Genomic DNA, 49,783 nt, shown 5'->3' on the forward strand with positions numbered 1-49,783 from the left:
TTTTTTATTTGGATGGATTAGTTTTCGGTTTAGTCTTGGTATACTATACTTGAGTTATGAACGAGGTGAGTGCGTTGGGAAGAGATCGGAAGTTTACAGATGAAGAATTATTTAATGCTACAAAATCTATGATTATCCACGATGGATACGAAGCATTTACATTTAGTCGATTAGCGGCGGTCTTAAATGTTTCAAGAGGTAGTATATATAAGTATTACGAAAATAAAGACGAACTAATATCGGAATTTCTTATGTACGAAATGAATCGTTTCCTACTTGAGTTTAATGCGCTAGACAAAACAGGAGATTTCCAAAGTCAATTTAATTTATTAATTGATTTCATATTTGAACATAATAATATCCATCAAGTGTTGGAAATAATTCATCAAATACCTTCTAACACAACAAAAAGAGTAGAAGATAACAAATCCAAATTAAGTGAATATCATGTGGATATGTATAAGCAATTCCAAGGCTTTATCGAGTTAGGACGAAAAGAAAATAAGATAAAAAGTCATATTCCTACAGCGGTTATGTTGGGAATGATCTTTCAAACAATTGCAATTCCGAACCATTTTGCCATCCCACAAGATGAATGGATTGCATCCATAAAAGAAATATTAAGTCATGGAATGTTCAGTAAAGAGTAATTGACATATCTGTCACTTATGAAGTATTGTAAGAGACAGATATTTTTTTATTAAAAGTGACACTAGTGTCACTAAAATAATTTTACTGGAGAGTGATTAAATGAAGACCGTTTTACGACACATTACAGATTTTGTATCTAGTAAAAAAGGAATGTGGATTACCCTCGGAAGTTGGCTAGTTATAACTGTATTGCTTGCAGTATTGGCTCCGAGTGCAAGCGAGTACAAAGTCTCCAGTGTTGCATCATTACCGGAGGATGCTAAATCTGTCATTGCGCAAAAAAATATGGATGAGCATTTTAAAGATGCAGAAAGTCTTCCTGCAATTCTCGTTTTGCAATCGGAAGAGGCTGAATTAAATATAGATGCAATTGGAGTAGCTTTAGATAAGGTAAGTGCTTCTAATATTAACGGGCTAAAGGAAGTCATTCCTTTTAGTAGCTTACCTCCTCAAGCTCTCGCAGGATTTTTCTCAGAGGATAAAAAAACAGCAGTCATTCCGCTTAGTTTTATTACTTCTTTGCAAATCTCAGATCTTGAAAAAAGTTTAGAAGAAGTGAAAACAATAGTAGCAAAGGAAACAGGCTCTACTGTTTATATGACAGGACCCGCTGGAATTGCAGTAGATACAACAAAGCTATTTGAACGTGCAGATATTGTTTTACTACTGGCTACTGTAGGAATAATACTGGTTCTACTAATTATTATTTATCGTTCGCCATTGCTTGCTTTAATTCCATTACTAGCCGCAGCATTTGTGTACGAAGTAGTAAATCAAATCCTTGGTTTATTTGGAAAAGCAGGATTAGATCTTGCTAGCCAATCAACTTCTATTATGTCTATTTTATTGTTTGCTGCGACAATCGATTACTCATTATTCGTGTTCTCAAGATATCGCGAAGAATTAAAAAACTATGAAAGTAAGTTCGATGCGATGAAATGGGCGATGCGTGAAACTGGTATTCCAGTATCCTTCGCTGGGGGAACTGTTCTTGCAGCAATGCTTGTTTTGTTCTTTGCTGAATTTGGGGATTACAAAAACTTTGCTCCGATATTTGGGGCTACGATGTTCGTCATTATGATTGCATCTGTTACATTGATTCCAGCACTTTTCACGCTTTTCGGAAGAAAATCTTTCTGGCCGAAGATTCCAAAGTTTGGGGAGGAAGAAGTAAAAGCAAACTCTTTATGGAATAAAATCGGTTCATTTGTTGTAAATAAGCCAGTTGTAGCAGCTCTTTCCATTCTTGCTATTTTAGTAATTTCTTCATTGAACTTGTTTAATTTAAAATATGAGTTTGATACGATGAAGTCTTTCCCAAGTGATATGGCTTCACGTGAAGGGTATGAAATTATTGAAGAACAATTTGAAAAAGGAGATCTCGCACCAACGACAGTACTATTTGAATCTGAAAATGAAATAACAGAGGAAATGCAGGCAAATTTAATAAAACAGCTTTCAAAGCAGAACTTAGTAAGTAGTGTACGTGCATCAGGAATTTCCGAAGATGGGCTTGCAGCGCAATTTCAATTAACTTTTAAAGAAAATCCATATTCTTCGGAATCAATGGATGCATTGGAACAGATGATAGGGAACGCAGAGAGCATTGTTAGAGATAGCAACGTTCAAGGTGATATTTATTTTGCAGGTGAAACAGCATCCCAAGTGGATGACCGCTCAATCAACAATCGAGATTTAATCGTCATCGTATTGTTAGAAACAATTTTGATTTTTGTTTTATTGATCTTGTTAACAAAATCCATTAAAATGCCTATTTACATGATGGGAACTATCTTATTATCATTTTTGGCAGCACTTGGTCTAGGTATGTTCTTGACAAACCTTTTCTTCGACATTGATACAATTAGTAACCGAGTTCCTCTTTATTCGTTTGTATTCCTTGTAGCATTAGGAATTGATTATAATATCATTCTAATTTCTAGATTTATGGAAGAAAGGGAAAAACACTCGGTTAAAAAAGCGGTACAAATAGCAGTTTCTCATACTGGAGGAGTTATTTCTTCCGCGGGTATCCTCCTCGCAGCAACTTTCGCCGTGTTAATGACACAACCTATACAATTACTATTTGTATTTGGCTTTATCGTAGCAGTTGGAATCATACTCGATACTTTCTTAATTCGAGGAATACTACTGCCAGCATTAATCGTATTGTTTGAAAAAGATAAAAAATAAAACACAAAACACTTGGTAGCAGCAACCTCAAACTACCAAGTGATTTTTTATGATGTTTCAAAAGTGTTACGGGTGCCTGGCAACAGTAACACTTTTGTGTTGATAAAAATTTCTAGGCAGGAGGTGATTTTCTGCTATATAATAAATTCAACAAAATGAATTAAATGGAAATGGAGCTATCATTTTGACATACATATTCATCGTTATAATGGCTGGCACGCTCAGTTTGTTTTTAAGCTTATACGTGCAAATAAAAATTAAGGATGCTCCGGGTGCCAAGTCATATGTTATAGTTACTTTTTTGTCATCAGTTTTCACTTTCGCCTACGCTTTTGAATTAGCAAGCTCCACTTTACAACAAATGAAATTTTGGCTTAGTGTCGAGTATCTTGCTATGCCTTTTATCCCTGTGTTTGTCCTATTGATGTGTGTGGAATATGTAGGGCAAAAGCTGAAGCACTGGGTATATTATGTTCTATTTCTTATTCCTTTCACGACTATATTCATGATGCAGACAAATAATCTACATCATCTATACTACACATCCCTAAATTTAGAGAATACTAGTACCTCTCCTATACTAAAACTTGATTGGGGTCCATGGTTTTATGTTCACTCCATCTTTGTTTTCTTGTGCTTAATCATATCTATCGTTGTATTACTTAGACAATTTAGAAATGCCTTATTTATGTTTCGAATGCAGATTTTATTGATGGTTGCGGGACTACTTACTCCTATCATAGCGAACTATTTTTATTTAAATGGGTGGAGCAAAGGTATCGATTTAGGTCCTGTCTCTTTAAGTATCACCTTTCTCTTTCATGGTGTTGCTCTTATTTCCTTGAAAATGTTCAATGTAGCCCCAATTGCCAGAGATAGTGTTTTTGAAAGTATGAAGGAAGGAGTTATTGTTATTAATCAAAACCAAGTAATTGTCGACTTCAATCAAGCGGCGCTAACTATTATTCCTGCATTGAGCGAGCAGCAAATAGGTAAAACAATTATTGAGATTTTGGGAAATAAATCAAGCCTTTCAGAAAAAATAAAGGCAGAGCAGGAGTGCGACTATACGATGTCTTCAGACGAGAAAGTTTTACATTACCGCATAAACTTTTCTCCGATTCTGAATAAAAATGGATTACATGTTGGGAAAATTATTACCTTTTTTGATGTGACAGAGAGAGTGAATATGCAGGACAAACTAAAGATGCTAGCTAGTTTGGATGGCTTGACTCAAGTATTGAATCGAACTTTTTTTATGAGAAAATCGGAAATGATTATGGACCATCTAATACTGAATGGTGGTAGTATCTCGGTAATCATGTTTGATATCGATTACTTTAAAAAAATTAATGATACATTTGGACATGAAGCAGGGGATTTAGTATTAACGCAAGTTACCCAAACTGTCCAAGAAGAATTACATAATACAGAATTTATGGGCCGTTATGGCGGAGAAGAATTTATCATATGTATGCCAAAAACCTCTTTAGCAGAAGCTAGTGCTCGTGCTAAAAGCATTCGAGCGGCAGTAGAGGAAAGCTATACGATTTTTAATGGTGAAAAAATTATGGTAACTTCAAGCTTTGGAGTCTCTAATGCTATTGTTGAAGAGGGGGAGGATCGTTATTCTCTTTCAGACCTAATTCGGCAGGCAGATATGGCTTTATACACTGCAAAAAACAATGGAAGAAATTGCGTAGAATCTTATGAGGAAAACAATATCTATTCATATAGTTAGGGGTATTACAGGAGTATTACGGGTGCCAGGCACCTGCAATACTCCTGTAGCAATTTAGAATACTTTTTTGCGGTCTCTTTCGTCTTTTATCATCTCTACTGCTTCCCGGAAGCGGAGCGAGTGAATATTTTCTCTTTCTCTTAAGAATCTTAAAGCATCACTAACGCCAGGGTCATCGGAGATATCGATTAACCATTGATAGGTTGCGCGTGCTTTTTCCTCCGCTGCAATGTCTTCATATAAATCTGCAATTGGATCTCCTTTTGCCTGGATATATTCCGTTCTAAATGGCACTCCTCCCGCATTTTCATAAAATAGTGCATGGCCATGATTAACAAAGTGGGCGCCAAGACCAGCTTTTTCTAGTTGCTCTGGTGTCGCGTCTTTCGTTAATTTATAAATCATCGTTGCTAGCATTTCCAGGTGAGAAAATTCTTCTGTTGAAATATCCGTAAGAAGGCCAATTACTTTATCTGGAACCGTGTACCGTTGATTCATATATCGTAGAGCGGCAGCGAGTTCTCCATCAGCACCACCATATTGCTCCATTAAATACCTAGCAAGCATAGGATTACATGTAGTTACTTCCACTGGATAAAGCAGTTTTTTTTCATAAACCCACATGGCGTTTCCCCTTTCTCATCGTTGCCATGGCCATGGAGGTGAATTCCATTGCCAACCGACTTCTATTGCTTGTTTGGAAGGGACCGATGTTAATGAAAGTGGTCCGTATTTACTCTCATAGTGTCTACGAACTCTAGCTGCTTCCTTTATTGCGTTTCTCCACTGATTTCGTGCGTCCTCATCATCTGGATGTGTATCGGTATACAAGGTTAGTTCCACTACGACAAAATCCAGTTGCTGCACTTTTTTCAACAGGTTCCACTCATCGTCATACACATTCATGAAATTCCCTCCTCCCGAAAAAATCCATCGACAAATGCAGGCCAGAGGGACCCATGCATGAGCGCTTCCTCAGGAGAAAATTGAGGGAGACCAGGTTGTTGAAAGTTTGTATAAACTTGTGGAGGTAAAACAAATTTCTTTACTAACATAGGTGGACAGGGATCTCTTGGCGATACATAAGGCTTATAACTACCTCGGAACATTGAACGGTCCAAATGACATCACTCCTTCCGTTCATCCTATGTATGGAAAGGCTCGTCTGATTCGTAGTGGACAACGTCAAAAAAAAAAGAAGGGAATTATCCCTTCTTACTAGTTAGGTAAACACCCAATATGGTGAAAAATCCTCCAACTATATGAAACAATTGAATAGATTCCTCAATGAATAAAACGGCGAATACTGTAGCAAAAACAGGTATTAAATTCAAATAAATGCCGGCTTTATTCGCTCCTATTTTCACTACTCCTGTGTTCCATGAGAGGAAGGCGACGATGGAGGCAAAAATCCCTGTATAGAAAATAGCAGAAATAGATTTAATAGACCAGATTACATTAATGGCTGGATTCCATGTTTCATATAGGAAAAAAGGAAAAAGAATAATGATTCCCACTAAAATAGTTACTAGAAATGTAGAGTGAACAGGAAGCTTTTGTGCATATTGTTTTACTAAAGTGGAGTAAATACTCCAGCAAATAACCGCGGTAACTACTAACAAGTCTCCTCTATTAAATGACAACTCAAGGAAACTCTGAAAAGAACCTTTGGAGATGATACATAACAGTCCTACCAAAGAAATAAAGGTACCCAGTAATTGATTTTTATTTAGTCTCTCCTTAAAAAAAACAAAAGATATGATATAGATAAGGATTGGCGTTGATGTATTTACTAGGGATGCATTAATAGACGTTGTATAGTGCAAAGCTAAGTAAACAAGTGCAGTAAAACCAACAATTCCCGTTAAAGACATTGCTAATACAATTAGCCAATATCTCTTTATTAGCCTCCATTCCTTTTTCAGAGGTTTCCAAACAATTGGTAAAAAGATAATAAATGCTAAGCACCATCTTATAAAAGCAAATGTAAAGGGAGGTAATTCATCCGCAACAGCTCGTCCATATGCGAAATTCCCTCCCCATAGTAGAGTAGCGATTATTAGTAATGTAATAGGTGGAACACTATTCATGAACAAAACCCTTTTCTCAAAATGTAATTTATACCCCTAAAAAAAATAGAACGAGTGGGATGCTGATTATACTTATTAATGTCGTAACAAAGGTAGTGAAAGAAACGAGATCTGGTTCAGTGCCAAATTGGAGCGCAAGAAGTGTTGTATTCGCTGCAGTTGGCATTGCCGCTTGTATGATAAACACTGTTTTAATCAGATCATTAAGTGGCATGAAATAAACAATTACAACTGCAAGTAGAGGTGATACAACCATTCGTATAACTGTTACAGCTGAAACAAAACGATAAGCTACTTTTTTACGAGAAATAACTGCCAGCTGCATTCCAAGAACAAGCATAACAGTTGGGATAGAAGCATCTGCTACAAGGCTGATTCCTTCCATTATTACTTGAGGTATCGTAATGGACGTTAATTGTAAAACAATACCTGCAACAGCTGTGTAAATAACTGGCATACGTATTACTTTATGAACAGACTGCTTCCAAGTAGCTTTTTCTTCTCCTCCAAGAGAAGCAAAAAAGATTCCAAACGTATTTATGATTAGGCCATGTAAAACCATAATAACAACGGCATAATCAAACCCCACAGCACCTAAAGCAAAAAGTACAACTGGTGCCCCGTAATTACCGCTGTTTGGAAACACTGCTCCGAGTATGATTGCTGCATATTGAGGACGAGTAGTCTTCATTATGCGAGCAGTTATCCAGGAAACAAGCAATAGTGTAAAAGTAAGCAATAAACAAGCTAGTACAATATAAAAATAGTCTATCGTCAATTCATTCGTATAAAATGTCCGAAAAGCTAAGAAAGGGGACATCAAATAAAGTGCGGCACTGGATATAGATTTAATGTCAAAGCCAATTAATCTTTGTCCAATATAGCCAATAAAAAATATTAAAAATACCGGTAAAATAATTAATATTAATTCCAAAAAACTCACCTCTACAAATATATTACATTTATATATTAGGCAATGGCAATAACTTCTAGTAATTTATACTGGGCATCAGCATATATAGTAAGAGTGTAAAATAGGGGGAGGGTTTTTGCTGGGAAAAACATTCGAAGAGTCAGCGCTGTATGAGCTTCATTTCTGGTTGAAAGTGTTGGAGGACCACGGAAGATTTATTCATGATTCATTGGCTCCAAGTGAGAAGGAAAAAATTGAAGTCGCAAGTTCATTTATTAAAAGATTTAGCCAGTTACTTACTACTTCCAAACAATCCTTATCGAAACAGGAATTAATATCTTTGGCGGCTAAGGCGAAAACATCAAGTGAAAAAATACGTTCATTTAAATTATATTTATTAAAAGAACACTTAGTTGGTAATATTAAAATCGCTTTGCCACCAACTTTCATCAATCATATGGTCAATGAAGTAGAAGAAGCGATACGTGTGTTTTCCTACTTAGAAAAGGGTGAGAACGTTCCTATTGTACATCTACTGCACCATGATTTACTATGGCTATTAGATGCTGCCGGTCATGCAGGTGCAATAGATGCAAATTTGGATAGTGTAGAGAAAAAACTAAAAGAAAAAGGTCAACAATTTATGAAGGAATGGGAAGACTTCTATTTGAAAGCAGTTGAATTTGCTGGTTATTTACGTACCAATATTGAAAAGTTTCCAGCCTTAGATAAATTCCACGATGATGTAGAATTAGAAATGAAAATATTTAAGATGTTTCTAAAGGAATTAGAAGAAATGAGAATAAAAAAAGAAGCGCTTGGAACTTTTACGCCGCTCATGGCTGATCATATGGCGAGAGAAGAGACCTATTATTTAACAAAGCTAGCGCAGACCACATAAAAACCTCACTATTAGTGAGGTTTTTTTATTGGCAACTATTCCATAATGATTTATACCTTTAAACTTAGATATTTCCTGATATTCCTCGCTATTTCTGGAGGTACATATTCAGAGTAAGACGTTTAAAAAGTGTCTTGAGAGAAAAATTTGTAGAGTAGGCAGAAGAATTGACACTTTCAATATTATAATTTATAGTTATTTTGAATTCAAAATATGTCATAATGAGATATATTAATTCAAAGTAGAGGTAGTGATTAGGTTATGGGTTTTATAGACAAATTATTTGGTAGAACCAAAGAGGAGGAAATAGTAATGACAGCAGAAAAATTAAGAATTGGTATCGTAGTTGGTAGTGTACGTCAAGGACGTAATGCGGAAGCAGTTTCTAAATGGATGTATGACTTTGCTACAAAACGCAACGATGCAGATTATGAGTTAGTAGATCTTGTAGATTACAAATTACCATTCTTAGGGGAAGAACTTCCTGCAGATAGACAAGATGCTGCTAATACAGCAATTAAATCTTGGTCTGACAAAATGGCTTCATTTGATGGTTTCATTTTTGTAGCACCTGAGTATAATCATGCAATTGGTGGAGCTCTTAAAAATGCACTTGATTACCTTAAACCTGAAGTTGCAAACAAAGTAGCTGGTATGGTAGGTTACGGTAGCTTAGGTGGTACACGTGCACATGAAAATCTTCGTTTAATCTTAGGAGAACTTTCTGTAGCGGACGTTCGTACTGCAGTGACATTCTCACTTATGTCTGATTTTGAAAACATGAGCGTTTTCAAACCAGCTGAATACCATGCAGCAAATGCAAACCAAATGCTTGATGAAGTTCTTGCATGGGGCGGCGCTTTAAAAACAATTCGCTAATTTAAATAAAATACCTAAAAAATGCCAAGTTGAGTTTACTATTCAACTTGGCATTTTTTTGTATTTTATTGCTCTGATGATAGTGGAGCGGAGGCGCTTGCCTCACTCTGAGCCTCCTCTGGCCGTAGAAACAATTTTATCAAAGATGGAATTCTACATCTGCTTTCAAAATAATAGATTGACAATACATTAATAGAATTCTACTTTATTTCTTATCAAGACTGGCATTCGTGCCCTTCCAGCCGCTTGGTACGCTCTAAGTTGCATCTTACAAAGTGAAAAATCATCCGTAATAAATTTCAGAGTCATTTCATAGATTAATCTCGCTTGAATTATTAGAATAATTAGAAATATTATATAAAAAGAGTTATAGTTTACTTACAAGCTTTTAATTAGGAATATCCGTCTTATAAAAAATTTTCTGGGGTGATGAATATGAATATTAAAGGGAAAATAGCGGTCGTAACTGGTGGTGCATCTGGTTTAGGGCTAGGAACAGTTACAAGTTTAGTAGAGCAAGGAGCAAAGGTTGTAATATTTGATATAAATGAAATCAATGCAAAAAAAGTATGTGATGAGCTGGGCCAAAACGTATTTTATTTCATTGTAAATGTGTCCGATCCAGAATCCGTGCAGTCAGCCATTCAACAAACAATCGAACGACACGGATCTATTCACATTTGTATTAATTGTGCGGGGGTTGGAACGCCACAAAAAACAATTGGGCGGTCAGGTGCAATGCCTCTAGAAAATTTTAAGCAAGTAATTGATATTAACTTAATAGGTACTTTTAATGTTTTAAGGCTAGCTGCAGCAGAAATGACTAAAAACGAGCCTCTAACTGATGGGGGAGAACGTGGAATCATTATTAATACTGCATCTGTTGCAGCTTTTGATGGTCAAATGGGGCAAGCGGCTTATGGTGCAAGTAAGGCAGGAGTAGCTGGAATGACATTACCTATTGCACGTGATTTGTCTTCTTATGGAATAAGAATAAACACGATTGCTCCAGGATTATTCCGCACACCAATGGCAGCGTCTTTACCAGATAAAGTAGTGGAAAAATTAGAGTCGATGGTCGAGTTTCCAAAACGGTTAGGACGACCAGATGAGTATGCATCACTAGTGAAGTTCATCATCGAAAATGAGTATATTAATGGTGAGGTGATTCGTCTTGATGGTGGGATTAGAATGTCACCGAGATAAGTACTAGTTTGGAAGGTTACTTACAAAGAGGGGTGGACAGAATAATGAGGGAAGTCGTGATAGTAGATGGGATCCGAACAGCGGTAGGGAGTAGAAAAGGGGTTTATGCTAATTATAGATCGGACGAACTTGCAGCAGTTGTTCTAGATGAGCTTGTAACACGTATAGGTTTAGATAAGGCGGAAGTGGAGGATGTAATCTTAGGATGTGTCACCCAATCAGGAGAACAAGGTGGTAATATTGCAAGAACTGCAGCGTTGATTGCAGGATTTCCAATTCACGTGCCGGGTGTAACAATCGATAGACAATGCGGCTCCAGTCAGCAAGCGGTTCATTTTGCTTCACAAGCAATCGCATCTGGTGATATGGACATTGTGATTGCTGGAGGCGTAGAAAGTATGACGCGGGAGCCTATGTTTTCAAATATTGGAGATACTAAACCGAGTTCTAAACTAACCGAAAAATATGAAATTATCAATCAAGGATTATCTTCAGAAAGAATGGTAAAGAAGTGGAATTTAACACGGAATGAGCTGGATCAATATTCTTCTGATAGTCATAAAAAAGCATTAGAAGCAATTAAGAATGGTCACTTTAAAAAAGAAATTGTGCCGATTGAAATACTTCAAGAAGATGGTAGCGTCAAAATAGTTGATATTGATGAAGGGCCAAGGGATGGTTCAACGCCAGAAGTACTAAATCAATTAAAAACGGTATTTGATGAGGAAGGCGTAATTACTGCAGGGAATGCGAGTCAAATGAGTGATGGTGCTTCTGCTGTTTTACTTATGTCTCAAGAAAGGGCAAACCAACTAAGCTTAAGACCAAAAGCACGCATTGTTGCTAGAAGTGTAACAGGATCAGATCCTACGCTAATGCTAACGGGTCCAATTGAAGCTACTAAAAAAGTTTTGTTAAAAGCTGGACTGACGATTGGCGACATTGACACATATGAGGTAAATGAGGCATTTGCCCAAGTTCCACTTGTTTGGTTGAAAGAGACAGGGGCGGATCCAAAAAAATTAAACCCAGATGGAGGAGCAATCGCACTCGGACATCCATTGGGAGCAACTGGAACGAAGCTTTTAGTAACTATTTTGCATAGATTAGAACGTACTGGTGGTCGTTATGGGCTTCTAGCCATTTGTGAAGGAATGGGAATGGCCAATGCAACTATTATTGAACGGATAGAATAAGGGGGATTGAAATTGGCAAGATATCGTTTTGAAACGGAAGACCATGAAATATTTCGTCAATCGCTTCGGAAGTTCCTTCAAAAAGAAGCTGTCCCCTTTTACGATACTTGGGAGAAACAAAAAGCGATTCCTATTTCTTTTTGGAAGAGGCTAGGAGAGATGGGATTTCTCTGCCCCCAAGTGGAAGAGGAATTTGGAGGACTAGGGCTAGATTTTAGTTATAGTGTAATTATTTCTGAGGAGTTAGAGAGAGTTGGAACTAGTTTAGTAGGAGTCGGTCTACATAATGATATCGTCGTTCCATATATTGAGTCTTTTGGATCAAAGGAACAAAAGCAGCGTTGGCTCCCCAATTGTATATCAGGTGATTCGATTACAGCCATTGCAATGACCGAGCCAGGAACCGGATCTGACCTAGCTAATGTTCAAACGACTGCTATTTTGGATGATGAGCACTATGTGTTGAATGGTCAAAAGACGTTTATCACAAATGGTATTAACGGAAGTTTATTTTTGGTTGTTGTTAAAACAAATCCAAAAGCAGAACCAAAACATAAAGGTATAAGTCTGCTCATGGTAGAAGAAGGAACTCCCGGTTTTACAAAAGGTCGAAAACTCGATAAAGTAGGACTTCACGCACAAGACACTGCCGAATTATATTTCGAGGATTGTCGAGTACCAATTGGTAATTTAATTGGAGAAGAAGGGCATGGCTTTAGTTATTTGATGGAAAAACTACAACAAGAAAGGCTAGTAGTCGCTATTGCAGCACAAATTGCTTCCGAGGATATGTTGGAAATAACTATGGAATATGTGAAATCTCGTAAAGCATTTGGTAAGGCTGTGTCATCCTTTCAAAATACACAATTTAAACTAGCGGAGATGGCGACAAAAATAGAGCTTGGGAAATCATTCCTAGAGTCACTAATTGAGGATCATCTTACTGGAAAAGACGTCGTGACAAAGGTGTCAATGGCTAAGTATTGGTTGACTGAAACGGCTCGTGAAATTTCCGTAGAGTGTATGCAATTACATGGAGGCTATGGCTATATGGAAGAATACAAAATAGCAAGAAGATATCGTGATATACCAGTCGCCTCTATTTACGCAGGTACTAACGAAATTATGAAGGTAATCATTGCAAAAAATTTAGGGTTATAAAAATTAGACCTCATTTCATTGTCTAAAGGACAGGGGAATGAGGTTCCTTATTGTTTGACAACAAAATAAAAAAGTCATATAATATCTTTAATTCAAGATAAACGAATTCAAAGTAAAGTGGAAGGAGTAGAAAAGATATGGGTGAGAATTTATCGTTAAAATCGTTTGTTGTTTTGATGAAAGCATCTAAATCTGTGCAAGATCGGACGAAAAAAGACATTAGTAGCTATGAAATGCATACATCTGAATTCACCGTGTTAGAAGCCCTATATAATAAAGGAAAACAAACGGTACGACAAATTTCAGATTCAGTGCTTATTAATTCGGGTTCCATCACTTACGTAATCGATAAATTAGAAACAAAGGGTTTATTAGAGCGATTAAATTGTAAAGAAGACCGTCGTGTTGTCTATATTCAAATTACGGAAGCTGGTAAACAATTTATGGATGAGATCTTTCCAAAGCATGTATCCGTAATTGAAGAAATCTTTTCAGGAATAACGAAAGAAGAAAAAGTTGTATTGATCGATTTATTAAAAAAAGTTGGAAAGAATAACAACAGTCACTAAATAATAAGAGAGGAAATTGTAAAATGAAAAAAACAGCAGGAATACACCATATTACGGCAATTGTAGGACATCCACAGGAAAATGTCGATTTTTATGGAGGGGTTTTAGGACTACGGTTAGTGAAGAAAACAATTAATTTCGATGACCCAGGAACATATCATTTATACTTCGGAAATGGTGGAGGAAAACCAGGGACTATTATTACATTTTTTCCATGGGTCGGCGCTTATCAAGGGAAAATTGGGGATGGACAAGTTGGTGTGACATCTTATGTGATACCAGTTGGGGCAATGCCTTTTTGGGAAAAAAGATTGGAAAAATTAGGTGTTCTTTTTAATAAGGAATCACGCTTTGGAGAAACTTATATTACGTTGGAGGACCCACATGGCCTCCGGTTAGAACTAGTGGAAAGAGAAGATGGTGAAGCTAACAATTGGACTTTTGGTGATATCACCGCTGAAGTAGCAATTAAAGGTTTTGGTGGAGCAATATTGTTTTCATCAAAACCAGAAAAAACTGCAAAAACACTAGAAGAAGTGATGGGACTTGAGAAAATTGCAGAAGAAGGTGATTTAATTCGTTTCAAATCAATTGGTGAAATCGGGAATGTGATCGATTTAAAAACGACATCTAGAGGCCGTGGGCAAATGGGTGTAGGCACAGTTCATCATATTGCTTGGAGAGCTGAAGATGATAAAGATCAACTAGATTGGCAGCAATATGTAGGCAATCATGGATATGGAGTAACCGAAGTAAAAGATAGAAACTACTTTAATGCAATCTACTTCAGAGAGCATGGAGAGATTTTATTTGAAATTGCAACGGATCCTCCAGGATTTGCTCATGATGAATCGCTTGAAACTATGGGCGAGAATTTAATGCTACCTTATCAATATGAAAAGTATCGAGAACGATTGAACAATGAGTTAATTCCAATCAAAATAAGAAACTTTGACTAATTTGAGGAGGAATCCCTTTGCTTTCCTTTGATCCGAAAAAAAGTACAGAAAGAGAAAATTATAAATTGGTAATCGGTAGTATAATTCCTAGACCGATTGCATTTGTAACCAGTTTGGCGAAAGATGGAACGATAAACGGTGCACCCTTTAGTTTTTTCAATATTGTTTCGTCTAATCCGCCAATGATTTCCCTTGCGATTCAGCGGAAAAATGGAGAACGAAAAGATACCGCACGAAACATTTTAGAAAGAAATGAGTTTGTTGTCCACATTGTGGATGAAGAAAATGTAGAAAAGATTAATATAACTGCTGTCTCGCTGCCTCCGAATGAAAGTGAAATCAAAAAAGCTGGGTTAACCTTGGCATCAAGTGAAATAATCGGTACTCCAGGAATCAAAGAAGCGAAAGTTAGGTTTGAATGCACTTTAGAGCAAATTATTGAGTTGGGTGATGGTCATTCTATTGGAACGGATCTCATTATAGGAAAAATAGTTCATTTTCATATAGATGAATCTATTTACGAAGACGGGAGAATCAATCATCAAACACTTGGAGCGGTTAGCCGTTTAGCAGGTTCTAACTACGCTAAAATTGGTGAAGTATTTTCGATAGAAAGACCAAAATAAGATAGATAAGATTACCTCCGAAGACCGAATGTCGGTATTCGGAGGTTTTTTTGCTCTTTATTTATATCGTATGTTACGATATAAATAAGTATTATTTAAGGGAGGATACAAAGGTGACCGAGCAAATAACGAGGCTAAATCAATATTGGACAGATATTTATTTTTATTTACATTATCCACATGAGGATAAAATCTCCCATCAGGCAGTACGTATACTTCAGCTTATAGAAAAAAAACAATTTGTTGGCGTGAATGATGTAGCTATTTTTTTACAAATTTCGCCTAATACAGCATCAGAACATGTAAAGAGATTATTGGAGAAAAAATATATTAAAAAAGAAAAGAGCGCCGAGGATAAAAGGAAAGTAAGTTTAACTTTAACTGAGCTAGGCAAAAGCGTGTTACATCGAAATACGAATTTGGATGAGGAAAAATTAAAAATAGCACTAGAGCAGCTATCGAACCAAGAAAGAATGATGATTGAGAAAGCATTAGAAATATTAAGTAAGGGTGCGAATAAATGTATGTAATTGTGAAAATAATGATTTCTGCTATTTTAATAGGGATTGTAACAGAAGTTTCGAGAAGGTTTCCGACCTATGGCGGAATAATTGCTGCGCTTCCTTTAGTTAGCCTTTTAAGTATTATATGGTTATATGTACAAGGTGAACAAACTACTGTGTTAAGTAAGTTTGCATTAGGAGTTCTTTGGGGATTTCCTGCTACCGCAGTGATGTTGTTAATTGTTTATATCTCCTTACAAAATTCTCTTCATTTATTCGTGTCTATCGGATTAGGGATTTGTGGATGGCTTTTGTTTTTATTTGTACAAGACGTTACGATTGATTTTGTCAAAGGATTGCTCTAATTAGAAAGGCTGGCAAAGCGCCAGCCACAATTTTATAGATTTCCTGCGTGTTTCCATTTAGTAGGTGTTCCAGCTTTAGGGCAATTTGGGAATGTTGCTCCTACTTCTAATTCTAATTCATCTCCGTCTTCATCTACATATTTACCGGATTCCGTTACCTTATCTCCAGAATTATGATAATGACTTTCCGAATGCTTCCAATAGGTCGAAATTTCCGATTCTGGGCAAGAAGGAAATTTATCGCCCTTATATAATGTTTTCGTAATACCAGCTTCGCAAGTGTATTCTCCTGTTTCTTTTACGATGTCGTCTGTTGAGTGTTCATATAGATGATTGGTCATATAATATTCCTCCTTCAATTAATAACGTATAATTTATTTACCCATGAAGTAATTAATAAAACATTAGGAAAACAAAATCATACAGCACGATTAAAGATATCAACAAGTTCTCCACAACTTGGAGCAAGAGAAAAGTGTGCGATCAAAATAAAATCACACACTTCAGACTATAGCCAAACTCGAATTTATTATATTGGATAGTTTAGATTTTCCGAAGCTTACCGCTCGCTTTCCGCGGGCGAGCGCCGAGCCGCTTCGTCGCTACGCTCCTGCAGGGTCTCGTCTGTCTCGCTTTTCCCGCAGGAGTCGAGCGGACGCTTCTCCAAACCGATAAAATGCTACGTTATTATTTGTATATACTCAGGAAGAATAATATTGAGGTAATTGAAAATATGACACAATATTAACTTAATGAAGCTAACTGCCTTTTGTCTTCAATCCGAAAGAAATAATATCTCTAAATATTTTTTTGTGGGAAAAAAATATTCAAAATTAATGGTAGCCTTCAGTATTCACACAAAGTGAACTTGCTTTTACTATTTGAAAAATAGGAAGCCATATGTTGATTGAAACGGAGGACGGCGACTCCAGCGGGAACAGCGTGTCCAAGTGAGACCCCGAAGGAGCTTGCGACGAGGAGGCTCACGGACCGCCCGCGGAAAGCGTCCGCCCGTAGTGAAACTCAACTAAATAGTTTATCTATATTTATTGTAAGAAAAAAGACTGTAGTTCAAACACGAAGATATTCGAGTTTGTCCCCAGTCTAAAGTGTGCGATTAAAATAAAATCACACACTTTTTATGTTAATTTATGAAGTTAACTCTTTTTTGGGGGGAAATGGTCGGTCTATTGAATAAACTAGTGGCTTTATATCTTATTTGGTTGCTCTTATCCACACTTTACCAACATATTTTATTTCCAAACGTCTTCTGCGATTAGAACGACATGGCGGATTTTTTCCCATTGTTCTTCTTCTGTAAGAATGTTTCCTTCCTCCGTAGAAGAGAAGCCGCATTGTGGACTTAAGCATAACTGTTCTAGAGGCACATATTTTGTTGCTTCTGCAATTCTTGCTTTTATCTGGTCCGCGTCTTCTAAAGCACCATGTTTGGAAGTAATTAAACCAAGTACGATATTTAAATCAGAACGGTTCACATGACGAAGTGGTTCAAAGCTTCCAGAGCGCTCATCGTCAAATTCTAAGAAAAGACCGTCTACATTTAGTCCACCAAAAATCGTTTCCGAAACCAACTCATAGCTTCCGCTCGTAATATATGTAGAACGGAAATTACCACGACAAATATGCATAGATACGAGCATATCATCAGGTCTTTTTGCGATGGATTCGTTGATGGCGCGTGCAGAAAGTTGAAGAGCATGCTCCAAATCTAAACCGCGTTCTTTTAAAGAAGCAATGCCTTCCTCAGAAAAAGAGGTTGCCCAAGATGTATCATCGATTTGTAGATATCGACAGCCCTCATCATATAATGCCTGAATTACGCCTTGATATGCAGCGATTAAATCATTGAATAAATCCTCGTCACTGCTATAAAAGCCTTCTTCAATTGTTGCTCTATAGTAAAGCATATTTGGGCTCGGAATAGTAAACTTAACAACGGAGTCTCCAGCAATACTTTTTAGAAACTTGAAGTGATCAATCATATAATGAGTGCTAAAACCGATTTTACCTGTTACTTTAATACCGTGTGCTCTAGTTTGTACTCCTTTAAAGGAGAGTCCTTTATCAGTTTCATAGAACTCTACTCCATCAAGACCTCCTAGAAAGTCAAAGTGCCACCATTTACGACGAAATTCACCATCTGTAATGGATTTTAACCCTGCCTCTTTTTGTTTTTCTACTAGTTTTATAATCTCTTCGTTTTCGATCTGTTTTAATTGATCTGCAGTAATTTCTTTATTTTCATATTGTAAACGAGCCTGTTTTAAACGTTCTGGACGTAAAAAACTTCCAACGTGATCTGCTTTAAAAGGCGCTTTAAGTACTAATTGATTTGTCATGTTAAATTCCAACTTTCTCTATTTGTTTTGCAGCTACTAGAAGTGCTTGGTCGAAGTCTGCTATTAAATCATCTACATTTTCTAAACCAACTGAGAATCGGAGTAATCCATCAGTGATTCCTCGTTTTTCCCGTTCCGCTTTCGGCATAGCGGCATGGGACATCTGGGCAGGGTGGGAAAGAATAGATTCCACTCCGCCAAGACTTACAGCGAAAACAGGAATCTGAACACTTTCAACAAATGCTTTTGCTATTGCTTGCGTAGGTAAACGGAAGGAGAGGACTGCCCCAGGGCTTGTTGTTTGCTGTGCATGAATTTCATATCCTGGATGGGATGTTAACCCTGGATAATAAACTTCTTCTACTAAAGAATGATTGTTTAAATAGGCAGCAATCTGTTGGGCTGAATCTGCTGATTTTTCAAATCGAACGCTCAACGTTTTAATTCCTTGAATAAGTGAAAATGAATCTTGGGCACCTAAAATCGCTCCGAATGAATTTTGAAGGAATGCTAATCGTTTTCCAAGTTCCTCATCTTTTGTAACAGCTAGACCTGCAATTATATCACTGTGTCCTGATAAAAATTTAGTAGCGCTATGTAAAACTACATCTACTCCAAGGTCGAGTGGACGTTGGTAAAGTGGTGTCATAAATGTATTATCTAAAAAGGTTAGGCAATTGTTTGCTTTAGCGAGCTCCACGATTCGATTAATATCCGTTATACCTAGACATGGATTGGATGGTGTTTCAATATAAATCAATTTTGTATTGGAGCGAATCGCTGAAGCAACGGATTCTAAATCCGTAAAATCAACGAAAGTATGCTTAATTCCAATACGAGGCAATACCTCGGTTACAAAACGAAATGTTCCTCCATAGACATCTTCTGTAATAACAATATGATCACCTGCGGATAGGAGCATGAATGCGGAAGAGATTGCAGCAAGTCCGGAGGCGAATGCTAAACCTCGAGTACCACCTTCTAGTTCAGCAATCGTTTTTTCTAAAGCATCTCTCGTTGGATTTCCAGAACGGCTATAATCATATGGACCAAATTCATCAAAGCTTTCTTGATGGAAGGTAGAGGACAGATAAATCGGGACATTGACAGCACCAGTTTTTCGTTCTCCATGCCCACGAGTTGATGCCACTACAATACTCGTTTCTAACGACTCTTTATAGCCACTCATTTTACGGACACCTCACTTTCCAATAATGCAAAAACTTGTTTCAAGTCTTTTATTAAGTCCTCTGCCTCTTCAACACCGACAGAGAAGCGTAATAGGCTGTTATCTACACCACGTGCTGTACGTTCTTCTTCTGGAATTTCCGCGTGTGTTTGAGTTGCGGGATAGGTGATAAAACTTTCCACTCCTCCAAGGCTTTCTGCAAAAACGATTAATTGGAGGTTTTCAAGAAAGGGATTAATCCATTCACTTTTTTGTAAGCGGAAAGAAAGCATTCCGCCTTTTCCAGAATATAAAACATCCTTTACTGCAGATTCGGTTTGTAAGAATTCAGCAATCTTTTTTGCATTTGCATCATGCTGTTTCATACGTAAGTGAAGTGTTTTTAACCCCCTTATTAATAACCATGAATCAAATGGAGAAAGCACTGCACCTGATGCATTATGATTTATTAGTAATTTTTCACCTATATCGGTGCCTTTAGAAACAACGAGACCAGCAAGAACATCGTTATGGCCGCCAATGTATTTTGTGCCGCTGTGAATAACAATATCGGCACCAAGTTCAATTGGGCGCTGTAAGTAAGGGGTTAAGAATGTATTATCCACGATTAATAATAAATGATGCTTTTTAGCTAATGTCGCATATTGCTCTATGTCGATTTCTTGCATTAACGGGTTAGTAGGCGTTTCTATAAAGATTGCTTTTGTGTTTTTAGTAATGAGGGCTTCTACTTCTTGAACAGTTTCAAACTTTGAATAGGATGTGCGTATATTGTAGGAATCTGCGTACTGATTAAATAAGCGATAAGTCCCGCCATAAAGATCCTCTGGGGCAATCAGTTCATCTCCTGATTTAAATAGAGATAATACCAATTGAATTGCAGCCATACCGGAACTACAGGCAAATCCCGCTTCTCCAGCTTCTAGCTTCGCGATGCCTTCTTCTAATATAGCTCTTGTCGGGTTTTTTGTACGTGTATAGTCATAACCAGTTGATTGACCAAGTCCGGCATGCTTGTAAGCGGTAGATAAATAGATTGGTGGATTTACAGCTCCTGTCTTCGAATCACTATGGTTCCCTAATTGTACTAGCTGAGTTTCTATACTCTTTTTAGACATCATTATTCATCCTTTACTATTAAATTATAAATGCGCTAGCGCCTATGTTTGCCCCAACAAGCAAATGTGAAAAGAATGCATCTTAAGTTCACCTCATCCTGTAGTAAAGGATGCATGACCCTCATCTCCGAGCCCAGAAGACCTAGGAGGCAGCTTTTCAGCCACCACAAAAGTTTTTGCCGTCTGTGTTTGTGACGAGTTTAAGCAGGAGCAAGGTTCTTCTGCGACGAGCTTTGCGCAGGAGCAAGGTTCCTCTGCGACGAGCTTTGCGCAGGAGCAAGGTCCTTCTGCGATGAGCTTTGCGCAGGAGCAAGGTTCCTTCTGCGACGAGCTTTGCGCAGGAGCAAGGTTCCTTCTGCGACGAGCTTTGCGCAGGAGCAACTATTTCACATATAACCTCGAGGGGCAGTGCGCTGGAGTCTGCCAAAAATAAAAAAAGAGGATTCTCTAATAAGAAGAGAATCCTCAATAAAATACTGAAGTTAGTCTTCTTATCTTCAAGACGTAGAACGTCTATTGGAATTAGCACCACACCTTTATTCGGCTGGTTGCTGAGACATCTTCGGGCCAATCCCTCCGTCTCTCTTGATAAGAAATAAAATATAAAATTTTCAAAAAATTAATTTAGGTAAGTTTATCACGGGATGAATTTTTATACAAGGTCTTTTTTTATGTGTATTTCTAAATAGTACAATAGGAGGTGCTTAATTTTTCGGTATAGCAACCCAATGTTCTTTGGAGACTTCTACTAATTCTGATTGTGATAATTGGTATCGATCTATTTCCCGATTTTCTTCCATTAGGGATCGTTTTTTCTTTGCTTCAATTTTAGGATCTGGAATTGGAATTGCTGCTAATAATGATTTTGTGTATGGGTGCAATGGGTTAGAGTACAATTCTTCACTTTCTGCAAGCTCGACAATTTTTCCTGCATACATAACTGCGACTCTATCACTAATATGCTTGACCATCGATAAATCGTGGGCGATAAAGAGATAGGTAAGCCCCAACCGATGTTGAAGGTCCTCAAGTAATTCAACAATTTGTGCTTGGATAGAAACATCTAATGCGGATAATGGTTCATCACAAACAATAAAGTCAGGTTCTACTGCAAGTGCTCGAGCAATTCCTATTCTTTGTCGCTGCCCACCTGAAAACTCATGTGGATACCGCATTGCATGCTCTGGTTTTAATCCAACCATTACAAGCAATTCTTCTACTCTATTTTTTCTTTCCTCATTATTTTTACTCAACTGATGAATATCTAATGCTTGCCCTATAATATCAAGGACTTTAAAGCGTGGGTTTAAAGACGAATAGGGATCTTGAAAGATCATTTGCATATGACGTCGCATTGTTTTCAATTCATTTTTGTTTAATCTGTTAATGGCTATACCTTGATATAATATGTCTCCATCTGTCGGCTCGTGAAGTCTTAAAACAGCTCTACCGGTTGTAGACTTTCCTGATCCAGATTCTCCAACTAAGCCTAACGTTTCTCCCGGTTTTATGAAAAAGCTGATATCATCGACTGCTTTTAATACATTGCCTTTTCCAGTATTGAAATGTTGTTTAAGAGACCTAACATCGAGTAATGGTTTTCCTTCTTCTATTCCAATGGAGCGAAGAGGGGGACGTTTAGGTTTTTTCTTTTGATCCAGACGAGGAAGGGCATTGAGCAATCTTTTGGTATAAGCATGTTGAGGGTTTTCAAAGATCTCTTCTGTTGTTCCAGTTTCAACAATTTCCCCATCCTTCATCACTGCAACCCTGTCACACATACCTGCGACAACTCCTAAATCATGGGTGATCAAAATAATGGATGTTCCAAAACGTGTCTGCATATCTTTCATCAGATTTAATATTTGTGCTTGAATCGTTACATCTAGTGCTGTAGTCGGTTCATCTGCAATTAGTAAAGTAGGTCGACATGCAAGTGCAATTGCAATCATGACACGTTGACGCATTCCCCCAGAAAATTCATGTGGATATTGATTAAAACGTTCTTCACTATTTTTAATGCCTACAAGTTTAAGTAGTTCAACTGCTTGCTTGTATGCTTCCTTTTTAGATAACTTTTGATGTTTAATTAAGCTTTCAGCGATTTGCTTTCCAATTCGGATAGTAGGGTTTAGAGAGGTCATAGGATCTTGGAAAATCATACTAATATCTCTTCCACGAATACTTTCCATTTCTTTTTCTGATTTATTTACCAGATTTTCACCGAGGAACTCAATTTCTCCGTTTTTCAACAAGGAGGGAGGTGAGGGAAGAAGTCTCATAATGGAACGGGCAGTAACACTTTTTCCGCTACCAGATTCTCCAACAATACCTAAAGTTTCTCCTTTCTTCACGTCAAAACTGACACCTCGTACAGCTTCAAATTCTTTGTCGCTGGTTAGAAACGAGATATGTAGATCTTTTACTTTTAAAACCGTCTCCAACATAAACACCTTCCTAATTCTATATGTAATTAATTAAAATCCATTGACTTAATAAAAGTTCGAATCTATACTATACTATACCACTTGGATTTATACAATATAGGAAAGGAGGTAAATAGTCGTTGGGGTTAAATAAAGAGCCATCCGTCAATTTTGATATATCCGATCATCTTGCATTCATTTTCGGGAAATTGATGAAGAGAGCGCCGTTTAGATTCTTGTTGATAATTTTAGGATTTCCGTTGCATTTTATCACTTTTTTCTATTATCAATTGAAAAAGAAGAACGATACATATTCTATTATTTATGAAAAAATGAATGCTTCCTTGAAAAATTCGGGTCTTAAAGAAGAGCTGAAGAGAGAATTTGCAGACCAATATGTGCGCAAGCATGCTTTCTTTAGTGAAAAAGTAAATGAACAGGAAATGGAGAGAGAAGTAGAAAAGCTTGCAGAGGAAAGATACACAAAAGTACTCTCTGAAAAGATAGAGGAACAATATGAGCAAAATGGATTAAAAAAGCTAACCTATGTTTCCTTTTTTCAAAGTTTACTTAATAAAAAGGTATTTTTAGTTGTTTCATGTATTCCCGGAATACTTATGTATCTATTACTTATTTTGTATAGTAATGCTTTTGTTAAGTTTATCTTTGAACGACTAATTATGAGTATATTTGTTATAGCAGGTGTATCCATTCTAGTATTTACTATTCTATACTTATCTCCTTTTGATCCTGCAGCTAATATCTTGGGAGAAGCAGCGACGAAAGAGCAAATTGCAGCTTTCAATCAGATGCATGGTTTGGATCAGTCTTACTTAGCTCAATTATGGGATGCAATAAAAGGAATAGCTATGTTTGATTTAGGAGCTTCTTTTACTGGAAATGAAGAAGTAGCCACAAGTATTGCGAATAAATTCCCAATAACTTTAACTATTGCAATTTTTTCATTGTTAATGGCGATTGTTATTGCAATACCAGTAGGAATAATTTCAGCTACTAGACAAAATACGTTTTTAGATTATTCTTTTATGTTTATTGCTTTAATTGGATTATCTATTCCAAACTTTTGGCAAGGTTTAGTATTTATTTTAAATTTCTCGATTAAATTGCAGTGGTTACCTGCAACTTATAATCCTCAAAATTTGTTGTCGATCATTATGCCGGTCATTGTTCTTGGAACTGGACTGACGGCATCTGTTGCAAGGATGACACGATCCTCCATGTTAGAAATCATTAATGAGGATTATATTATTACAGCAAAAGCCAAGGGGCTAAATGAAAGACAGGTACTTTGGAAGCATGCAGTTGGAAATGCGATGATTCCTATTATTACAGTAATTGGTTTACTGTTTGGAGATATGCTCGGAGGAGCAGCAGTAACCGAGAAAGTATTCAATATTAGTGGTATAGGAAGTTATATTGTTGATAAACAATTCGTTCCAGATATACCAGCGATTATGGGTGGGGTAATTTATATTGCCATAACAATTTCTTTAGTAAATGTGCTCATCGATATTTTGTATGCGTTTTTTGATCCCCGCATTCGATCTAAGATGAAGCAACTGTAAAGAGAAGTAGGTGTAAAGGTGATTTCAAATCAAAAACATGCGTTGAAGTTATCCCGAGATTATACACAAGCAAACTTTGCATGGATTCTTTCTCTTATCGTGACCCTTCTTTTATTAGTAAACAGTTTCAACTTTAAAGAGGGGACGTTGAAGGGTGCTGTTTTTACTGTATTTCTTGTTTATTTTGTATTTACAGTTTTTCAACTTTTCCTTACATGGAAAATGAAGAGGGACCTTTTGAGTACAGGTGAGATACAAAGCAAAACAAGAAAACTCGGCTATATTCAACTTCTTAGCATATTGAGTGTAAATATATTTATAGCTTCATTTGCATTTAACATAATAAAAAAGAAAAAACCACCAGAGTACACTTTTGCTGTGTATATGTTGTTAACACAAATATTTATCCTAGCTATTTCATCCCTCAATTTGTATAAACCATATGTGACAGATACCTTTTTACCGGCAATGGGCATTTTGATAGGAATATTAATATTCCAAGTCATAACGCTAGTTCTCGTGTCCAAACATGTGGAAGATAACTTAGCACCGTCATGGATGATGGCTATTGCCATTCTGTTAATAATTACTTCCCTAACGGGAAATATATTTAACTTATTATTAGGTATTAGTTTAATTGTAAAAGTACGTAGTCATGATCAATCTAGAATTCTGAAGTGGAATACGATGTGGAGCAAAATTACTCGCAACTCAACGGCAATATTAGGAATGTTTTTTATCATTCTAATGTTTTCATTGTCGGTTTGCAGTAAATTCACGTTTGATTATGATATGGCTGTTGAGAATAATTACGGAGAATTACTTCAAAATCCTAGTCTGGAGCATCCATTTGGTACAGATAATTTTGGACGAGATTTGTTTTCAAGAATTGTCTTTGGAGCGAGAATTTCACTTATTGTTGGATTTGCTTCCACGATAATTCCAGCGATTATCGGTGGATTTTTAGGAGCTTTAGCAGGATATTATACGAAACGTGCAGATAATGTGATTATGCGTCTTCTAGATATTTTGTACGCTATTCCTGGAATTTTACTTGCCATAGCTATTATTGCTGCATTTGGGGCAAACACTATGAATCTAATTTTGGCATTAAGTGTCGGATCAATTCCGACCTATGCTCGAACGATGAGAGCTAACGTACTAATGGTTTCGAACTATGAATTTGTCGATTCTGCGCGTGCACTTGGTTCGTCTGATTTGTCTATTATTTTTAAGCAAATCGTGCCGAACTCTCTAGCCCCAATGATTGTGAAGGCAACCTTGACAATTGGAGGAGCCGTCATCGCTACTAGTAGCTTGAGTTTCCTAGGTCTTGGAGTGGAACCACATATTCCAGAATGGGGAAATATTTTAAAAATAGGAAGTACCTATCTTGAATCACATTCGTATCTTGCTGTAATACCAGGGCTTGCTATTATTGGCCTAGTATTATCCTTCAACTTTTTAGGTGATGGGTTACGAGATGCTTTTGATCCAAGAATGGATTAAAAAGAATTATATTTTAGGAGGAAAATAGTATGAAGAAAAGTATATTAGCTATCCTGATTGCTTTTGTTTTGGTTTTAGCAGGATGTGTAAATACGAAATCGGATGTTGCCGATAAAGCAAATGATAATAAAGACGCTAACACGGATCAAAGTAAGGTAGAAATTGAACTTTTAGGCATGAGTACAGGTGAAGCGGATATGAACATCGTCCGTGATCAACTGATTAAAAATGGGTTTGATGTGAAGTTAAATATTCAACCTGATTACGGTAGCTTTACTTCACAAAAAGATGCAGGAAACTATGACTTAGCTTTATCTAGCTGGACAACGGTTACAGGAAACCCTGACTACGCAGTTCGTTCGCTGTTCAAATCAGATGGAGATAACAGTATTATGTCTGATGAAGAAGTGGATAAATTAATTGATCAAGCAAGTACAGAAACAGAAGAGGAATTTACGGAAACATATAAACAATTAGAGCAACGTCTTGTTTTGGATAAAGCATATATTGCTCCGCTTTATAATTCTTTCAAAGCTCAAGGTGTAAATAAAGAAATCTTAAATGCAGATACAGTAAGACTTGCAACTTCACGTGCAATTGCATGGGAAACGATTGATTTTACAGACACTTCAAAAAGAGCAACACAACCATTAATTATGCAACAAGCAATCGGGACTTTAACTTCTTTAGATCCGATTAAAGGTAATGATGGATCTATCAATACGCTAAATACTAATATGTATGTAAGACTTGTTAATTTAACTGATGACGATAAAGTGGTTTCAGATGGTTCTTTATCACTTAATCACGCAATCGCAGAAGGTAATGAATCATATTACTTCCTTCTTCGTGATGATATAAACTTTGCTGCTGTTACAGATAAAAAAGCAGTTGACACTGGGGAACGCGTAGGAGCAGATGATGTTGTATTCTCTTTAAACCGTGCAAAGGATAAAAACTCAGTTCCAGATCACCGCACATATAGCTTGCATGAAAGTATGAAAGACATTCAAGTAGTAACTGACTTATCAGAGCTTGATGTTAAACAATCTGGAAGCGATGTTACTGTAAGAGAAGCGCTTGAAGAAGGCTTAGACGCTAAAATTACCGAATTGGTAGAAGACAAAAATACTGCAGATAATGCGGCAGGCAAATATCAAGTGGTGAAAATTACAACAGTAAATCCATTCCCACAAGTACTAAATTATTTAGCTCACCAATCTGCAGGAATTGTTTCTAAAAAACAAGTAGAAAGCATTAATACTTATGATGTGGCAACATTTGATGTAAATAAAGATATTCCTTACGGAGATCAAAATACAGTTACAGAAGGCGACAAATATAACAATACGTTATATGCAAGCGGTCCGTACATCTTATCTCATAAAAATGACTACGAATCAATATTCTTGAAAAATCCAGCTTATATGGCAGGTACTGAAAATGAAGCTAAAATTTCAAATGTAACTGTACGTTTCATTCAAGATCCTGACAGCGCACTTTCCGCATTACGTAATGGAGAAATTCATATTTTCAATGGTGTTCCAGAAACAAAGTATGATTTAGTAGAAGGAGATAGTAAATTAACCCTTCAAAAAAGTGATAGTAATGCCGTATCTTATTTGTTATTTAATACAAAAAATCGTGAAGTATCCGATAGCGAAGACCTACGAAAAGCTATTCTTTATTCAATTAACCAAGATGAAATTTTAAATTACTACCAAGGAAACAAAAAGAAAGCAGTTTCCACTGTAAGTCCACTTGTTGATACTGGAAATGAGCTAGTAGCAGATCCAGCAAAAGCAAAAGAATTCTTAGATGCATATAAAGCAAGCAAATAAGTAGAGAAAAGCTTGGTAAGTGTAAAACACTTACTGAGCTTTTTTAATTATTGAAAAGATGCCATACAGTCAAAATCTTTTAATGTGGACAGATAAAATTTTATCCGGTCAGAAATTTTATTATCTGGACACATTAATTTTTATCCGGTCATATAAAAAGAAGTTCGTGATTAGTGCTTCTCTTATATAAAAAGGCATGTGCGGTAACTTGACCCGGACATGCCGTAAATACATAATTACCATTTATCTAAAAGAGCATCGGAAGAAAGAACGCAATTGCTCCAAGTACAATTGCACTCCAAGCTAGGAACTTTTGAGGGGAAGCTAAGCTGATTAGGCCTAAAATTATTGCAGCTCCACCGAACCAAATAGGTGAGTAAAAGAACCCTATTACAGCAAGAATAATAGCTACCCAGCCAATCCACATACCAAAAGAAGCTTTCATGTCGAACACCTCCTTTTTTATACTAAAGATCAATAAATTAATAGAAACGTAATATCCACATTATTGATCTTACTCATAGTATATGAAGGGGTGTTCGATAAAAAATAAACAATTTGCCGAAAAATGTAGACGGACAGGCATTATTTATTCCACGAAAAAGAGGACCCTAGAAAGATAACGGGTTCGGTTATTAGGGAGAAAACATTATTAACAACCTAATCGGGGATGCAATACATATGAGTTGGTGTTTCCCTTTTTGTGGTTATATCAATGCTTTAGTAGATTTTACAAATTAATTAGACATCAATACGCATATAAATTGATGGCGTTCAAACAATGGCAGGATTTATAGCAATCGTGGTCGTTGGAGTTAGACTCAAGGATAGGCTCTATGGACCATGGTTTTAAAATGAATAGTTTAAAGTTATAGAGCATTTCGCTGTAATGAGGAGTGCTTTTTATTTCGTCTAAAACAAACTGATGATTTTATAAACAATAATAATGCAATTAAAATCAATATTTTTTTATTGTAAATCAATAAATAATGTGTTAAATTCAATTTAACAATAAATAAATGAGGTGCGTTTTATGAAACGAAGTTCAACACTCTTTTTAAAGGTAGCTGTTATTTTTATTGGCATTCCGGTTCTTGCTTTGTGTCTATTTTTATTGCCTCAGATAGCGAATGAAGCAAATGAAGCAGCAGAACGAGGTTCAGATTTAGCTTATGTAGTATATGGCATTTTAATGGTTATGTATGTTTCGGCGATCCCGTTTTACATTGCTTTATATCAATCTTTTAACCTTTTAAGCTATATTGACAAGAACAAAGCTTTCTCGCAATTATCAGTAAGAGCTCTAAAGAAAATCAAAAAATGTGCTATCACAATCAGTGGCTTGTATGCGGTAGCCCTACCATTCGTCTTTATCCTAGCGGAGATAGATGACGCACCAGGTCTCGTGCTTATCGGAATGGTCATGATTTTTGCTCCTATGGTGATTGCTGTTTTTGCGGCCGTTCTTCAAAGACTTTTACAAGAAGCCATCGATATAAAATCAGAGAACGACTTAATAGTCTGAGGTGAATAACATGACAATAATAATTAATATTGATGTGATGCTGGCTAAAAGGAAAATGAGCGTAACAGAACTTTCGGAGAGGGTTGGAATAACAATGGCTAACCTTTCTATATTGAAAAATGGAAAGGCAAAAGCGATTCGACTATCCACTTTAGAAGCAATTTGTAAGGCTTTAGACTGTCAGCCGGGAGATCTTTTAGAATACAGAAGTGACGAGGACACTCTAAAATAATAGATAATAAATTTCTTTAACTATACCAGCCAAAGGTTAGTTAAATTAGATTTCTCTATAAGATGGAATACTCCTTTTTTACAATTCCTTTAGATATTTGTAAACTCCTATTAGATAATAATTTATTTGTGGGAAGTAAATCAAAAAGACTCAGAATAACATCTGAGTCTAAACTTCTTTTTATTTTTCCCTAGTAGTGCCATTAAACCTTTAAAAATTTATATTCCATTAGTATGAAAATTTACCTTTTGTTAGTATTTTTCTCCCAATCAACCGAAGGCCATTATTTATTATTTTCCGCCTAAAAGATCGAACAGTCCTCCAGCAATACTTCCTTCACCTGGTGAGCCTCCACCTGGAGTTTGAGGAGCAGCTGCAAACACTCGGCTTGCTAAACGGCTAAATGGTAAGGATTGAATCCACACTGTACCTGGTCCACGAAGTGTTGCAAAAAATAGCCCTTCGCCACCAAATAGAGCAGTTTTTACACCTTTAACCATTTCGATATTGTAATCCACTTCAGCAGTCATAGCTACTAGGCATCCAGTATCTACTCGTAAAACCTCTCCTGGCTGTAAAACTTTTTTATGGATTGTTCCGCCAGCATGAATAAATGCAAGCCCATCACCTTCAAGCTTTTGCATGATGAAACCTTCACCACCGAAGAATCCAGTTCCTAATTTTCGTTGAAATTCAATCCCTACAGAAACACCTTTTGCTGCTGCAAGAAAAGCATCTTTTTGACAAATTATTTTTCCTCTATGTTCGCTTAAATCCATTGGAATGATCTTACCTGGGTATGGAGAAGCAAAGTAAACATGTTTCTTTCCGCTGCCTGTATTCGTAAAGGTTGTCATGAATAAACTTTCACCTGTAAGCATACGTTTACCTGCACCCATTAATTTGCCCATTAGACCACCGCCGCCACCAGAACTGGAGCCGTCACCAAAGATCGTCTCCATAGAAACGCCGTCTTCCATCATCATTAAACTGCCGGCTTCTGCAACTACTGTTTCTTGAGGGTCTAGTTCAATTTCTACAAATTGCATATCGTCTCCGTATAATTTGTAATCTATTTCGTGATTGTTCATGTTTATTTCCTCCTCATATTCAATATTTATTAATACGAATCATGTTATGAAAAGTTTCACTCTGAAAATTCTTATTTTTAGAAAAAATTAAAGGGATTCTACAAGTAATAGAGAATGTATTCTTTATGTTAGCGTTTTCATAAAAAGGAAAAGAGGTAATGGGATTATGAAGCTCACAAACTTTTTTGATGGGAAATGGCAAGATATTGGCGAGGGAAAATATACAGCTGTTTTAAATCCAGCGAGTGGAGAACAGTTGGCGGAAGTAAGGATGTCAACAAAAGAGGATGTAGATTTAGCTGTTGCGGCTGCTACGAAAGCACAGAAAAAATGGGCACTTGTACCAGCGCCAAAACGTGCAGATTATTTATATGAAATTGGTAGGCTAATGAAAGAAAAGAAAGAACATCTGGCACAGGTTCTAACGAAAGAGATGGGAAAAGTAATTGAAGAAGGCCGTGGGGAAGTACAAGAAGGAATAGACATGGCGTTTTATATGGCAGGGGAAGGTCGCCGGTTATTTGGAGAAACAACACCATCTGAGCTAGCAGATAAATTTGCGATGAGCGTGCGCGCACCAATTGGAGTAGTTGGACTGATTACACCTTGGAATTTTCCTGTAGCCATAGCTACGTGGAAGTCATTTCCAGCGATAGTAGCAGGAAATACTTTCATTTGGAAGCCTGCAACTGAAACACCAATGATGGCTTATGAAATGGCAAAAATATTTGAAGAGGCTGGTTTACCTGATGGGGTAGCAAATATAGTTTTTGGTTCTGGTTCGGAAGTTGGAACCGCAATGATTGAGCACCCGGATGTAAAAGTGATTTCCTTTACAGGTTCTACTGAAACAGGTAGTAAAGTAGCAGAGCTTGGAGGAAGGCATTTAAAGAAAGTGTCTCTTGAAATGGGTGGAAAAAATGCTGTTATTGTGATGGAAGATGCAGACTTGTCTCTTGCTGTAGAAGGGATTTTATGGAGTGCATTCGGAACAGCAGGTCAACGTTGCACTGCATGTAGTCGAGTAATCGTGCATAAAGATGTAAAGAAAGAATTAGAAGTTAAATTACTAGAGCAAATGGAAAAGTTGACAATAGGAGACGGCTTAGATGAATCAGTCAAAATTGGGCCAGTTATTAACAAGAAAGCGTTAGATAAAATTCATTCCTACATCAAAATTGGACAAGAGGAAGGGGCTAATCTTCTAGTTGGTGGAAATGTATTAGAAGAAGGGGACTTAGCAAACGGAAATTATTATGCTCCAACCCTTTTCACGGACGTTAAACCGAATATGAGAATAGCGCAAGAAGAAATTTTTGGTCCAGTTGTTTCACTTATTGAAGTAGGTTCTTTGGAAGAAGCAATAGAAGTAAATAACGGAGTGAAATTTGGACTCTCAAGTTCTATCTTTTCCAAAGATGTAAATAAAGTCTTCCGTGCACAGCGGGACTTAGATACGGGAATTGTTTATGTTAATGCTGGAACTACAGGAGCTGAGATCCATTTGCCATTTGGTGGGACTAAAGGTACCGGAAACGGACACCGAGACTCAGGTGTGGCGGCATTAGATGTATATACGGAATGGAAGAGCATTTATGTAGACTTTAGTGGGAAATTGCAAAGAGCACAAATAGATACAGAATAATAGGGGGATGATTACATGAAGGTTGCTGTATTGGGAGCAGGATTAATGGGAAAAGAAGCAGCTCGTGATTTAGTGAAGAGTCCTAATGTGGAAAAGGTACTCTTATGTGATTTAGATGTGGGACAAGCAACGATGTTTAAAGAAAGACTACAAAACTCGAAAATAGATGTTTTAAGATTAGATGCAAATGATGATGCGAATATACTACAAATCATGGAAAAGGTAGATGTAGTCATTAATGCATTGTTTTATTCGTTCAATGAAAAAGTAGCTAGACTTGCAGTGGAAGCTGGTGTTCACTCAATCGATCTTGGTGGCCATATTGGAGGAGCAACAGATACAGTTCTATCACTTCATGAAAAGGCAAAGCAGAAAGGGATCACACTAATCCCAGATTTAGGTGTAGCACCGGGTATGATTAATATTCTTGCGGGATATGGAGCTAGTAAACTAGATGAAGTTTCAGGAATCCATTTATACGTTGGTGGAATACCAGTAAAACCAGAAGGAATTTTCGGATACAACATTGTCTTTTCATTAGAAGGTGTATTTGACCATTATACCGACCCTTCCCATGTAATCCGGGATGGTAAACTGCAAGAAGTGGAATCTCTATCAGAGATAGAGCCGATATTCTTTGATGAGTATGGGGAGTTAGAGGCATTCCATACTGCAGGTGGAACTTCAACATTACCTAAATCCTTTCCGAACATCGACACATTGGAATATAAAACGATACGTTACAAAGGGCATGCAGATAAGTTTAAATTGCTTGTAGATTTAGGATTAACAAATAAAAAAACCATTGTGAATGTAAATGGAAATATGGTGAAGGCTCGCGATGTCTTAAAAGAAGTATTAACACCACAATTATTACTTGGTGATAAAGAAGATGCTGTTTTATTACGGGTAATCGTTAAAGGTATAAAAGAAGGGGAAAACACAACTTTTTCATATGAATTGTCTACGAAAAAAGATAAACTTTCCGGGACAACCGCAATGGCAAGAGCAACTGCCAATACAATTTCTGTAGTAGCACAAATGATTGGGAATAATGTTATTTCTAAACGAGGCGTATACCCACCTGAATTGATCGTCCCAGGAGAATTATATATTAGAGAAATGGCAACTCGTGGAGTTGATATTGTAGAGACTGTTGTGAGAGGTGAAGAATAATGAATTTCGAATTAACGGAGGAACAAGTCCTTTTACGAAAAACAGTTCGTCAATTTGTAGATAGTGAAATCATTCCTCATATAGCCAAATGGGAAATTGAAGGTGCATTTGATAAAGGAATCTGGAAACGTCTAGCGGATCTTGGCTTAATGGGAGTTTGTGTTCCGGAGAAATACGGCGGAAGTGGAATGGATTATAATTCACTTGCGATTGCTTGCGAAGAATTAGAACGTGGTGACACAGCTTTTCGAACTGCCGTGTCGGTGCATATAGGACTAAATTCAATGACGCTTATGCAGTGGGCAACGGAAGAACAAAAGCAAAAATATTTAGTTCCTCAAGCAAAGGGAGAAAAAATAGGCGCTTTTGGATTAACAGAACCGGGTGCAGGTTCAGATGTAGCAGCCATGTCGACTGTAGCAGTGCTTGATGGGGATCACTATGTCATTAATGGGCAAAAAACATGGATATCATTATGTGATACGGCTGATCATTTTATCGTCTTTGCCTATACGGATAAATCTCAAAAACACCACGGTATAAGTGCTTTCATCGTAGAACGAACAATGGAAGGCTTCTCCTCCAAAGCAATTAAGGGGAAATACGGTATTAAATCCGGAAATACCGGTGAACTGTTTTTTGAAAATATGCGAGTACCGAAAGAGAATCTTTTAGGAAAAGAAGGAGAGGGTTTTAAAATTGCTATGTCTGCTCTCGATAACGGAAGGTTTACGGTAGCAGCAGGAGCAGTAGGACTTTCTTTAGCTTGTTTAGAAGCAAGTGTAAAGTACTGTCATGAAAGAGAAACTTTTGGTAAGGAAATTGGAAGACATCAGCTCGTGCAACAAATGGTGGCGAAGATGGAAGCAGGACTTCAAATGAGCCGATTACTCGTTTACCGTGTAGGAGAGCTAAAAAACAAAGGTGTTCGTAATACACGTGAAACGTCACTTGCAAAATGGCAAGCATGCGACTTTGCAAATAAAGCTGCAGATGATGCTGTCCAAATTCATGGTGCTTATGGGTATTCAGATGAATATCCAGTAGCGAGATATTTACGTAATTCCAAAGCACCTGTAATTTATGAAGGAACACGTGAAATCCATACCATTATGCAAGCGGAATATGTACTTGGCTACCGAGAAGATAAAACACTTTCTCATATGCTACCAAAATGGCCCTTTGAAGAAGAGTGAGAGGGCACTGAAAAAGTCTATAGAATTTGACTTTACTAAATAATGTTGTCCGATAAATAAGAAAATCGTTGAAACGGCTCCCTTTCCTCGGGCGTTGCCTTAGCCTCCTCGCTTCGCTGCGGGGTCTTCGGCTAACGCTATTCCCGTAGGAGTGTCGCCTTTTTCAATGATTTTCTATAAACTTGTCGTTCACATACTCTTATGAATCTCATTGAGGACTTTTTCAGTACCTTCGAAGAGTGAGATGGAAACTACTGTAAAACTGGATACTATAAAAAGGTTTTCTTGACTTGATCAAGAAAACCTTTTTTTATAAATGAGGCTGTATTGCGGGTGTACCAGGATGTGCGCCTTAAACGCCACAAGAACGCGAAGAATGAGACCACGTAAAGGGATGTGGGAGCGACAAAGGAGCGACTCATCCTGCGTAGGCTCATGCGTAGCGTGCGGCAAGCGCACATCCGTGTTCTACTCTCTAAGTTGCTCTATTAAGTGTTTTAATAATCATTCATTATGAATAATTAAAATGTATCTTCATTTCTCTTAGCTTGGTTATTTCTATATCCTTTAGTAACCTTTTATATCAACCGTGAAGTTTAACAGTATTGCTTTAAATGGGATCGATTAGGGCTTTTATTATAGTCTAAAAGTAAAGGAATAGTTCATCTTCGATGACAGCATATTAACTATAAAGGAGAGATGATTTGATGACTCGAAAAAGTGATAACAAACATGTAGAAGCAACTCCACATTTCGATGGAGAAAAGGAAAATATATATAATGATCCGACAGCAACTGCTGGAACGAAAATCGGTATCCAAGTTAATGCAAGAGAGGAATTTGCACAGGAAAGAAATCCTTTTAATTACCTCCCAAAAAGGGACAGAGACATGGAAGAATTCGAAAAATTGACTAGAGGAAATAAAATAGAAGAATAAAACGAAAAGACCCCTTGAAAGGGGTCGCAGACTATTTTAAATAACACAACGGGATCAAAACTTGGTCGCCCAGTAGCAGAGTAAAGATGTTTTACTAATGGATAAATGAAATGGAAATCAATCGCGGCATCTAATTTACGAACCAAATGGTCCTTCGGTACAAGCTGGTCAATCGTTAGCATTTCAAGTTGTTCACTTTCATTGAATTGGTTTTTAGTCATCATGATATTCAACAACTTAACGTCTTAGAAGATTTAGAAACTCAACACTATTTAAATTTGCCAACACTAGTCGATTGGAGTGGAAGGCGCGAATACTCCTACGGGAACAGCACGAGCCGAAGCACCCGGACTGAGCGTAGCGAAATTAATTTTTGCGACGAGCTTGCGCAGGAGCAACGTTTTTTCTGCGACGAGCTTGCGCAGGAGCATTGTTTTTTGCGACGAGCTTTGCGCAGGAGCAACTTTTTTTCTGCGACGAGCTTGCGCAGGAGCAACGTTTTTTCTGCGACGAGCTTGCGCAGGAGCAAGGGAGAAGGCTGAGACCGTGCCCGTGGAAAGCGTAGCGCCTGAAACGGAAATCGACGATTTCTTACTATGTATTGTAAATAAAAAGAAGACTATAGACAATTTCAAATTTCTTTGAGTTTGTCTACAGTCTGAGATCCCTTGAAAGGGGTAGTTATTGCTAAAAATGGTCTTAAAAAAAGTAAAGTCCAACACTAATAACTATTCCGCTTAATAACAGGACAAAGACACAATAGCCCATTATATCCTTCGCTTTTAATCCAGCAATTGCTAATGCAGGTAATGCCCAGAATGGTTGGATCATATTAGTCCAAGCATCACCCCAAGCAATTGCCATAGCTGTTTTAGCGTAGCTTAAATCTAATGCTGAGGCAGCATCTAACATAATAGGTGCTTGAACAGCCCATTGACCACCACCTGAAGGGATAAAAAAGTTAACAATACCAGCGGCGTAAAAAGTAAAAAGATAGAAAGTATGTTCATTTGAAATATTAATAAAAGCATTGGAAACAACCCCTGCTAACCCGGAGGCTACCATCATACCCATAATCCCTGCATAAAAAGGGAATTGAATGACGATATCTCCAACTGTCTTAGCCGCGTTTTTCACGGCAATTAAAAACCGCTTAGGTGTACCGTGACAAATAATACCAAGCGTTACGAATATTAGGTTGACGATGTTTAAGTTTAAATCAAAGCCTTTAGTAATGAAATGTTGTACTAAATATACAAGCCCAAGTAAGCCAATTAAAATCGATATAATATAACTACTTTCTAATCGGGAAGCAGGAGTTTTTGTTAATGGCTCTTTATTCTCTATTACTTCCTCCTCGAGAAGAGTTGGTTCAATTGAAAAGGTCTCTTCTTTGCTAGGCATCATCCATCTATTTAATAATGGAACTGAAATTAACAGTACTACTACAATAACTAAGTTATAGGTTGTAAATAAAGTTTCAGTTGTAGGAATAACACCCATTTTCTCTGCAAACGGATGACCTTCTGTTGCTATAGACAGAGGGATTGATCCTGCTAACCCACCATGCCAAATGATAAATCCAGAGTAAGCACTCGCGATAAGTAAACGATAGTCCACATTTTTTACTTTACGTGCAATCTCTTTTGCGAATAAAGCCCCAATAACTAATCCAAAACCCCAATTAATCCAACAACCTATTAAGGAAACTACAGATACTAGAATTATTGCGGAACCAGGTGTTTTAGCGCTGCTCGCCATGGTACTTAGTAACTTTTTGAACACTGGACTACTAGCTAGAACATGTCCAGCTAATAAAACGACAACCATTTGCATAGTAAAAGATAGTAATCCCCAAAAACCATCACCCCAATAAGATACCATCTCTAATGGGGTAGTATCTGTTAAAGTTATCCCCAATAAAAATACTAATAAAGTTAATATTGCTACAAAAATGTATGGATCGGGTAAATACCTCTCCATTAATGCATTTGAAAACCTAGTAAGTGTTTTCACAACATTCCCTCCTTTGTAAAATATTATGTTGCAAATATAATAATAGACTAATAACAGTAAATTCTCTACATTCAAAAAATATAAAGGAAAAAGTGAAACGAATTACATAAAAGGAAGTCTAATGGTTTAACAAAGGAAAAGAGAGGGAGATCATATGAAGAAGTGGATTATGTCGATAATTGGTACGGCATTAATTGTTGGATTGGTCATAGTATTTTTTTCAGCTAGAACATCCGTGAGTGCTCAGGATGTTGTATTATCCAACCAACCATTTATCGTTACTTTGTCTTCGGCAGTTAGTGAGGATGCATTCAAAAAAGGGGAAATGTATGTAACTGACCAACAAGGGAAAAAAGTTAATGCAAAGCATAGTGTATCTAAAAATGGGAAGGTAGTTGTAATAACAGGCTTAAAAGAAGGTACCTATAGCTTATATGTAAAAAATAAGTTTATGAAAACGAAATTTCCTTTCACGGTGTACAAAGAACTTCAATCCGTAAAATCAAAGGAAGAACTAAAAGCTTATTTTGAGCTAGCGAAAAAAACTCAAGGGTATGAAGAAGTCACAATTATGGAAGACACTATGGAGACAGAATCGAAAGAATCTTCCAGTGCTCAAGGAGGAGATTATTCTACTACAAATAACCAGGTTGATGGTGTAGATGAAGCTGATATGGTGAAAACAAATGGCTCCCATGTATTTTCGATTAGTGAAAATAATGTAGTCATAGTAAATGTAAAAGATCCTGAGAAAATGAGAGAAGAAACGAAAATCCGCTTTACGAATGATTTTTATCCTTCTCAACTATTATTGTCTAATGATACGTTAATAATCATTGGGCAAAAGAATGTGTTTCGCACACTAGAATCAGACAGTAAACAAAATATTGATAGAATTGGAATGCCAATGGATTCCATGACGAGTGTGTATTTCTATAATATTACAAACCCTGCATCACCTAAACTGTCTAGGGAGATTGCCACAGAAGGATATATGAATGGCGCACGTTTAACAAATAATACCCTGTATTATGTAACAACTGTCTATCCAAAGTTTTGGATGATGGAAGAGAATGAGGATATAGAGCTACGTCCTAGCGTATATGATTCCAAGACAGATAAAGAACCGAAACCTATGAACTATGATAACATTTCGATTCTTCCTAATTCCATGCAAGCAAATTATAGTATTATATCAGCAATCAATGTAGAAAACTTACAAGATAATACCGTTATGACTAAGGGATACCTTGGAGGAAGTGAACAGTTATATATGTCCAAGGAAAATTTATATTTAACTTCAACAATTTTTGAATCAACAAATTCCAATTCTAAAAAATTTATATGGAATCCAGGTAAAATGGATACGGAAGTATATAAATTTGCGCTTCACGAAACATCCGCTCAATTTGTTGCATCAAGTCGTTTGACGGGTACGATATTGAATCAGTTTTCCATGGATGAACATGATGGATATTTCAGAGCTGTAACAACGAAAGGTAGTAGCTGGGATGAAAATGAACCTTCCGAAAACAATCTTTTCATTTTAGATAAAGGGATGAAAATAGTTGGGTCCTTAACGGGTCTAGCAAAAGATGAGCGTATTTATTCTGCAAGGTTCATGGGTGATAAAGCATATATGGTGACTTTCAAGCAAACAGATCCGCTATTTGTCATCGATGTTGCAACACCAACTGCACCGAAAGTTTTAGGAGAATTAAAAATTCCTGGCTTTAGTAATTATTTGCATCCATTAGACGAAAATCACCTAATAGGATTTGGATATGAAACAAAGATTGTCCCACAACAGGGTTCTAAAGAACCTCTTATTATGACAGAGGGAATGAAAGTGTCTTTGTTTGATGTAAGTGATTTATCAAATCCTAAAGAAGTGGATACAGAAGTTATTGGAGGGCAAGGAACTTTCTCACCTATTCAATACGATCATCATGCTTTGTTCCAACATCGTGAAAAAAATCTATATGGCTTTCCAATTACTATTTATGAGCAAGGCGTTGGTCAAGAGTATGCTCAGTTTAAGCAAGACGGAGCTTTAATTTATGAAATAACTCCAGAAAAAGGGATTGTAATGAAAGGGAATTTATTAAACCCCCACAATCCTTCTCAGCTCTATGAAAATTGGGAAAGTAGTATTCAACGAATGTTGTATGTTGAGGATTCTTTGTACACGATAGCAGTAAGGGAAATCACAAGCTATAACTTAAATAAATTTGAGAAAATAGGAAAATTGAAATACTAGCATAAAGGATGAAGGCAACCGCTAAGGTTGACTTCATCCTTTTTCGGTCTGTTCACGACATTGTGCAAAGCCCTAAAGATTTTGAGAATATATGAATTTCCGCTATCCTTTTAGTACGAACAAATGTCTGCAACAGCACTTAAGGAAAAGCTTCCTACTACGGATAAAAAAATAATTCGGGGAATCGGTCGAAATACCCGCAAAGCGATAAACGAGGGTATATGAACGCCTTATTTTGAGGAAGCTTGAAGTATTATATGAAGGATTATTATTGCATAAATATTATATTAGAATTTATCGATGAATATATGATAAAGTAATAAACTGGATTGTTTTTATGTTCATCGTTCGATAAGATTATCGTAAATAGAGGAAGGACGGTGTTTCGATTGAGACCTGATTATGATTTAGCAGTAGAGTGTTGTATTCTTGCAGGTCGATTAATGATGGAAAGTGGAGCGGAAACTTACCGTGCAGAAGATACAATGGATCGCATGGCTCAGTCGCAACATTTAACCGAATCGCAAAGCTTTGTGACGCCAACAGGCATTCTTTTCAGCGGAAACAGAGCTATTCCAACTCGATTAGCAAGAATTAGTAATAGAACAACAGATTTAGAAAAAATTGCACTCGTTAATGCTGTCTCCAGAAATTTAGCCAATAAAGTAATTACTTTGGATGAAGCGTATTTAGAATTAAAAAAAATAGAGGAAGAACATAAAAAGTATCCCTTTTGGATACAAATAATCGCAGCGTCCATAGCATCGGGGGCTTTTCTCTTGCTCTTCGGTGCAAATCCTACTGATATACCCTTAGCCATGTTAGCAGGAGGAATAGGATACACAGTATCTGAAACGCTACAGGTAAAAACAAAGGTTAAGTTTTTTGCAGAATTATTAGCTGCATTAATAATTAGCGTAATAGCTATTGCTTCAGTTGAATATGGTCTTGGAAGGGATATAGATAAAATTATTATAGGTTCTGTAATGCCGCTTGTTCCTGGACTGCTCATTACAAATGCTATTCGTGATTTAATGGCAGGACATTTTATGTCTGGATTATCAAAAGGAGCGGAAGCATTTCTTACTGCATTTGCAATAGGAGCAGGAGTTGCAATTGTATTGTCATTCTAAGGAGGAAGGCCATGTCTTATTTATTGCAGGGAATACTAAGCTTTATTGCAGCAACAGCATTTGGAATAGTTTTTAATGCTCCCAAAAATTCACTTTTTTATTGTGGCTTAGTTGGAATGACAGGATGGCTAATTTACTCGTATATAAATGAATTAAGTAATGATCCAGTCAAATCCTCTTTTGCTGGTGCCTTTACAATAGCTTTTGTCGCACATCTAATGGCCAAACACTTTAAAATGCCAATGATTATTTTTAGTGTTGCAGGAATCATCCCATTAGTTCCAGGGGGAGTTGCGTATAACGCAATGCGACATATTGTGGAGCAGGATTACGCAGTTGCTATTGAGTATGCATCACATGCTTTAATGATTTCAGGAGCGATTGCAGTAGGTTTAGTATTTGCAGAGATAATTACAAAGCTGCTATTAAAAACGAAAAAACAACCAAAATTAAAACCGTGAAAAACTTATATGTTTTTCACGGTTTTTGCTTCTTTGTATAACAAATTTTCCACTTCTTTAGTAGAAATAGGACGACTTATATAATACCCTTGTAAAGCATCACAGCCTATTTGTTCTAATTGGCTATATTGTTCTGCTGATTCTACTCCTTCTGCGACTACTCGTAGACTCAAGGAGTGTCCAAATTGAATTAGTCCTTGCACAAGCTGTTGGAGCTTTTCTTGTTTAAGAAGTGAACCGATAAATGATTTATCGATTTTCAGTTGGCTGATTGGCAGAAGTTGCAAGTATCGCAGGGATGCATAGCCAGTTCCGAAATCATCCAGTACGAATGTCACACCATCTTGCTGGAGCGTTTGCATTTGTTGGATAATAGATTTTTCTGCTTCTGCTTCTAATGCAAATTTCTCAGTAAATTCTATTTGTAATGCTTCAGGTGGGCAATCATACTTCTCCAACACTTTTCGAATGGTTTTCACCATATTTTTGTCTCGGAATTCTCTTATAGAAGAATTGAAGCTAACCTTTATTGGAAATCCTTTATTGTGCCAAATCGCTGCTTGTTCGCAACATTTTTCAAGCATAAAGGTACCAATTTCATTTATTAGACCAGTTTCTTCAGCAATTGGAATAAGTTCCTCAGGAGAAATTACTCCAAGTACTTCATCTTCCCATCGAACAAGAGCTTCAACAGCGGTTATTTTTCCTGACTCTAAATCTTTTTGTGGGAGGTACATTACATGCAAATCTCGATGATTTAATGCTTCTAGAAGACGTTTCTCAATTTGTATTGTTCGACTTAGTTTATTATGTTCAGATTGAGAAAGACTGGCTATCATTCCACCGCCTTCTTGCTTAACTTTTTGGATTGTTGTATTGGAAGCTTTTATTAAATGTAAGTAAGAATGCTGGGCTTCTGGGTATTTTGTAATTACCCCACTTATTGTAATTGGAATGACTTTATTATTTAAATAAATAGGGTTTTGTCTAAGATAATTCGTAAATCCTTGGATATACCAATCACTTAAAGGTGTAATCAGTGCAAATTCATCTCTTCCGACACGAGCGATCGTAGTGTCTTCAAAATATACTTTTAATCTTTTGGCAAACTCAATTAATAGTTTGGATTCGGTTTGATCATTGAAAATTTCTCTTAATGTATAAAATTGATCAATTGTAATAAAAACAAATGAAAAATGTCTCTTCTCTTCTATATATTCTGTTACAATATCCTCTAAGCGGTGTCTACTCATAAGTCCAGTTTCTGTATCTACATATGCAATTTTCTCTAAACGAGACTGGAATAATTTTTTTTCAGTAATTTCTTCTTCCAATAATAAATAGTAGAGTGTATTATTTTGGGTATCTCTTACTGGGATAGCAAGCAATTCAACCCAATAATTAATTCCATCTTTTGTTATTTTTTCGATGGTGCCTTGGAAACTCTCTCCTTTTCGGAGTAATTTCATAATGTTAGTGGCAACCATTTGATGTTCGGAAGTGTCAGGAAACATTTGCCAAAATGATTTTCCTAAAATACGTTTTGGCGTCCAATTACTTTTCTTTAAAAATTGAGAATTTGCATTAGTAATTAAACCTTCTTTGTCTAAGTAAACAACCATATAGGAATCGGATAAGCTTTTTTTAATTGCTTGTAATTCTAAAAAAGAAGCTTCTTCGGATTTAGGTAAATGATCAAGATCTATTAAAAATATAACAAACGAATGATGGTCTATAGTAAAGGATTTTGCCACAATAGAAGCAATAGAATTTTCACCGTTTTCATGATATAGCAGAATAGAATCAAAGCGGACAGGATCTTCATGGTGTGAATAAGTATCATACATATCAGAAAAAGATTCTTTTACACTACTGTCAAGTAAAGGTGGGTTTTCTACCTTTACATCATCATGACTAAAACCAAAATGTCTTTCAGCTTCTCTGCTCCACCAAATTATGTTACCTTCTTTATCCGTAAGAAAGGCTGGGTAAGGTATATTATTGAAAATAGAGCTGCTTGAATCTAATGTTGCTTCAATCGAATACATCTTTTCAACCCCTTTCATAGTAATCTATTTTGTTTATTTATAATTATATAGAATATAGGTAAATTAGTCATTACTCTAGAACAAAATAATCATATTGTAAAAAATAATAGTTAAATAGTCCTTTCAAAATATTTGGTACATAAAACAACAACGTTAAAAATGAGGTGAGAAGAAAGTGAATCGCTGGAAAGGTATACTATTAATAGTTAGTGGTTCTATGCTTTGGGGAGCAACAGGTCCGATGATGGAGTGGGTATTCAACAATAGTAAGTTGTCTGTTCCTTTTTTCCTAACTATAAGATTAACTGTAGCAGGTTTTTTTCTTCTACTATTTATGCGATTGAGTGGTAAACAAATTTTTGCCATTTGGAAAGAGCCTAGCTGGTGGAGGCAATTAATTATCTTCGGTATTTTTGGAATGCTAGGTGTCCAGTACACGTTCGTAGCAGCAATTGATGCTAGTAATGCATCTATAGCAACATTGCTGCAATTTTTAGGACCTATTTATATTATTCTATTTGTTTCTTGGAAAAGTAAAATGTTCCCACCAAAATATCAGGTAGTCGGTATAATCGGCACACTCATTGGACTTTTCTATTTGTTGACCAATGCTGAAGTGAACAATTTATTAATAAGTACCGAAGCTTTACTTTGGGGGTTAAGTGTAGGTCTTACTTTTGCGTTTTATACGGTGTATCCAGCAAGGCTCATGAAGGAATGGGGAGTACTGATTGTTGTCGGATGGGGAATGTTAATCGGGGGTGTATTGCTAGGGACAATCACTCAATTATGGCGTTCAGATGAATGGGTTTTTCTAGCGGAATCTCCATTCAATTGGATGATTGTTTTTATTATCTTAATCGGTACAGTTGCATTTGTTCTATTTCTATCCAGTATGAAATACATAACTGCAGTAGAAACAAGTATTCTTTCTAGCTTAGAGCCTTTGACAGCCATGATTATTTCTGTAATATGGTTTGGACAAATACTGGGAGCGTGGCAATACTTTGGAGTAGTAGTGATGCTTGTTTTTGTTACATGGCTCTCGGTTGCAGGAGAAATTAAGTGGAAAAAGAAAGTAACGGAAGGGATTGAAAGTTAAACATTTCTACTAACCTACCGGTCAATTATTAAAATAATGAGAATAATCTGAGATGACTTGAATTTTAAGTCATCTTTTTCTATCTGTTCTTGATTGATTATGGCATAATAGGTCATACCGATAATTAATTCGTGTAACGAAGAATCTAGGGGTGTATGAAACATGAAGACAGTTTTATCTTATTTATCTCCATATAAGTGGCTTGTAGCTACTGCTTTGTTCTTTATGCTGACTGAACTATCCGTAGAGCTAATTCAACCATTATTAATAGCAACTATTATTGATGATGGAATATTAGCAAGAGATCAAGAAACAATCATTTTTTGGGGAAGCATTATGCTTGCTCTGTCTTTCATTGCATTTTTGGCAGGGATTATTAATACATACATCGCTTCTCATGCAGTGCAAAGCTATGGATATGACATCCGGCAAGCGCTATTTAAAAAGATTCAATCGTTTACGATGGCAACCTTTTTAAAATTTCCTACTTCCAGTTTAATTACACGATTAACAACAGATGTGACCATTACGCAAAACTTAATCTTTATGGGACTTCGCATCATGTTAAGAGCTCCCTTACTTGTTATTGGAAGTATTATTATGTCCTTTGTAGTTCATCCTTATTTAGCGCTATATTTAGTGATTGGTGCTCCTTTTCTAGTCGTGTTCTTATATTGGATGAGTAGAAGGGGATTAAAGCTTTTTGGAAAAGTGCAAAGAAGTGTAGACCGTGTGACTAGTAAAATCCAAGAGAATTTGCAGGCAGTACGTTTAATAAAGGCATATTTACGTGGTAATTTCGAAGCCACTCGATTTGCCAAAGTAGCAGATAGTCTCAAAATAGATAATATAACTGCCTTTCGCATAATGGAGTTAATCTTACCAGTCCTTCTGTTTGTGATGAATGTAAGTTTAATGGCAGTTCTATGGTTTGGTGCAAAGGAAATACAAGTTGGAAATGCCCAGATGGGTGAAGTGGTTGCGATCGTGAACTATGCAACGCGTATGACTGGTGCTTTTTCAATGTTTGCTTTTATCATCATTTTCTTCTCGCGTGCTAAGGCATCGTCCGAGCGTATGGAAGAAGTGTTATTAGTGAAGGAAGGAATAGAAGAAATTGAGACAGATACTCCTGATTCTCTCCCTGGAATAGGGGAAATTGAATTTAATCATGTATCATTTCACTATCCTACAACAGATGTTCCCGTTTTAAAGGATGTATCTTTTACTGTCAGACCTGGCTCAAAACTAGCAATTATGGGGGCAACCGGTTCTGGAAAGTCAACTCTGTTAAATTTAATTCCCCGCTTTTTTGATGTGTCAAAAGGAGAAATTTTGATTAATGGAGTAGATGTAAAGGAATGGCCATTAAAGGAGCTTCGCCAGGTAATAGGGCTTGTCCCACAGCAATCGATTTTATTTACCGGGAGTATTGAAGAAAATTTAGGTTGGGGAGACTCTACAGCAACGGAGGAGTTATTAAGAGAGGCGGCAAAGCAAGCACAAATTCATCATTCGATTGAGCAATTCCCCGATCAATATGATACGAGAGTTGGTCAAAAGGGAGTGAATCTTTCTGGGGGTCAAAAGCAAAGACTTTCGATTGCACGTGCTTTAGTTCGAAAACCAGAAATTCTATTGTTAGATGATAGCACAAGTGCATTAGACGTATCGACAGAAAATGCTTTATGGGAAGCATTAGAGGATGAAAAAGCCACTATGCTAGTGATTACTCAAAAAATTAGGACTGCTAAAGGTGCAGACCAAATACTATTACTAGAAGAAGGAAAAGTTTCAGCATATGGTTCCCATGATGAGTTGATGGAGAGCTCATCTCTATATAGAGAAATTGCAGAATCACAGCAGGAGGGAGACAATTATGTTGAACTTCATTCGTAAGCCTTTTGGTTATGAACCTATAGTAACTAAGGAAGATTTGAAGAAAAGCAATAAGAAGAAAGTGGAGAAAGCATCCGACTGGAAAGGTGTACTCTCACGTATATGGAAATTGGTTGATGAACAGCGATTCTTATTAATAATCGTGCTTATATTGGTAGTTGCAAGCTCCGCTTTAGCATTACTAGGACCTTATTTGATTGGTGTCATAATAGATGAATACTTAACTAAAAGTAATTTTGCAGGTCTCGCAAAGATAATTGGAATTCTTGTCATTGTATATGTTTTTTTATCGATCACGATGTACTTGCAAAGTTATTGGATGATTGGAATCTCTCAACAAACGATTTATCGAATGCGAACTGGTCTATTTAATAAGCTACAAAAATTACCGGTATCATTTTTTGACAGAAGACAGCATGGCGAGCTAATGAGCCGAATGACAAATGATATTGAAAATGTGAGCCAAACGTTGAATTCTTCCTTCATCCAGGTGTTCTCAAGTATATTAACACTAGTAGGCACTGCCGCTGTCATGCTTTTATTAAGCCCTTTACTTACAGTAATCACGTTAACAATTGTTCCATTTATGTATTTTGCAATGAGATGGATTACGAGACGAACATCTAAATTGTTTAAAGAGCAGCAGCAAGCGGTCGGCGAATTAAATGGAATGATTGAAGAGACTATTTCTGGTCAACGAATCGTCAAGGCATTCTCACAAGAAAGTCGTATGCTAGAAGAATTTTCAGTGAAAAGCGATCGATTGAAAAGAACTGGATTTTGGGCACTTACATACTCGGGTTTTATTCCAAAAGTGATGAACCTATTAAATAATGTAAGCTTTACACTTGTAGCCGCAGCGGGTGGTGTCTTAGCATATTATAATTATGTGACGATTGGTGAAATTGTTATCTTTACGGAGTATGCTCGTCAATTTACTCGTCCTTTAAATGATTTAGCCAATCAATTTAATACGGTTCTTTCCGCTATTGCTGGGGCAGAACGTGTTTTTACGATTATGGATGAACCGGAAGAATTAGATGCTGCTGTTGATAATAAGGACTATAAACTAATAGGAAATGTCACTTTCGAGGATGTAACGTTTCGATACAACCAAGAGGAAGAAAAACCAACTATTCAGCATGTGTCTTTCCATGTAGAAGCAGGGAAAACTGCTGCCTTAGTTGGTGCAACTGGTGCTGGTAAAACTACTATAATGCAGCTTCTAGCACGTTTTTATGAAGTGAATGATGGGCGGATATTGATTGATGGGATTCCTATGAATCAATTACCTAGACATACATTACGTAGCCAAACAGCATTTGTATTACAGGATCCTTTCCTTTTTGAGATGTCGGTAAAAGAAAATATTCGGTACGGCAAATTAAATGCAACAGATGAAGAAGTAATAAATGCAGCAAAAGAAGCTAATGCACATGACTTTGTTATGAAGCTGCCAAATGGATATGATACGATATTAACGGCCGATGGTGGAGAGATTAGCCAGGGACAAAAACAACTATTATCGATCGCACGAGCATTAGTAGCGGATCCGGCCTTACTTTTATTAGACGAAGCAACTTCTAGTATTGACACAGTCACGGAACTAAAGATCCAAGAAGCGCTCGAGCGGTTAATGGAAGGTAGAACGAGCTTTGTTATTGCCCATCGATTAAATACAGTTAGAAAAGCTGACCTTGTATTCGTAATGGAAGGTGGAGAGCTAGTAGAAGCTGGAGGTCAAGAAGATCTATTAAAACAAAAAGGTCGCTATTACAATATGTTGACCAATGCAAAAATTTAAGGAGGAAATATGCATATTTCTTTTATGACTGTTTCAATACCATTAGATGTTGATACGATGCTAGAAATAAAAGCATTGATACAAGAAGCATCTATGGAAGATAAAGAAAACTATACTTCTTTGTTAAGTATAGATGAACTGACGGATTATCATTTAAAAGGTTTTTGCGTGTTAGCATACGACGACGAATCTGGTAGGTTAATTGGGTTAGCAACTGCTATAGATCGCATCGCTACATCGGATTTCGAGTGGAGTGCACTAGTTTTACCGAGCATCCGTCGTAAAGGAATTGGGAATCAACTTGTAAAGGAACTGATAAGAAACTTAGAGCTTAGAGGAGCAGAGACCGATTTAGCAATAATTCCTGAAACTGCAGAAGCAGGTCAACTTTTGCTAACGAAGCTTGGGTACACCCATGACTTTTCGGAGAGAACGATGGGAGCAAATGCAGAAATAACTTCCGTTTCAAATGATATTAAAATTCTTCCCTACAGGGAAGAAGAATCCGCAGTAATAGAAGTGTTAGTAAGTGCTTTTGGAGACACCGAAGAGGAAGCTAGAGAACTAATTGCATTTAATACAGTCACGCCAAATCGTCAACTCATCATAGCATTAATGGATAATGACGTTGTAGGTACTGTTTCTTTAGTAGATGATGCTGATAAGTTATGGGTAACCGGACTAGCTGTTCATGAAAGAGCACGAGGTCTAGGGGTAGCAACTGCATTATTAAACTGGTCCAAAAACGAAGCATATCTCTTAGGAAAAACATTCGTATATTTAGACGTAGAAACAGATAATGAAACTGCATTATCTATCTATACGAAAGCAGGATTTCAAACAATCCAACATACACATTTTTATAGAAAAGAATGACCCAATAGGGTCATTTTTTTTTGGCGTTCCAGGCGGACGCGTTCCGCCGGCATGGCTTCAGCCGCTTCCCTTGCTCCTGCGCAAAGCTCGTCGCAAAAAACAATGCTCCTGCGCAAAGCTCGTCGCAAAAAACAATGCTCCTGCGCAAAGCTCGTCGCAAAAATTAATTTCGCTACGCTCAGTCCAGGGTCTTTTCGCTCATGCACCTGCCGCTTCGCTTTCGGTGCAGAAAACATTTGCTATTCCGGCTGGAGTCGCCGCCTTACACTACAATTTCTATTACCCCCTTTTTCAATTAGAAAACGATCATGCCATTAAAAGAGCATGTTTTTATCATGTGAATTTTTTCAATTAGTATTTATAGAAAATCGTTGAAAAAGGCGTCACTCCTGCGGGAAT

Annotated in this window: 43 protein-coding genes, 1 pseudogene and 1 riboswitch; of the genes and pseudogenes, 29 read left to right on the plus strand and 15 right to left on the minus strand. The window is 36.9% G+C overall.

Features of this window, described 5'->3' with window-relative positions; genetic code table 11:
• The first annotated feature begins 65 nt into the window (after positions 1 to 65).
• From P2Q73_RS20085 to P2Q73_RS20095, 3 genes are all read left to right on the plus strand, one after another.
• Positions 66 to 650 (plus strand): TetR/AcrR family transcriptional regulator, encoded by a 585-nt coding sequence (locus P2Q73_RS20085; RefSeq protein ID WP_275790527.1) that lies wholly within the window; start codon positions 66 to 68, stop codon positions 648 to 650.
• Positions 651 to 750: 100 nt separating this feature from the next.
• The gene (locus tag P2Q73_RS20090; protein WP_275790459.1) at positions 751 to 2,844 is read left to right on the plus strand and encodes an MMPL family transporter; all 2,094 of its coding nucleotides are present in this window, start codon (positions 751 to 753) and stop codon (positions 2,842 to 2,844) included.
• Positions 2,845 to 3,028: 184 nt separating this feature from the next.
• Entirely contained in the window at positions 3,029 to 4,585 is a 1,557-nt protein-coding gene (locus tag P2Q73_RS20095) for a histidine kinase N-terminal 7TM domain-containing diguanylate cyclase (RefSeq protein ID WP_275790462.1), read from the plus strand.
• A gap of 54 nt (positions 4,586 to 4,639) precedes the next feature.
• Here P2Q73_RS20095 and P2Q73_RS20100 read toward each other — a convergent pair whose 3' ends face one another.
• The 5 genes from P2Q73_RS20100 to P2Q73_RS20120 form a co-directional block, all read right to left on the minus strand.
• The gene (locus tag P2Q73_RS20100) at positions 4,640 to 5,209 is read right to left on the minus strand and encodes a manganese catalase family protein (RefSeq protein WP_053590660.1); all 570 of its coding nucleotides are present in this window, start codon (positions 5,207 to 5,209) and stop codon (positions 4,640 to 4,642) included.
• Between the two features lie 15 nt (positions 5,210 to 5,224).
• Positions 5,225 to 5,491 carry a spore coat protein CotJB gene (locus tag P2Q73_RS20105; protein ID WP_056828270.1) on the minus strand — a complete coding sequence of 89 codons (267 nt, stop codon included), beginning with the start codon at positions 5,489 to 5,491 and terminating at the stop codon, positions 5,225 to 5,227.
• Entirely contained in the window at positions 5,488 to 5,694 is a 207-nt protein-coding gene (locus tag P2Q73_RS20110; protein WP_053592203.1) for a spore coat associated protein CotJA, read from the minus strand. The genes P2Q73_RS20105 and P2Q73_RS20110 overlap by 4 nt, the downstream gene beginning before the upstream one ends.
• Before the next feature lie 96 nt (positions 5,695 to 5,790).
• Positions 5,791 to 6,675 (minus strand): DMT family transporter, encoded by an 885-nt coding sequence (locus P2Q73_RS20115; protein ID WP_275790466.1) that lies wholly within the window; start codon positions 6,673 to 6,675, stop codon positions 5,791 to 5,793.
• Between the two features lie 28 nt (positions 6,676 to 6,703).
• Positions 6,704 to 7,609, minus strand: coding sequence for an AEC family transporter (locus P2Q73_RS20120; RefSeq protein ID WP_056828267.1), 906 nt, complete (start codon positions 7,607 to 7,609; stop codon positions 6,704 to 6,706).
• A 118-nt stretch (positions 7,610 to 7,727) separates the two neighbouring features.
• Between P2Q73_RS20120 and P2Q73_RS20125 the strand changes: the two genes are divergently transcribed.
• The 10 genes from P2Q73_RS20125 (at position 7,728) to P2Q73_RS20170 (ending at position 15,953) form a co-directional block, all read left to right on the plus strand.
• Positions 7,728 to 8,489 carry a DUF2935 domain-containing protein gene (locus tag P2Q73_RS20125; RefSeq protein WP_056829118.1) on the plus strand — a complete coding sequence of 254 codons (762 nt, stop codon included), beginning with the start codon at positions 7,728 to 7,730 and terminating at the stop codon, positions 8,487 to 8,489.
• 312 nt (positions 8,490 to 8,801) lie between these two features.
• Positions 8,802 to 9,368, plus strand: a complete 567-nt coding sequence (locus P2Q73_RS20130; RefSeq protein ID WP_056828265.1) for an NADPH-dependent FMN reductase — start codon at positions 8,802 to 8,804, stop codon at positions 9,366 to 9,368.
• Between the two features lie 435 nt (positions 9,369 to 9,803).
• Complete coding sequence (locus tag P2Q73_RS20135; protein WP_056828263.1) at positions 9,804 to 10,574, plus strand: 3-hydroxyacyl-CoA dehydrogenase; 771 nt, start codon at positions 9,804 to 9,806, stop codon at positions 10,572 to 10,574.
• Positions 10,575 to 10,618: 44 nt separating this feature from the next.
• A complete protein-coding gene (locus tag P2Q73_RS20140; protein ID WP_275790470.1) occupies positions 10,619 to 11,770 on the plus strand; it encodes a thiolase family protein in 1,152 nt (383 codons plus the stop codon).
• Between the two features lie 12 nt (positions 11,771 to 11,782).
• Positions 11,783 to 12,931, plus strand: a complete 1,149-nt coding sequence (locus P2Q73_RS20145) for an acyl-CoA dehydrogenase family protein (protein WP_275790472.1) — start codon at positions 11,783 to 11,785, stop codon at positions 12,929 to 12,931.
• 137 nt (positions 12,932 to 13,068) lie between these two features.
• A complete protein-coding gene (locus P2Q73_RS20150; protein WP_053590652.1) occupies positions 13,069 to 13,500 on the plus strand; it encodes a MarR family winged helix-turn-helix transcriptional regulator in 432 nt (143 codons plus the stop codon).
• Between the two features lie 23 nt (positions 13,501 to 13,523).
• Entirely contained in the window at positions 13,524 to 14,459 is a 936-nt protein-coding gene (locus P2Q73_RS20155; RefSeq protein ID WP_275790476.1) for a ring-cleaving dioxygenase, read from the plus strand.
• A gap of 17 nt (positions 14,460 to 14,476) precedes the next feature.
• Positions 14,477 to 15,085: a flavin reductase family protein gene (locus P2Q73_RS20160; RefSeq protein WP_056828249.1), complete on the plus strand. Its 609-nt coding sequence runs from the start codon at positions 14,477 to 14,479 to the stop codon at positions 15,083 to 15,085.
• A 113-nt stretch (positions 15,086 to 15,198) separates the two neighbouring features.
• Entirely contained in the window at positions 15,199 to 15,615 is a 417-nt protein-coding gene (locus tag P2Q73_RS20165; RefSeq protein WP_275790479.1) for a MarR family winged helix-turn-helix transcriptional regulator, read from the plus strand.
• Positions 15,606 to 15,953 carry a DUF3147 family protein gene (locus P2Q73_RS20170; protein WP_053590649.1) on the plus strand — a complete coding sequence of 116 codons (348 nt, stop codon included), beginning with the start codon at positions 15,606 to 15,608 and terminating at the stop codon, positions 15,951 to 15,953. The genes P2Q73_RS20165 and P2Q73_RS20170 overlap by 10 nt, the downstream gene beginning before the upstream one ends.
• 32 nt (positions 15,954 to 15,985) lie before the next feature.
• On the opposite strand, the gene P2Q73_RS20175 is transcribed toward P2Q73_RS20170, so the two are convergent.
• From P2Q73_RS20175 to P2Q73_RS20195, 5 genes are all read right to left on the minus strand, one after another.
• A complete protein-coding gene (locus P2Q73_RS20175) occupies positions 15,986 to 16,294 on the minus strand; it encodes a hypothetical protein (RefSeq protein WP_275790481.1) in 309 nt (102 codons plus the stop codon).
• Between the two features lie 912 nt (positions 16,295 to 17,206).
• Positions 17,207 to 18,313 (minus strand): 5-methyltetrahydropteroyltriglutamate--homocysteine S-methyltransferase, encoded by a 1,107-nt coding sequence (locus P2Q73_RS20180; RefSeq protein WP_275790484.1) that lies wholly within the window; start codon positions 18,311 to 18,313, stop codon positions 17,207 to 17,209.
• A 1-nt stretch (position 18,314) separates the two neighbouring features.
• Positions 18,315 to 19,502, minus strand: a complete 1,188-nt coding sequence (gene metC, locus P2Q73_RS20185) for a cystathionine beta-lyase (RefSeq protein WP_275790486.1) — start codon at positions 19,500 to 19,502, stop codon at positions 18,315 to 18,317.
• Positions 19,499 to 20,620, minus strand: coding sequence for a methionine biosynthesis PLP-dependent protein (locus P2Q73_RS20190; RefSeq protein WP_275790489.1), 1,122 nt, complete (start codon positions 20,618 to 20,620; stop codon positions 19,499 to 19,501). Before P2Q73_RS20190 ends, metC begins: the two co-directional genes overlap by 4 nt.
• 488 nt (positions 20,621 to 21,108) lie before the next feature.
• A riboswitch (SAM riboswitch) is annotated at positions 21,109 to 21,215 on the minus strand.
• A 109-nt stretch (positions 21,216 to 21,324) separates the two neighbouring features.
• Entirely contained in the window at positions 21,325 to 23,067 is a 1,743-nt protein-coding gene (locus tag P2Q73_RS20195; protein WP_275790492.1) for an ABC transporter ATP-binding protein, read from the minus strand.
• Between the two features lie 191 nt (positions 23,068 to 23,258).
• Here P2Q73_RS20195 and P2Q73_RS20200 point away from each other — a divergent pair, with 191 nt between their 5' ends.
• Genes P2Q73_RS20200 through P2Q73_RS20210 form a run of 3 tightly spaced genes read left to right on the plus strand, consistent with a single transcriptional unit; the run spans position 23,259 to position 27,982 of the window.
• Complete coding sequence (locus P2Q73_RS20200; protein WP_275790531.1) at positions 23,259 to 24,632, plus strand: ABC transporter permease subunit; 1,374 nt, start codon at positions 23,259 to 23,261, stop codon at positions 24,630 to 24,632.
• An 18-nt stretch (positions 24,633 to 24,650) separates the two neighbouring features.
• On the plus strand, positions 24,651 to 26,141 hold the full coding sequence (locus tag P2Q73_RS20205) for an ABC transporter permease (protein WP_275790495.1): 1,491 nt from the start codon (positions 24,651 to 24,653) through the stop codon (positions 26,139 to 26,141).
• Between the two features lie 29 nt (positions 26,142 to 26,170).
• The gene (locus P2Q73_RS20210) at positions 26,171 to 27,982 is read left to right on the plus strand and encodes an ABC transporter substrate-binding protein (protein ID WP_275790497.1); all 1,812 of its coding nucleotides are present in this window, start codon (positions 26,171 to 26,173) and stop codon (positions 27,980 to 27,982) included.
• A gap of 247 nt (positions 27,983 to 28,229) precedes the next feature.
• On the opposite strand, the gene P2Q73_RS20215 is transcribed toward P2Q73_RS20210, so the two are convergent.
• Positions 28,230 to 28,427 carry a hypothetical protein gene (locus tag P2Q73_RS20215; RefSeq protein ID WP_053590643.1) on the minus strand — a complete coding sequence of 66 codons (198 nt, stop codon included), beginning with the start codon at positions 28,425 to 28,427 and terminating at the stop codon, positions 28,230 to 28,232.
• 588 nt (positions 28,428 to 29,015) lie between these two features.
• Between P2Q73_RS20215 and P2Q73_RS20220 the strand changes: the two genes are divergently transcribed.
• Together P2Q73_RS20220 and P2Q73_RS20225 are read left to right on the plus strand one after the other, a co-directional pair.
• On the plus strand, positions 29,016 to 29,507 hold the full coding sequence (locus tag P2Q73_RS20220) for a DUF2975 domain-containing protein (protein ID WP_056828232.1): 492 nt from the start codon (positions 29,016 to 29,018) through the stop codon (positions 29,505 to 29,507).
• Between the two features lie 10 nt (positions 29,508 to 29,517).
• Entirely contained in the window at positions 29,518 to 29,739 is a 222-nt protein-coding gene (locus P2Q73_RS20225; RefSeq protein ID WP_053590641.1) for a helix-turn-helix domain-containing protein, read from the plus strand.
• 290 nt (positions 29,740 to 30,029) lie between these two features.
• Here P2Q73_RS20225 and P2Q73_RS20230 read toward each other — a convergent pair whose 3' ends face one another.
• Positions 30,030 to 30,830 (minus strand): TIGR00266 family protein, encoded by an 801-nt coding sequence (locus P2Q73_RS20230; RefSeq protein ID WP_056828228.1) that lies wholly within the window; start codon positions 30,828 to 30,830, stop codon positions 30,030 to 30,032.
• A 166-nt stretch (positions 30,831 to 30,996) separates the two neighbouring features.
• On the opposite strand from P2Q73_RS20230, the gene P2Q73_RS20235 reads away from it, so the two are divergent.
• The 4 genes from P2Q73_RS20235 to P2Q73_RS20250 all read left to right on the plus strand — a co-directional run bounded on the left by P2Q73_RS20235 (position 30,997) and on the right by P2Q73_RS20250 (position 35,785).
• Positions 30,997 to 32,475: an aldehyde dehydrogenase family protein gene (locus P2Q73_RS20235; RefSeq protein WP_056828227.1), complete on the plus strand. Its 1,479-nt coding sequence runs from the start codon at positions 30,997 to 30,999 to the stop codon at positions 32,473 to 32,475.
• Positions 32,476 to 32,490: 15 nt separating this feature from the next.
• Entirely contained in the window at positions 32,491 to 33,651 is a 1,161-nt protein-coding gene (locus tag P2Q73_RS20240; RefSeq protein ID WP_275790504.1) for a saccharopine dehydrogenase family protein, read from the plus strand.
• Complete coding sequence (locus P2Q73_RS20245; RefSeq protein ID WP_056828223.1) at positions 33,651 to 34,847, plus strand: acyl-CoA dehydrogenase family protein; 1,197 nt, start codon at positions 33,651 to 33,653, stop codon at positions 34,845 to 34,847. Before P2Q73_RS20240 ends, P2Q73_RS20245 begins: the two co-directional genes overlap by 1 nt.
• Positions 34,848 to 35,554: 707 nt before the next feature.
• Entirely contained in the window at positions 35,555 to 35,785 is a 231-nt protein-coding gene (locus P2Q73_RS20250) for a hypothetical protein (RefSeq protein WP_056828221.1), read from the plus strand.
• A 29-nt stretch (positions 35,786 to 35,814) separates the two neighbouring features.
• Here P2Q73_RS20250 and P2Q73_RS20255 read toward each other — a convergent pair.
• Positions 35,815 to 36,009 (minus strand): annotated as a pseudogene (locus P2Q73_RS20255) (transposase); the annotation flags it as partial.
• Positions 36,010 to 36,484: 475 nt separating this feature from the next.
• A complete protein-coding gene (locus P2Q73_RS20260; RefSeq protein WP_056828217.1) occupies positions 36,485 to 37,801 on the minus strand; it encodes a short-chain fatty acid transporter in 1,317 nt (438 codons plus the stop codon).
• 154 nt (positions 37,802 to 37,955) lie between these two features.
• On the opposite strand from P2Q73_RS20260, the gene P2Q73_RS20265 reads away from it, so the two are divergent.
• The 3 genes from P2Q73_RS20265 (at position 37,956) to P2Q73_RS20275 (ending at position 41,655) form a co-directional block, all read left to right on the plus strand.
• Entirely contained in the window at positions 37,956 to 40,061 is a 2,106-nt protein-coding gene (locus P2Q73_RS20265; protein WP_275790508.1) for a beta-propeller domain-containing protein, read from the plus strand.
• 380 nt (positions 40,062 to 40,441) lie between these two features.
• Positions 40,442 to 41,194 carry a threonine/serine exporter family protein gene (locus P2Q73_RS20270; protein ID WP_256363912.1) on the plus strand — a complete coding sequence of 251 codons (753 nt, stop codon included), beginning with the start codon at positions 40,442 to 40,444 and terminating at the stop codon, positions 41,192 to 41,194.
• Between the two features lie 11 nt (positions 41,195 to 41,205).
• The gene (locus P2Q73_RS20275; RefSeq protein WP_056828214.1) at positions 41,206 to 41,655 is read left to right on the plus strand and encodes a threonine/serine exporter family protein; all 450 of its coding nucleotides are present in this window, start codon (positions 41,206 to 41,208) and stop codon (positions 41,653 to 41,655) included.
• A gap of 5 nt (positions 41,656 to 41,660) precedes the next feature.
• On the opposite strand, the gene P2Q73_RS20280 is transcribed toward P2Q73_RS20275, so the two are convergent.
• A complete protein-coding gene (locus P2Q73_RS20280) occupies positions 41,661 to 43,703 on the minus strand; it encodes a bifunctional diguanylate cyclase/phosphodiesterase (RefSeq protein WP_275790514.1) in 2,043 nt (680 codons plus the stop codon).
• A 175-nt stretch (positions 43,704 to 43,878) separates the two neighbouring features.
• Between P2Q73_RS20280 and P2Q73_RS20285 the strand changes: the two genes are divergently transcribed.
• From P2Q73_RS20285 to P2Q73_RS20300, 4 genes are all read left to right on the plus strand, one after another.
• A complete protein-coding gene (locus P2Q73_RS20285) occupies positions 43,879 to 44,805 on the plus strand; it encodes a DMT family transporter (RefSeq protein ID WP_275790517.1) in 927 nt (308 codons plus the stop codon).
• 162 nt (positions 44,806 to 44,967) lie between these two features.
• On the plus strand, positions 44,968 to 46,704 hold the full coding sequence (locus P2Q73_RS20290; protein ID WP_275790520.1) for an ABC transporter ATP-binding protein: 1,737 nt from the start codon (positions 44,968 to 44,970) through the stop codon (positions 46,702 to 46,704).
• Positions 46,685 to 48,508, plus strand: a complete 1,824-nt coding sequence (locus P2Q73_RS20295) for an ABC transporter ATP-binding protein (protein WP_275790522.1) — start codon at positions 46,685 to 46,687, stop codon at positions 48,506 to 48,508. The genes P2Q73_RS20290 and P2Q73_RS20295 overlap by 20 nt, the downstream gene beginning before the upstream one ends.
• Before the next feature lie 9 nt (positions 48,509 to 48,517).
• Positions 48,518 to 49,384 (plus strand): GNAT family N-acetyltransferase, encoded by an 867-nt coding sequence (locus tag P2Q73_RS20300; protein ID WP_275790525.1) that lies wholly within the window; start codon positions 48,518 to 48,520, stop codon positions 49,382 to 49,384.
• Positions 49,385 to 49,783 lie beyond the last annotated feature (399 nt).

Origin of the sequence: Bacillus sp. Cr_A10 (assembly GCF_029222665.1) — a bacterium.
GTDB lineage: Bacteria > Bacillota > Bacilli > Bacillales_A > Planococcaceae > Psychrobacillus.

Bases quoted from the DNA above. Each gene is read 5' to 3' on its own strand.
- P2Q73_RS20195 (WP_275790492.1), bottom strand. From the start codon at position 23,067: ATGTTGGAGACGGTTTTAAAAGTAAAAGATCTACATATCTCGTTTCTA.
- metC (WP_275790486.1), bottom strand. From the start codon at position 19,502: ATGAGTGGCTATAAAGAGTCGTTAGAAACGAGTATTGTAGTGGCATCA.
- P2Q73_RS20300 (WP_275790525.1), top strand. From the start codon at position 48,518: ATGCATATTTCTTTTATGACTGTTTCAATACCATTAGATGTTGATACG.
- P2Q73_RS20245 (WP_056828223.1), top strand. From the start codon at position 33,651: ATGAATTTCGAATTAACGGAGGAACAAGTCCTTTTACGAAAAACAGTT.
- P2Q73_RS20265 (WP_275790508.1), top strand. From the start codon at position 37,956: ATGAAGAAGTGGATTATGTCGATAATTGGTACGGCATTAATTGTTGGA.
- P2Q73_RS20110 (WP_053592203.1), bottom strand. From the start codon at position 5,694: ATGTTCCGAGGTAGTTATAAGCCTTATGTATCGCCAAGAGATCCCTGT.
- P2Q73_RS20150 (WP_053590652.1), top strand. From the start codon at position 13,069: ATGGGTGAGAATTTATCGTTAAAATCGTTTGTTGTTTTGATGAAAGCA.
- P2Q73_RS20180 (WP_275790484.1), bottom strand. From the start codon at position 18,313: ATGACAAATCAATTAGTACTTAAAGCGCCTTTTAAAGCAGATCACGTT.
- P2Q73_RS20140 (WP_275790470.1), top strand. From the start codon at position 10,619: ATGAGGGAAGTCGTGATAGTAGATGGGATCCGAACAGCGGTAGGGAGT.
- P2Q73_RS20170 (WP_053590649.1), top strand. From the start codon at position 15,606: ATGTATGTAATTGTGAAAATAATGATTTCTGCTATTTTAATAGGGATT.
- P2Q73_RS20230 (WP_056828228.1), bottom strand. From the start codon at position 30,830: ATGAACAATCACGAAATAGATTACAAATTATACGGAGACGATATGCAA.
- P2Q73_RS20240 (WP_275790504.1), top strand. From the start codon at position 32,491: ATGAAGGTTGCTGTATTGGGAGCAGGATTAATGGGAAAAGAAGCAGCT.
- P2Q73_RS20250 (WP_056828221.1), top strand. From the start codon at position 35,555: ATGACTCGAAAAAGTGATAACAAACATGTAGAAGCAACTCCACATTTC.
- P2Q73_RS20275 (WP_056828214.1), top strand. From the start codon at position 41,206: ATGTCTTATTTATTGCAGGGAATACTAAGCTTTATTGCAGCAACAGCA.
- P2Q73_RS20130 (WP_056828265.1), top strand. From the start codon at position 8,802: ATGACAGCAGAAAAATTAAGAATTGGTATCGTAGTTGGTAGTGTACGT.
- P2Q73_RS20215 (WP_053590643.1), bottom strand. From the start codon at position 28,427: ATGAAAGCTTCTTTTGGTATGTGGATTGGCTGGGTAGCTATTATTCTT.
- P2Q73_RS20210 (WP_275790497.1), top strand. From the start codon at position 26,171: ATGAAGAAAAGTATATTAGCTATCCTGATTGCTTTTGTTTTGGTTTTA.
- P2Q73_RS20090 (WP_275790459.1), top strand. From the start codon at position 751: ATGAAGACCGTTTTACGACACATTACAGATTTTGTATCTAGTAAAAAA.
- P2Q73_RS20200 (WP_275790531.1), top strand. From the start codon at position 23,259: ATGAAGAGAGCGCCGTTTAGATTCTTGTTGATAATTTTAGGATTTCCG.
- P2Q73_RS20190 (WP_275790489.1), bottom strand. From the start codon at position 20,620: ATGTCTAAAAAGAGTATAGAAACTCAGCTAGTACAATTAGGGAACCAT.
- P2Q73_RS20105 (WP_056828270.1), bottom strand. From the start codon at position 5,491: ATGAATGTGTATGACGATGAGTGGAACCTGTTGAAAAAAGTGCAGCAA.
- P2Q73_RS20155 (WP_275790476.1), top strand. From the start codon at position 13,524: ATGAAAAAAACAGCAGGAATACACCATATTACGGCAATTGTAGGACAT.
- P2Q73_RS20295 (WP_275790522.1), top strand. From the start codon at position 46,685: ATGTTGAACTTCATTCGTAAGCCTTTTGGTTATGAACCTATAGTAACT.
- P2Q73_RS20135 (WP_056828263.1), top strand. From the start codon at position 9,804: ATGAATATTAAAGGGAAAATAGCGGTCGTAACTGGTGGTGCATCTGGT.
- P2Q73_RS20225 (WP_053590641.1), top strand. From the start codon at position 29,518: ATGACAATAATAATTAATATTGATGTGATGCTGGCTAAAAGGAAAATG.
- P2Q73_RS20235 (WP_056828227.1), top strand. From the start codon at position 30,997: ATGAAGCTCACAAACTTTTTTGATGGGAAATGGCAAGATATTGGCGAG.
- P2Q73_RS20280 (WP_275790514.1), bottom strand. From the start codon at position 43,703: ATGTATTCGATTGAAGCAACATTAGATTCAAGCAGCTCTATTTTCAAT.
- P2Q73_RS20100 (WP_053590660.1), bottom strand. From the start codon at position 5,209: ATGTGGGTTTATGAAAAAAAACTGCTTTATCCAGTGGAAGTAACTACA.
- P2Q73_RS20175 (WP_275790481.1), bottom strand. From the start codon at position 16,294: ATGACCAATCATCTATATGAACACTCAACAGACGACATCGTAAAAGAA.
- P2Q73_RS20115 (WP_275790466.1), bottom strand. From the start codon at position 6,675: ATGAATAGTGTTCCACCTATTACATTACTAATAATCGCTACTCTACTA.
- P2Q73_RS20290 (WP_275790520.1), top strand. From the start codon at position 44,968: ATGAAGACAGTTTTATCTTATTTATCTCCATATAAGTGGCTTGTAGCT.
- P2Q73_RS20220 (WP_056828232.1), top strand. From the start codon at position 29,016: ATGAAACGAAGTTCAACACTCTTTTTAAAGGTAGCTGTTATTTTTATT.